Origin of the sequence: Streptomyces sp. NPDC048291 (genome assembly GCF_043201715.1) — a bacterium.
GTDB lineage: Bacteria > Actinomycetota > Actinomycetes > Streptomycetales > Streptomycetaceae > Streptomyces.
The window spans coordinates 1-57671 of record NZ_JBICZC010000022.1 but is presented as its reverse complement, the minus strand read 5'-3'; the positions used below and the strand labels follow the sequence as shown (position 1 = coordinate 57671).

The window sequence follows — 57671 nt, the reverse complement described above, 5'->3', positions numbered from 1 at the left end:
AGCAGACCTGCGGGGTGGACCGGCTGACCGGCTGCCTCCCCTGGCCGATGTCCCCTCGGTCTCACAGCGGCCATCCCCATGAAGGGTGACCGCACCAACTACACCCGGCAGAAAGCAGAGAAAAAGGGATGAACAATCCTCCCACTCCTCAGGACGACACACCGCTCGACCCTGAGGCCACCGGCATCCGGATCCTGGGCTACGCCAACCGCTTCGCCGCCTGGGACAGCGAGTTCCGCTACGACGGCCGTATCCGCGTCCCCGTCGGGGTGAAGATCAAAGGCATCAAGTACTCCTACTACGGCAACGGGCAGGCGTCCAAAGGAACGACCGAGTCCAAACGAGGGCAGGGCGGCACCGGCGAGGAGTACGAGGTCATCGATCTCACCTTCCTTGACGACGCCGACCTGATCACCTTCACCCTGCGCGGCGACCTCGGCGTCGACGCCGACCCCCGCCCCGCCTACAGCCGTACCCACCCGATCCGTGTCGACGTCACCCTCGACACCGGCGAGGTCCGCACCGCCACCCCGGAGATCGAGGTCCTCGCCAGCGCCTGGCAGCCCAGCGACCCCGAGAAAGTCGGCCGCCCCTTCGTCCGACTGCCCTATGACAACAACTGGGGCGGTGTGCCCAGCAGCCAGGCCGGCTTCGGCTACGTATCGGACAACGGGCGTATCCCCGGGGACAAGTTCATCATCGACCTGGTCAACCTGCGCCAGGGCGAGCAGGGCGTGCCGAGCAGCCACAGCGACCACGTCTACTACCAGCTCGTCCACGAGGACGGCACACCTTCGCACTACACTCCGACCCCCCAGCTACAGAAGGCGGAAGGGCACAAGGACAGCAGCACCGGCCGTAAGGTCACCCTGCCCCCGATCGACCTGCGTCAACTCGGTGACAAGCAGGGCTATTACCGCCTGCTGGTCTGGCCGCAGTCCACCGACCCCGACGGTGCTCCCAGCAGCCTGCGCTGGGACGAAGCCAAGCTGGAGGACGCCTTCCAGCTCGGCAGCGTCTACTACCGGTACAAGGCACCGGCCGGCATCGACACCGAACTGCGCGCCACCATCAAGACGCAGCCCCTGACGGCGACCGCGGGCCAGGAACGCTGGCTCTACCCCGCCTTCGTCATCCGCAACACCGGCCAGCGCACCATCGGCACCGTCAAGGCCGTCTTCACCGCCCCCGAAGGACTCCTGTTCATGCAGAACTGGGTCGCCTTCACCCGCTGGACGGACGAGTACCACGAACTCGTCGCCCCGGGCGTGCTCTCGGCTGACCGGCGGACCCTCACCTGCCCGGCCGTACCCCTGAACGTGGAACCCAGCGGCCCCAACAAGGACGCCTGGGTATCGGTCTACCCAGCCCTGGAGGCCGAAGCCACCGCTCCCGACGGACCAGCGACCGTCGGCCTCCAGCTCGGCCAGCCCGCCTTCGCCGCCGCACAGGACACCATCACCATCACACACGCGAACTGACTGACCCGCGCGCCCGGCCGGGGGCGGGTGCCCCGCGCACCGCCCCCGGCCGGCCCCCATCACGATCCCGGCCGACCAGGCCCGACCGCCCAACAAGCCCCGTCCGCCGCCGCAGTTCCTCCGAGGTGAACCGCCCCGAGGGCCGGATTGAGGCGCAGCTGCCGCTCGATCGGGCGACGCACACGCGCGTGGCGCGTGCGGTGCTGGCGTGGTCCGATCCCGACGCGCTGCCGCCCGATGACTACGACCAGGTCGGTCTCCTTCTCGCCGGGGCCGCCCGCGCGGTCGCTGGTGACGTCCGCGCTCTGGCGGGCCGGCTGCCCGAGGACGATGGCCGGCGCCTGTTCGCGGAGTTCGTGGTAGGCCAGGCCGACGACTGCCTGGCGCGCCCTGCGCGGAACCTGCTCCAGGTCAGGGACCGGGCCCGTACGCTGCGGGCTCTGTACGAACGGCTGGACCGGCTGAAGGACACCGCGCCCGCCATCGACTCCGCCACTGGCTCCCCCTGATCGTCGTCCGGCGCCGCCTCCCCCGTCGGCTCCGGACGACCACAGAGGCCCCCGGCCCGCTCTGCACCAGCGGTCGCCGGGGGCCTCTTGCCGCCAGTGGCGGCTGTCGGCCTTTTCTGGTGGGGACGCCAGTGAGAAGGCGCACCGCGTGCGCAAGATGGTCGTGTTGAGCATGGCCATCAGCAGAGGAAGCGTGGGAGGGGACCGGATGCCGACCGGAGTGGCTGTCGCATGCGATGACGATGAGTGTTTCGCCGTCTTCCTAGGGGTGGAGACCGGCGACGACGAAGACGCACGGTCTGCCTCCGAGGTCTCGCAGCTGGCGCGCGACGCCGCCCAGGGCGACGGGTGGGTGGTCAGCTTCGGCTTCCGCCAGCCCGTGATGACCTGCCCGGGCTGCGCGGACGGCCGGGGCCCGGTCCGCGAACGCGGGCAGTGTGGAGCTCCAGGCCCGCCTCCAGCCGTTCCAGGACCGCTACGACCAGGCCGTGGCGGAGGGCGACGCAGACGGGCTGACCGGGGTCTGCGCGGGCAAGCACGGCCGCTGGGGAGGGATCTGCGTCCTGCCCCACGGTCATGAGACCTCGATGGAGGAACCGCACTGGGGCCGCAACAGCGAGGGCCGGCCGATCGCGTGGGTGGGCAGCGCACCCGACGACTGGTGAGTGCGCCGGGCCGCGATGCAGCGCGACAGCACTCCGGCCAGTTGCCAGACGTCGTCCGCCGGCGGCGTGGCCCGTCTTCAGTAGTCGACCGGGAGCAACAAGGTCAGCACCACCTCTGACTGGAGGCGTTCGGACGGCGGTGCTGGATTCACTACATGCCACACGCCGGAGCGATCGAGGTCCGTGACATCGGGGCGGGCTGATCGCTTCCCCTGCGGGCCCGGTCAGCGGTGGCGCAGTTCCTCAGCCCAGTCCCGGAGCTGGGCTTCCAGGACCAGGTTGTCGCCGCGGGCCACGGTCTGGAGCAGCTGCGCACACGGTCGCTTCGGCGGCGAGGCCGGCCGGACTGCCCAGGACCAGGTGGGGCTCGATGCGTACTGTGTGGCGATTCGCCGTGCGGGACGGGCAGGTGAGCCGGTTCGAAACCGGGTAGGTGTAACGCACCCACCCCGCGTCCCGGGAGAAGCGCAGATTGCGAGTGCTCCTGATGGGTGATTCCCCACCCGTCAGGGGCGCTTAGGGCGCCACCGGGGGAAGACAGCCATGACGGATGCCCCGCTCGAGGGCTGATCCGAAAACCATCAGAAAGTGCTGCCGTGTTGTCCGTGCGCCTTCGCCGCGTCCTGCTGCTCACCGCCGTCGCAGGAGTCCTCCAGATCGTCACCGTACCGACCATCGCGGCTGCCTACGCATCCCCGTGCAACGAGCAGGACATCGAAGACACAAACGGTTGCAGGGACTGGCCCTACTGCACGTATACCAACCAGGAGGACCCTCACTCCTACATCCAATGCAACGCGGACGGCCAGGCGTCTACCAGGACCTGCCCTCCCCTGTTGGTCTGGGACGACCAACAGAAGCGGTGCGACTTCGCGAGCTAGCAGGAGGGCTCCGCCCGCGGCGCGCCGCGGGCGGAGCCCTCCTGCAAACGGGTGGGCGTTTGTCCCCCGTTCGGGGAGCGGGGCCGGTAGGTCGTACGAAGCAGAACACGTCAGTTCATGCTGCGGGTATGTCCTTCTCCTTCCCCGCCGGCCCCACCGGCCTCGGCACGTCGGCAGCGCGTCTTCCCGGCGTGCTGGCCTCTTCGCGCCGCAGCCCCGGACCGACGGGATCGTGCGCAGGGGTCAGGCTTCCCGCCTTCCACGTGCCGTTCGAGAGCGCGGGGTGCAACCCCGGCATGGAGCAGGCCGGGAAGGCCGCCTGGCAGTGGGCGGACCGGATGGGCCTGCAACTGTCCCCTGCCGGTGAACGCAGGATGGTCCGCACCCGCCCCGAACTGTGGATCTCCCTGATCTTTCCCGCAGCTGAGCAGGAGCAGCTGGACCGGATGTGCCAGTGGCTGTTCTGGGCCTTCCTCGTCGATGATGAGTTCGATGATGGTCCTGGCGGGCGCGACCCGTACCGCTGCCGGCGCGCGATCGGGCAGCTCATCGACGTGCATGACGGGGCGGTGCCACGATCGCCCGTCGAACGCGCTCTGACCGACCTGCTCGTGCGCACGTGCGTGGGCCGCGACATGGGATGGAACCGTCAGTTCCGGGCGGACAACGCCGCGTGGTTGTGGACCTACGTCGCCGAGACCGCCCAGCGGGCCGCAGACCAGCTGCCGGATCTGATGACGTATGCGGGACACCGGCGCGACTCGGTCGCCATGCAGCCGTTTCTGAACCTCCATGAGACCGTCGCCGGCATCCGCCTGACCGAAGCGGAGCGCTGCCTGCCGGGCTACGGGAAGATGCGCCAGGCGGTGACCGACCACTCCGGCCTGCTCAACGACATCTGCTCACTGGAGAAAGAGATGGCGCTGGGCTACAGCCACAACGCCGTGCTGCTGATCCAGCAGGAGCGCGGGTGCGGGCTGCAGGAGGCCATGGACGAGGCGGGGACGCTGCTGGAAGGCGTCGCGCAGCGGCTGCGGCACGGTGAGCGGGAACTGGCCGAGCAAATGAACGCGGCACACATGGCCGGCCCGGCGCGTACGGCCTTGGACACCTGTATCCGCGACTACCGCTCGATGGTGCGGGGAGACTTCGACTACCACCTGGCCGCCGAGCGCTACACCAGGCCCGACCTGGCCGATTCCGGCGGGCAGCAGACAATGTCGGCCCTGTTCACCGGCACAGTGCCGTAACAGCGCCCCCATGACTGGTGTTAACCACATGAGCTCGCGCCAGGTCTTCGGCGAGTGTCAGGCTGGCGGTCGTTGATCGCCGGGTGTGGGAAAAGCCGTCAACGGCATCGCGCTCGGTGCGGTCACGAGTGGCCGAACATCAACCCGGCGCCCCGATCCCCTCGTTCACCGCCCCGCGCTCCCACCCCACCTCCCTTTCCTCCTAGTGTCCTGGGCGGACGTGGGTGGCGTAGTTGGTATCCCCGTGCGCCATCAGTTGGTTGGAGGACGGAGGGCGCCGGCCTGATGGACGCGGCGCACACCCGTCTCGGAGCGCTGCGGCGTTTCCCTCGTCCGGGTGGCATGGAGCACGTTCGCGTGTGGTGGCTGCCCATCCAGCACACAGAACACATCGATCGATTTGTTTCTCCTGGAGGCACTATGAAGCGATTTGCCGGACTCGCTCTCACCACACTGGCCCTGGGCCTGACCAGCGCACTGACCGCCCCTGCAGCCCACGCGGTGGACGACGGAGGCACCTACCGGTGCACCCGGATCGCTGGCGACGACTCCGCGAGCGAGTTGGAGGCCTTCGGCTGCACGCCGTTCGAGGAGTTCACCGGAAGCGACCACTTCGTCCTCAAGGGCCCCCAGCGGACCTTCCTCTGCCGTGAGGCGGCCCTCGACCATGAGGACAAGCGGATCATCGCCCTCGACTGCATCCGGGTGGCCTGAACCCTGGGCTTGACTCTGTCGGGGATCTTGGTGTCGGCGGACTCAACTGCCCAGGTTTCGCCAGGACTTCAGGCGAGGGATCTCGCGCTGGTCGAGGTAGTTCCGGAAGGTGGTCGGCCGGCGGGGTGTGGGGGCTTTCTCGGTCGGCGTCAGTCCGCTGAGGCGCTCGATGTTGACAGCGATAGCCGTCAGGACGTGCTGGATGTGGGCCTTTCCCTGGCCTCGATAGCCGATGACGGTGCCGCTCTCGCGAAGCCCTGCCCTCACACCGCGCTGTTCTTGCGGTCAGCAGGTCCTCGCTCACCGCCAGGCGCCGTACTGCCACGACGCCCCTCGGATGCCGATGCCGATCGGCGAGTGCACGTACACCGTGGACTGAGCCGCTGACCTGCTTCGCCAAGGTCCGGCCAGGGATGATATCGGGCACCTGACGCCCGCACACACGCCCGCGCTGATCGTTTCTGCGGTGAATTCGGTCGCCCACCTGGCGCAGGCCCTCCAGGAACAGGGCGCGCGGCGGGGGCTGTTGCCGGTAGACCCTCTCCGTGATCAAGAACGTGTTGCGCGCCGTGTCCGCGCTCGCCCTAACCGTTGTCCCCCTGGCCGTACCCGCCGCCGCCGTCCCCACCACGGCCCAACAGGCCCGACAGCACCCCGTGTTCGCACGGACCGCCGAGGCTGGCCGGGCTGCGCCGTCGTCGGCGTCCCAGGCGCCGCTGTTCGAGGCGCTGTCGTGGATCGATGAAGCCGAGGAAGGCTCCCGGGAGGGCTACAGCCGCGAGCAGTTCAAGCACTGGAACAAGGGCCTCAACCCCACCGACGGCTGCGACACCCGCAAGGAAGTCATCCTCTCCGAGGCCCTGGAAGCCCCGGAGATCGGCCCCAAGTGCGCGCTGAGCGGCGGGCGGTGGTTCTCGCAGTACGACCAGAAGTGGGTGACCTCGTACCGAGACCTGGACGTCGACCACATGGTCCCCCTCGCCGAGGCATGGGACTCCGGCGCGGCCACCTGGACCGCCGCGCGCAGGGAGGCGTACGCCAACGACCAGGGCGCGCCCAACAGCCTGATCGCGGTCTCCGGGAGCTCCAACAGGTCCAAGGCGGACAAGGACCCGGCGGACTGGATGCCGGTCCCGGTGGACCGCTGCACGTACACGGCCGACTGGGTCGCGGACAAACTCCGCTGGCGCCTGAGCGCCGACCCCGCCGAAATCCAGGCCCTGGACCGCCTCGCCGAACAGTGCCCCACCACCACCGTCACCTACCAGCAAGCCCCCTAACACCCACCCGCCGCCCACCCCGGGCCCGCCGGACGGCTGCGCGCTGCGAGCACCGCGCAGCCGTCCGGCCCTGGGCCGGGGGCCGCAGCGGAATCCCGGGCCGGCCGGTGGGAGCCGGGAGATTCCAGAGCACCGCAATCGAGGAGCTGTGATGGCTGTACCCGCATCGTTCGACCAGAAGACCGCCAAGGAGAGCACGGAGCGCGCCTACTGGCTGGCCCGCGCCTGCGACCTCGCCTACAAACAACCCCCCGTCATCGAAGCCCAGGCACACGACTGGGGGTTCACCCAGGTACGCCACCACGAGACGGCGTTCACCCCGCCCTTCCCCCTCCCCGACACCCAGGCCTACACGATGGCCGGCCCCGACATGATCGTCACCGCCTTCCGGGGCACCGAACCCGTCCAGATCAAGGACTGGCTCACCGACGCGAGCACACCGCCCTGGCCGGGCCCCGCCGGTGTCGGCTACGTCCACTACGGCTTCGCCGAAGCCCTCGACTCCATCCTCCCCGCCGTGCGCAGCGCGGTCGAGGACCTGCGCACCGACGGGCAGCGGGTGTACTTCACCGGGCACAGCCTCGGTGGAGCCCTCGCCCTGCTCGCCGCCGCCCGCCTCTCCCTGGAAGACCCCCGCCTGGAAGCCGACGGCGTCTACACCTACGGCCAGCCCCGCGTCTGCGACCGCCTCCTCGCCACCGCCTGCAACAAAGGCCTCAAAGACAAGGTGTTCCGCTTCGTCAACAACAACGACATCGTCCCCACCCTCCCCCCGGAACCCGTCTTCACCCACGTAGCGACCCTGCGCTACCTCGACCACACCGGCCGCCTCCGCACCTCCACCCCCGTCCTCACCCACCTCGCCGACCGCGCCGCCGGACTCACCGCCGATCCCTTCGCCCCCGCCGCGGACGGAATCCGCGACCACTTCATGGCCAACTACCTCACCGCCCTGGAGAAAAACCTCACCTGACCCGGCACAACCTTCTCCATGGGTGGGGGCCGTCGGCAGCAGCCTGGCTGCTGGCGGTCACGTTGCTCCCCTGCCCGGCAGCGCCCGTCGCGTCCGGAACAGTCACAGCCGCCCGCCCCGACGCACGCCCGCGGGGTGCGCTTCGTGCCAGTCAGTCGGGGCAGCGCGCGTTGTCGGCGTTGCGGACCACGATGATCCGGGACGTCGTGGTGCCGAGGTTCATGACGTCGTCCGGGAGCATGCCCCGGTCCGAGGAACTGGTCAGGGCCGCGAGGAATCCGGTGGTGCGTTCGGGCATCAGGACGGCGACGACGGCGATCCGGTTGTTCTCGTCGCCGCTGTCCCCGGCACCGAGGTAGAGCTGCGGAGCGGTCCATCCGCCACCCGGGGCAGCGGCGGCGGCCACGCCGTCATAGCTGTACGCCGACCCCGGGGTGTACTGGCCCGCCGAGTCGGTGGCCCGGTCGAAGAGGGCCAGCTGGTGCCCGTGCGGAATGGTCCCCACTCCCGCCAGCGTGACGCAGTGCGGGACCCGGTCCGAGACCGGCAGGAAGGTCAGCTTCGGGACCCGGGGCACGGAGGGGCGGGCATCGGAGGGAGGGGTCGTGGGGCGTTCCCATCGCGCGAGACCGTCCGGAAAATAGGCCGCCACCACAGCAAGAGGCAGGAACAGTGCGGTCAGGCCGCCGGCCAGCACACGGGGCAACGGCGCCCAGTCCGGCCACCGGAGGGCCACCCCCAACGGAGCCGCCGCGAAACCCAGCAGAAGAAGGGCAAGCACCGTGTGCAGGGGCAGGGCGAACAGCACGGCCGTGCCCGCCGGAACGTCGTGCCCGATACAGCTTGATCTTCCCTCGATCTGCCACCTGAGCAGGCAAAACCTTTCACCGCTCCGGCCGATCGGGGGACGTCCGGGATGTCGGCATCACGTGTTCCTGCCTGGGGCGTAGACACGGGCTACGGCAGCGGACAAACCCGCCGCGAACTCCTGGAAAAGTGCTGCCTCCGGGGGATCGCGGGGTGGATCTCGCGTCCCTGCCCTGCCCCCCTTCGCACGGTGTGCCGCAGGCCGCCACGAACGATGGAGTCACCGCCCCGTGATGACCTGGCAGTGCCGACGGTGCATGGGCCGCGTCGATGAAGGAGGCAGGTGCGTGTACTGCCTGCACAAGGCGGAGCCTTCGCTACCCGAGACAGGCTGATCGCCCGCACCCGTAACGTCGGCCTCGCACCGCCGTTGAACAGTACGACTCATGCGCCGGGCCCCGGGGACGTCTTCTCCCCCCGGGGTCTGTGACGTGCCCGGGCCCGTGTCAGCAGGCGCCGGTGGCCCGCCCGAGGGCTTCAGGATCGGTCAGGGTCAGCACCTGCGTCTGGCGGACAGCAACGCCGTTCTGCACGACGTGGACGCGGCCTCGGTTCAGGCGCCCGCGGTCCTTGGAGGCGGGGACGGCCGCCGGCGCGTACCTGCGCCAGGTGCTGGTGGGAACCCGCCCGAGGATGACGGTGGAGAACTGCTCGCTGCCATACGGTCCGAGGACGCTGAGCATGGGGTCGCCGTCGAAGAGCACGTTCATGCGGACCATGGCGCCGGCGAACAGGACGTCGGTCAGCGCGGTGAAAGCCGGGGACACCCTCGGGTCGCCCGGCCCACGGACCGTCTCCCAGTGACGGGCGAGCCTGCGCAGGGTGGCGTCGCCGTTCTCGAACACGACGACCAGGCGCAGCAGTCCGACATCGGAGCCGTGGCGGTCGGCGACGTCGATGCGGCGCTGGACCTCGGCGGCGAGACCGGCCAGGGCGTCGTGGATGTCGGCGACGTCGGCGCGGTAGGTCACCGTCGGCAGCCCGCGCGCCCACGGCTGGGAGATCCGCTTCATGTCGAGGACCAGGGCGTGGGCGCCGTGGTGCAGGAACTGGGCGGTGAGGGTGCGCAGGGCCGTTGAGCTTCCGCCGCCTCCGATCGTGGATACCAGGACGTGCGGGGCGCCGTCCAGGTCGACGGTGACTGGCTGCCCGTCGGTACCGACGCCGATCAGCGCCTTCGAGGCGGGCAGGACGTTAAGGGTCTCGCGCACGGGGGCGGTGAGGCTGAGCAGGTCCGGGAGCATCGTCATGGTGGTTCGTTCCTTCCAAAGGGGTGGGGTGCGCCTGGTGAACCGGGTGTTCTCCAGGCCGGGGCCGACCGTGTCGGTTCAGCCCAGGTCGGTGGTGCCGACGGCGGCGCGGGGGCGGTTGCGTGCCCAGCGCTTCAAGTCGCCGACGCGGTAGAGGAGTTCGGCGCCGCGCTTGGCGACCGGCTTGGGGAAGGTGCGGTCGTTGCCTCGGGCATAGCGCAGCGCGGCGACGGTGATGTCCGGCAGGTGGTGCTGGTGGGCCTCGCGCAGTCCCACCGTCTGGTCGTCGACGACCGCGGCCGGGATCGGCGCCGGTGCCTGGGCGGTGGGGAGAGCGGGCTGTGCGGCCGTCTCCGGTACGGCGGGCGGGATCGGCGGCGCGTCGTCCACGGCGGTGGTGGGCGGCCCGTCAGCGGCCTTCTGGAGCTGTACGGGAGCGGGTTGGACCGTGACCGCTGGACGCGTCTTCGCGTTCGTGGTGGGAGGCGGGCCGGTGGTGGCCCACTCGCGGGCTTCGGCGTCGGTGAAGAACAGCACCTGCGTCTCGCTCGCGGTGCCGCCGATGACGACCTGGGCGCGGCCGGGGTGCTTGGTGGACTTCGGCGCGGGCTGGACCTCGGGGGCGAGCATGCGCCAGCCGTTCTCTGGGGGTTCATGGCCTGTCGTGTGACGTAGTAGATGGACGCGTCGTTGCCCCTGTGTCTGGAGTTCTCAAGGGGTGTGGCTCTGCGGTGGACCGTTGCGATTGGTTCGTCGAGAGAGGGAGCGATGCGAGCGTTCTTGGTACGGATGCCGTCTGGTCTGCGCTACTGGACGGTGGTGGACGACGACTTTCATGTCGTTGAGCATGCGGATCTGTTCCTGCGCGAGGCACGGCTGTCGCGAGGCCGTGCGGAACTGACGACGAAGGCGTACGCCGAGGCCGTCGTCTTGTACCTGTGGTGGTGCCTGCTGACCGGCCGGGACTGGAAGACCGCCGCACAGCACCTCGGCTTGTTCATCGTGTGGCTGCGGTGGACACCCGGCCCCGGCACGGAACGGACCGCGGTACGGCGGGGGCCGGGCAGCAAACCGGTACGCGAGAACAAGCAGGTCAATAAGGTGCTGACCGCTGTCCGCGGCCTGCTCTCTCATGCAGTGAGCCGGAAGGCAGCGCCGGCCTGGGTGCTGGATCAGCTCTATGAGCTGGGCAGTGAGGCGGATCTGCCGGCGGCGGCACGCGGCAAGAGCGACACCATGCGGGTGCGCCTGCGAGCCCGGCACCGGCTCGATGAGCCCGAGAGTGAGATCGACCGCGCAAGCGACGAAGAAGTCGTGGCGATGTTCCTCCAATGCCGTATCGCGGCAGTCAGCCGCGCCTCACTTCAGACCGACCTGGCCAACGCACTCGACCGCAACCGACGCCTCACGGCCGGGTCCGTCAACTGGAACAGCGCTTGTCCGCCCAGCTCGGCGAAGCCGTCTGGGCCGAGTCCGGCCTCGGCGCCCCTGCTGACATCGATCACCTCCAGCGACAGATCGTCAGGCTGGAGCAGGAGCTCGCCGACAAGACTGACGAGCTGGAACAACGCACCGAGGAACTTGAAGCGGCACGAGCCGCCAACCGTGAGCTGACCCGCGCACTCAACACCAGCCCTGCGGCTCCGTGACCTCGCTGAGGACGAGCCGACGGGCGGCTCGAACAGACGGTTGAGCACGTTTCTCCGTACTTCCCCCTCCTCGAGGAGGGGGAAGTGACCGCCTGGGGGCAGCTCAGCCCGTCGGCCGGGCGGAGGAGTGGCGGGTGACGGAGTATCCGACCTCGAAGTCGTCGGCGGACATGCGGGTGTCGTTGACCTCGACCACGGTCCCGTCCGGGCCGGTGGTCGTCCGCACGATCCGCAGCAGCGGGACGCCCTTGGCGAGATGGAGCCGTTCTGCCTCGGTGGGGGTGGGCATGCGCGAGCCGACCGTTTCGTCCCAGGTCAGGGGGTGGTGGCCCATCTCCTCCAAGAGGTCATAGATGCCGCCCGGACCGGTGTCGCGTTCGGCGAGCCGGGTCCCGCGGGCAACAGCTGCCGGCAGGAAACTGGTGGCCAGCTGCATCGGCCTGTCCGCTGTCGGGTCCCCCATGATCCTGTCGCGGACCAGTACGTCCTCGTCGGGTTGGGTGCCGAGCATGAGGGCCACGTCCTTCGGCGGGCGTCCCCAGGAGATCGTCGGCGCCTCAAGAGCTCGCCAGGGCTGGGCTGTGGGGTCGAAGTAGTAGCCCCGCTCATCGCGGAAGACCTGCCGACTGCGGGTCAGGCGCCGCTTTGCGGGGCGGGCGCGGACGACGGTCCCGCGGCGGCGGACCACCTCCACCAGTCCCTCGGCCTCCAGCTCGGCGATCGCCTCACGGGCGGTCTGCTTCGAGGTCCCGTAGTTCCGGGCGATCTCGGTGATCTTCGGCAGCACCGCCTGCTCGGGATACTCTCCCCGCTCGATGGCTCCTCGCAGGTCAGCGGCGATCTGACGATAAGCGGGGCCGTTCATGACGCTCCTCCTCGATGATGTTCGGAACTCCTCCCGACACAACTTAGTCCTAGCTCTATTGACCCGCCGGTTTTCGGGGCAGAACATAGTCCTAGTTCTAATGCGCCGTCAGTGTCGGCGCATGCCCTTGTTGTTCCTCAGGCCGGACACCCGCCGGCCTGCCCCGCCATGCCCTGATCCGGGCGCGGGGACGGCGGATGCCCGGCCGAGCAGACGGAGGCACCTGGTGAAAGAACGTCACAGCACAGCGAGGATGCAGGCCGCCACACTTCAAGAACTGGTGGCGACGGGGCTGCTGGAAACAGGAGCCGGCTGCCGGATCAGCCCGCACGCCGTCTTCGAACCGCAGGACGAGCAGGGCACCCTGCGGCCGATCAAACTCGGCGACCACGTCGTCGTCGGCACAGGAGCGGTGCTTTGCGGCGGCACCGAAGCCGGGGACGGCACCCGCATCGAGGAGCACACCATCGTCGGCAAACCCGAACTCGGTTACGCCGTCGGCCGCACCTATACCGGCTCCGGCACCCGCACCCGCTTAGGCACGAACAGCACCCTGCGGGCCGGCGCGATCGTCTATGCCGGATGCGAGATCGGCGCAAACACCGCGATCGGCCACCACACCCTGGTCCGCAGCCACGCCACGATCGGCGACGACTGCGTCCTCGGCCACTTCCTGGTGATCGAACGCGAGTGCCGGATCGGCAGCCGGGTCCGTCTCTCGCCCCACTCGCACATCACCTCCGCGACCGTGATCGGCGACGACGTCTTCCTCGGTGCCGGGATCCGGACCGTCAACGACAAGCACCTGGTCTGGCGCGACCCGGACCGGGAGCCGAACCTCCTCCCGCCCCGCTTCGAGGCAGGCGCCAAGGTCGGCTCCGGTTCGACGATCCTGTCCGGCGTCAGCGTCGGCGAACACGCCCTGGTCGGCGCCGGGTCCGTGGTCACCCGTGACGTCCCCGGCGGGGCGATGGCTTTCGGCGTGCCCGCCCGCGTCCGCCCTCAGCCGGACGAGACCTGACACCCACCCGGTGAGGGGGAGAGGACGACGATGAACCACGCGACTAGCTGCATCGATCAATGGATCACCCCGCTGCGGCCGACCCTGCCGGACCTGACCGACCGCCACATCGCCAGGCTGGCCCGCCTGGAGTCGGACCTGACCGAGATCCTCGCCGCCGCCCCGGTGGCCGGGGCGCCGGCCTCGGTCCGCCTGCTGGCCGTCCGTCACCGTCTGGCTGAGCGCGTCCGCACCGACAACCACCACAGCAGCAGCGAGACCGGGGCCACGAGGGCGATGGCCAACGCCCTGGCCGGGTTCGTCTGCGGCTTCCACGACCTGGACCTGCGCGACGCGGTCGGCCCTGGGCACGGCCGCATGATCCTCAAGCACGCAACCGAGCCGACCCGCCGCCGCTGGAGGACCCGGCTCGCGGGCGGCGACCTCGTCGGCATCGCCGCGACCGAACGGCATGGCGGCAGCCGCCTGCAGGAGATCACCACCAGGGCCACCGCGAAGCCGGGCGGCGGATGGTGGATCAGCGGAGAGAAGTGCTGGGTCTCCCGGCTGACCGAATCAGCGGCGTTCGTCGTGTTCTTCAAGAACCCCGAGCACAGGATCACCGCAGCCGTCGTCGAAGCACAGGCCCCGGGCCTCGACCGCAGCCCCATCACCCCCTCCGGCCTCGCCGGCTGGAACTGGGGCACCCTCGCCCTCACCGACGTCCCAGTTGGCGGAAAGGATCTCCTCGGCGGCGATGGCGGTGGGCTGGAGGTCTTCCGACAGCACTTCGCCGCCTTCCGCCCATTGGTCGCAGCGACCGCACTGGGCACGGCCGCCAGCGCCCACACCCAGGTCGCCGCCACCCTGACGGCCAGGGCCGCCACCGGCCTGCTGCCCAGGCTGCGGGACACTGCGCTCGTCACTCTCGGCCGCACACACGCCGAGATCAACGCGGCCCTGCTGTCAGCTATCGCTGCGATGCGGCTGACCGCCTCCGGCAGCCCGCACGCGGACCTGTGGTCCCGCGAAGTCAAAGCACACGCGGTCGACACCGCCCACCGTGCGCTCCAGGAACTGCCACTGCTGGTCGGGGCAGGCAGCTTCCGAGCCGACTCGGCGCTGGCCAAGGCCCGCGCAGACGTCGGCGGACTGCTTTATGCCGACGGCATCCATGACTCGCTACTGCGGTCGGCCGGACGCACCCACACCACCCCGGCACCGGCAGAGATCCCTCGCCTCAGGCTCGCTGCGGACGCCGGCAACCTCCGGTACCCGGCGCCAGCCTGACACCTCGAAGGCTCCCAGACACGGTCGTCCGGTCACACCACAACGCCGTTCTCCAGATAGACCGTTTCCCCGCGCTCGCGAGCCGCCATGCACGCTTCCACCCGCCTCGCGAGCAGCGGGATCAACCGCTCACGTACCTGGTCAAGGCTGACGAACTCGAAGGCACGGATCTCTTCGTCCTGCAGCCGGATCCCGGCGATCTGCTCGGGGCCCAGCATGCCGCCGTCGAAGACGGCGACCATGCCCTCGCTGCGGCCCGGCCGCGGACCGACCCAATCGATCCCGAGCAGCCGCCCCGGCTCCCAGGCGAGCCCGAGCTCTTCCTTCACCTCCCGCACGGCACCGTCGCGAGGCGGTTCATCCCACTCCACGGCGCCGCCCGGGATCTCCCACGGGTCCTTGTAGATCGGATCGACCAGCATCACGCGGCCGTCCGCGTCGAAGAACAACACACCAGCCGCCACCCGCTTACGCGGCAGTTTCCGGTCATACTCCGACAACTTGGCGGCCGTCCCTTCCGAAGCAGCAGTACTCGTCATGCCCAGCGAGCCTAGACATCATCAGACGTCACACGGAGCCAAAGCACCCGACTCGCCCGATCGGCTGACGCTGCCCGGACGCCGGTCACGCGGTTCGGCTGCACTGGTTGCCGCCGCGCGCCGCGAGGGGGAGTGTAAATCTAACGGGTCTGGCTCGTAGTCGGTGGTGACGGCCAGTAGCTGTCAGCGCAGGAGAATGCGGTGGCGGAGGAGGCCGAATCCGGCGCGGCCGTGCATCTGTCTCATGATCCGTTTCGTTCTGGTGTTGACGCCTTCGGTGCGGCCGTTGTGGTACGGCAGGGTGAGGCCGGCGTCGACGGCTGAGCGGTCGAGCTCGAGGCCGTTGGCGAAGCTGTGCAGGTGGGGCAGCGCCGCGGCGCGGGTGGCGGTGATCCACTCGGTGAGCTTCACATCGTTGCCCCGGGTCGGCGTGAGCAGGGCCGCGAAGTCGCGTACGAGGTTGGCGAGTTCGGTCATCTCCGGGCAGGCTGCAGTGATCTTCTCCAGCAGGGCGGTCTGTTTCGGCCGCAGGTGGTCCGGGTCGGTGAGCAGGAGCCGCGCGGCGCGACATGGGGTGGTGACGGGCCGGTCGCCGTCGGCGCGGCCCTGGTTGAGGTATTTGTGCAGGCCGTTGAGGCTGCCGGTGGGAACCTGCTCACGGAAGGTCTGCCGTCCACGGCCCAGAACCGAACAGACCAGCCGTCGCACTCGCAGGCGGACGACGACCTGCCGACCGTCGACCGGCACATCCGCCACCGTCCGGCGGTGATATCCGTGCACCCTCGCAGTCAGGGCCCCGCACGCTGGACATGGCACCGCCGCGTTCAGCGTGCGAGCTGTGACCACGACTGCGTCCCCGCCGTCCGCCAAGTCCTCGACGAGCAATGCCGACAATCCCGAAAACACCGTGTTCACAAGCGAGTTGACATCCACCACAAGATCATGATCGCTGATGGCTACTGGCCGTCACCACCGACTACGGGCCAGACCCGTTAAATTGACACACCCAGCTGCAAAGCGACCGACTGCCGGAGTGGATCGCATCCGCCCGGACCACCACCGACCTGCCAAGCCTCAGCCGATTCGCCCAGCACCTCGAACGCGACCTCGACGCGGTCATCGCCGGTCTGACCCTGCCATGGAGCTCAGGCGTCGTCGAAGGACACGTCAACAGGATCATTCTGTGGAATCAACCTTGTCAAGGCCGCGTGCAGTTACAAGAGCCTGACACGGCAACGGACAGCGCGCCCCTGCGCGACCGCTCTCGCTTAACTTCATCTCGTGTTAACTTCACGGATGCTCTCCCTGAGCCTAGAGTCGATTTTTAGTTCATCGAATTCGCAACTTCGAGGCCAGGCGATTGCGTACCAGCACGTACCGCTCGGAATTCCCCCGGAGTGGCGACGTCCGCCAAACATAAGCTCAGGCAAAGGAACGGCAAGGCGCCTCATCCGGGTAAGAGCGGTACAGCGCGGAGCACTCGCCCCAGCGGTGCGGCTGCACACCGCCTCTGCGATCCCGGCGCGGTGCGGGTGGACGCAGCCACTGGCCAACTCGAGTCGCTGCACGGTTACTTTCAGCCAAGGCGGGCACTTTCGCCGCCCTCCAGCGGATTCAGGGTCCACAGATCCCGTGCACGCATCCGCAAAGAGCGCGGAAATCCGCGAAGAGTCCCGAGATGGGCCGGACGCAAGTCCAAGCAGCAGATTTACGCAGGTCAGCACCTGAAACCCTCATCCTTCTTTGCGCGCCCTTGAGTCGTTGATCGTTGATCGTTTAAGTAAGCAATCCTTACGATCCTTTGAACTCGGACATGATCCCCATCGGGGATGAAGTCCATAAACGCTTGGGGGGTTCATAGATGTTGCAAGCCAGACGCACCCGGTACAGACCTCTGACACTCGCCGTCGTGCTCGTCTCCGTACTCGCGTGGCTCGGCTTGGGGAGCCTGACGAGCGCGGGTGCCACCACCGCCTCCAGCGGTGACTACTTCCCTATCTCGCCTTCTTCCAAGATCGTCGACACCCGGACATCCCTCGGTGTCAGCGCGGCGCTCGGCGCGGCTTCCACCACGTCCTTCCAGGTGGCGGGTGTGGGCGGGGTGCCTTCCTCCGGGGTGTCCGCGGTGTCACTGGTCGTCAAGGCCGTGAACGCCACGTCCTCGGGCAGCTACCTGGAGATGTGGCCCGACGGTACGACCAAGCCCTCACCCGGATCCACGGTGAACTTCTCCAGCGGAGACACGACGAGCAACGCGGCGATCGTCGCGGTCGGGTCGGACGGGAAGATCGACGTCTACAACTCCGGCAGCACCGTCGACCTGGTCGTTGACGTCAGCGGCTACTTCACCTCTGCCGGCGGTGCCACGTCTCCCGGCGGGTATGTTCCTGTCGCGCAGGAGCGGCTGCTGGACACCCGCAACGGAACCGGAGCCCCGGAGGCGAAGATCGCTCCCGGTGGAACGCTGAACGTGCAGATCGACGGCCTGGCCGGCATCAGCGACGAGGCGTCCGTCTATGCGAACCTCATCGTCCCCGCATCGGGAGACGACGGAAGCCTGTACGCCTACGCGACGGGCGGTTCGACCGGGCAGCCGGTCATGGACTACAAGAGCGTCACCACCTCGCAGGGTGCGGTCATCCCGGTGGGCACAGACGGTCAGATCACCCTGAAGAATGGGTCGTCCACGCAGTCGATCGATGTCGTCCTGGACGTCTACGGCTACTTCACCGATGCGCCCTCCAACGGCGGCGTTTTCACCGCTGTTCAGGACCGCTTGCTCGACACCCGTAACTCCACGGCCATCCCGGCCGGCGGCAGCGTCAGCGTCGCGGTGGGCGGCAACGACGGCATCCCGACGTCCTTCGGTGCCGCGGTGCTCAATCTGACCACGACCGGGCAGCAGAACTCCGGCTATCTGCGGGTGTGGCCCACGGGGACGACCATGCCGACCGTCACTTCGGTGGACAGCTTCCAGGCCGGTATCTCCACCTCCGACCTGGTGTTCGCCCAGCCTGGCACGCAGGGTGCGGTCAGCATCTACAACGGCAGCTCCGGCACCATCCAGCTCATCGTCGACCTGGAGGGCTGGTTCTCCACCGACCAGGCCCCGGCGACACCCGACCCTACGGACACCGCACCCGACCCGACGGCCAGCGACCCGGGCCCGAAGCCGACCGAGGCGGTCAGCGTCTCCGCAGGGCCCGAGGTGAGCGACACCCCGGCGCCGACGGTCAGTCCCGCCTCCGGTGCGGCGACCGTGTCGGGCACGTTCACCAACGGTGCGGGGGCGGCTGTGCCGAACCTGACGGTGACCCTGACCGCGCCCGACGCGCTGACCGACGACACCAGCGGTGAGATTACGCTGCCGGTCGTCGGAACCACGACCACCGCCTCGGACGGCAGCTGGTCGTACACCCTGCCCGATCCGCTGCCGAGCAACCTGCAGACGCTCGCCGACGCCAACAACGGCGTTCTCAACCTGTCCGCCACTGTCAACGGCTACACCACTGACGGCAAGTTGCTGACAGCGACCGACGACCTCAGCGCGGGCGTGGCCGAAGGATCGTCGACGACGCAGGCGTCCCAGGACGTGCGGACCTACAGCACCCCGCACACCCAGGCCCTGAACATCGACACCGACACCACACCACTGGACGCGCCAGCCGACTCGGACACCGCCTCAAGCCTCGCCCAGTCGATCACGGACTCCGCCGACCCGGCCGGTGACACTGCCCCCCTCCCGAGATACCAGTCCGCTACCAGCAGAGTGAGCACCTACTCCGCCAATACAGCCGGCGGTGTGGACTACAGCAGCGTCATCCCCCTGGACAACGTGTGCACCCCCCACGAAACCATCCTGAAGAAGCAGATCCAGTACACCACCGTCGGTGAGGCCCACGCCTACTGGGACGCCAAGGCAAGCTTCGAGTATGGCAGTTCGATGTCGAGCCAGCTCGGTATCGCCACCAGCGTCAACGGCAGCGACTGGTCCATCACCGGCACCGCGAGCGAAACCAAGGCCACCGGGGTGTCCACCGGGTTCACGGGGAAGGGCCCGTACTTCGCCCGGCAGTGGCGCGTGCCCATCAACTACGCCTACGTCCGGACCAAGGTGACCTGCCTGCACAGCCCCACCACCTACGGTTACGAGATCCGTCCCCTCGGCTACAAGGTCCCCTCCGGCGGCGAGGTCGCCAAGTTCGGCAAGAACGTCGCCAGTTCCGACGGGTACTACCAGTACCGCAGCGCGCCTGCCAGCCACCAGGGCGTCGTGCACCCCGACACGTTCTTCACCTATTCATGGTCGCGGTCTTTGACCTACACCGTGGGAGCCACTGTGTTCGGCGTCGGCATTTCCTCCACGACGATGTACAACGGCGCACACCTCCAGAGGATCCAGGCCGGAACACACTCCGGGGAGCATGATATCTGGGGAGCAAAGGACAGGCTCAGTGGCAACCCGCGCGTGTTTTACTCGTTTTAGCCGATTGGTGCTGGTGGGTGTTGCCACCGCCGTGCTCGGCTCCTGCGCGAGTTCGGCGGGTTCCTCACCTGCCACAGGGCACGCTCTCACGGCGGATGGACCTCCCGCTGGCGGGATCCTGGGCGTTCCCCACGCCAAAATCGGAACTACCTGGAGATTCGCCTTCCCCACGTTCATCAACAACTCAAAGACGACCGTCCGGATTACCTCCGTGCGGCTCGACAACGTTCCGTCCGGCGCCAAGGTCGAGGGATACCCGCTCTACTCGATGAAGGACACAAACGGATACATTCTGGACAGTATCGAGGGAGACAAAAATACCGCGGGAACCAGGGACATGACCAAAATGCCGAACTACGCCGGGAAACCGATCGTGATACGGAGTCACAAGGACAGTGGTGACTACTACTTCATGGTCAAAGTCAAGATTGTCGGTCGCATCACGAAGCACCTCAGCGGCTGCCGCGTGAACTACACACAAGGCAGCGAGAAGTACACCCAGAAGGTGCGCTGCGAGTACGAACTCGACATGAAGTAACCACCGGCACATCCCGCAGGCGCCACGCGCCGCGCAGCGGTTGCCTCCGACGGAGGCAACCGCTGCGCGGCGCGTGGCGCCTGCCGGCCGACAGCCGCTACACCGCCGCAGCATCCCCCACCCGAGGCATGGGTGGGACGGTGCCGGCCCGGTGCCCCAGGGCTTGTGGTGGCACAGGAGCAGGCCGTGAGCCGTGTCACCGGTCCTCGGTGGCGTCCCGTCGGACTTCGATGATCGGCAGCAACTGGCGTCGGGTAGGACCGGAAGGGGTGGGGACATCCGTGAGGCGCTCCACGAGCCGCTCAAGGGCGACTCGGCCGTCCTCGACAGCCGCCTGTTCTTCGTCAGTCAGCGGGATAGTGGCCCGCATGCGCTGGAGGTTGTCCTTCGCCTCCAGGAGCTGTGCCTTGCTGGAATCCTTGGGCGTGTAGAAGTCGCAGCGCGCGCAGGCCATGCGGTGCGGGCACTGCTCGAAGAACGTGTATGTGCAGTAGCCGTGCCCCAGGTCGTAGTGCTGCCACGGTTCCCCCGCCGCAGCCGCGCCGGAGGTGACAGCGTCGCGGTCGACGAGGACTTCGATGGTGCGCACGTTGCGGGCGAAGTACCCGGCGTCCTCGTACGCCTTGCTCAGCGTGTTGGGGCTGATCTTCGCGTAGTGCTGGGTGGATTCCGGGGAGCGGTGCCCGAGCCACGCCTGCAACTCGAACAGAGTCATGGGCTCTTTGGCGTTGTAGAGCTGGCTGGCGATGGTGGAGCGGGCCCGGTGGCTGGTGATGTTGCCGCGGACATCGGCGGCCGGGACGCCGGCCTTGCGGCAGAGCATGGGAATGATGCTGCTGTTGATGTAGCCGCTGGAAACAGGGCGGGCGCGGTAGGCGAACAGGAAGTCGACCTGTTCTCCGGTGCGTTTGTCGGTTCGCTTCGGCTGCTGGGGGCGCAGGGTTTCCCAGGCGTTGATGGCCTGTCCGAGCAGCGGGTCGACCGGTTTGGTGAACGCCGCGCCGGTCTTGTGCGCGGGCACGTCCAGCAGACAGACGGCGTCCCGGGCGAGGATGCGCGCGGAGTCACCGGCGACGGGATTGCCGTCGTGCTGCCAGCGGATGCAGCCCAGGCGCAGCCGGGCGATCTCGTTGCTGCGCTGCCCGGCGAACAGCCAGGTCAGCGTGACGGCTCTGACGAGTTCCAGGGGGTAGGTGGGTCCGGCTTTGCCGCGGGGGATGTCGGCCGATTCCAGGTTGAGTCCGGCCCACAGCGGCTTGGCCCAGACCTCGTCAGCGATCACCCGTGGGTGTGGTCCGAGCAGGGCGGTGATGCTGCGCGGCACCGACAGAGCTCGCAGGGGGTCGAATCCCGGGCGCAGCCACTCCCAGTCCTGGAGGTCGCGGAAGAAGACCCGTACGGAGCGGATCAGGCCGGCCTTTGAGTTGGCCTGCAGCGGCTGCCCGAGGCGTTCTGCGAAGCTGCTGGTTCGCCGACCTCCATGCGGTCGACGGCCGCGATCCAGGCCGCGCATGTCTGCCGGGTCCATGTGGCGGGATCGGCGGCTTGCGGCTGCTGTGCGGCGATCCACCGTCCGGTCTTCAGCAGCGCGGCCCGGACGTGCAGGCGGGGGCGGTGCGTCATGGTCGTCGTGGCCGTCCACCGTTCCACCCACTCACTCCATATCGGTGGGACCCCGGTGTGGCCTGCCGGTTCAGCCCCTGAGCGCAGGGCGGGCGTCTCGCAGTGGCCGAGCGTGGCAACAGCCCGCTGCACCGCGAACAGGACCTTCGTGCCTTCGTCGGTCAGGAGGTGATCACGTCGGACGCGGTCGAAGAAGGAGGTGGTGAGGTCGCTGCTGTGGGGGCTGCGGTTGAGGAGGAAGAGCTGGCTCATGACGGAGGGCACGCCCTTGTCGTGTTCCTGCCCGTACTGGTAGCCCCAGCCGGTCAGCACGGCGCGGACCTGGCTGATCTCGTCTTCGACCAGGTGACGGCCGAAGACGCGGCAGGCGAGTGCCAGCCGGTCGAAGTGCCCCAGTCGGTTGAAACCGGTGAAGCCTGCGAGGTGGTAGGCGTACCCGCACAGAGACGGGCGCATGGCGCCCGCGGTCCAGTCGGGTACCTGCTCTTGAAACGCTCTGTGGTTGCGGCCGAGGAAGCGCAGCCAGTCCTCGCGGTTCCAGGCCCAGTACGCGCGGCCCTCATCCGCGCATCGCAGCAGTACCACGGCGACGGCGTCGTTCGCAGCCCGGCGCGCATACTCGGTGGGCGGCACGTCGAACCCGGCGTTGATGTCCTGCAGTGGGCGTGTGAGGCGGCTGATGTCAGCCCACTGCGGGGCGTCGGGATCGTGATAGCGCTGCCGACGCAGGTTGCGCAGGTCCAGCTCGCGAATGGCGACCTGCTCCGCCCCGGTCAGCGCCGGCGAACGGTCGTAGCGGCGCAGGTCGATCGGGGAGTGCCAGGGGTGGTTCGTGTCCTGGGGCATGGAGGCGGTCGTCATCGCCCAGTTCCCCCCGCCGTGGCCTGGGGTATCTCGGCGCGGGCGAGCATCTGGATGCGCCAGGAGTGAATATGGTCCATCCCGTTCTTCAGTTTTTCGGCGAGGTCACGGCCGGAGAGGTGGATGTACTGGAGGGTCGTTTCGGTGTGCCGGTGTCCGGCGAACGAGGCGATGGCGTGCAGCTCCCAGCCCATACGCGCGAGGTCGGTCAGGCACAGATGCCGGGTGGTGTGGGTGGAGAACCGCTCGACCCCGGCCGTCAGCGCCAGCCGCCGGACCACCTTCGACCATGTCCACAGACTCAGCGGCTGGCCGTGGTTGCGCCGCGACTCCGACAGGAACAGCGGCCCCCGTGCCCGGCTGACCGTCGCACGATGCACGAGGTACTCACTCAGCAGCACACCCGTCGGCGCCGAGTACGGCACCACCCGTTCGAGCCGGTTCTTCGTCGTCTCCGCCCGCACCCGCACCGTCCGGTGCGCCGGATCCAGATCATCGGTCCGCAGCGAACACAGCTCCTCCCGCCGCAGGGCCGCGTCATAGGCCAGCGCCAGCATCACCCGGTTGCGCACCGGCTCACACCGCGCCACATCCAGAAGATCCCGCGACTGCTGCTCGTCGGGGATCCACGGCAACCTGGAAAAGCGCGGCACCAGACCCCGCTGCTGACCGCTGCCGCGCCGGCCCGGTGTGTACCGCCCGCGGCCCACCGGGTTCGATGCACGCAGACCTTCCTCCATCAGGAAGTCGTAAAACAGCCGCACAGGCACAAGTCGCTGCTGGACCGTCGCGTTCGCCAGCCCCACGCCGGAAGTGATCGAGACGACGTTCGCCCCGCGCCGGTGAGGCCGCGATGTCAGCTCGCGTACGAACACCCCCACGTGGGCCCGGCCGGCGGCCAGCGGATCGGCGCCCTCCCGCTCACACAAAGACAGATACTCCGCCAGACCGCGTGCGTACGCGTCCAAGGTCCGCGGCGCACGACCGAGGTCTTCCCACGCCTGTAACCAGGTCGCCGCATACTCATGCCGTGCCAGTACTGGCCACCTGGCCACGAGTGCCGATGTGCTGCTCAAGCCGTTCCCCAGGTCCGTGGACGAAGCCGGGCTACATGATCACCCAGCCAGATTCCACGTAACTTCTAAGATGCTCAAGCGGCAGATGTACGGTTGCGCGGGCTTCAAGCTCCTGCGCAAGCGGGTGCTGCTTGCCTCCTGACCTCGCTGTCGGTGGCCAATGCGACGATCTCCCGACGGCCAAGCGAGGAGAGAAATGGGCACCTGGGACATCGACACCGCCGCCGACTTCGGAGGTGACCTGGACGAGGCAGCACCGGAAGAACGCGAAGCCATGATCCGCAGCGCGCTCAAACGCGCCGCCGACCATGCGGACTTCCTGGATACCTCCGACGGCGAGCGAGCAGTGGCCGCGGCCGCCCTAATCGCGGCTCAGCACCCAGATGGCGAACCGACATGCTCGAACTACGGTCCGTCAGAGCCGCTGCCAGAGTTGTCCGCAGACCTTCGAACACTCGCCGTCGACGCTCTGGACCAAGTGGCCTCCGAGCGGTCTGAACTCGCCGAACTTTGGGTCGACGCTGCGAACGGCTCGAAGTGGCGCCACGACATCACCCGCCTTCGCGATGTCCTTGACCCTCCGGTCCCTCCACAAGACGAAGCCCTCTTCGACATCTGAGCGATCACCGACAGTCGCGAGTCACAGCAATTGGACCAGAGCCAGGCTGCGTAGCCCTACTCCCCGTCCAGCACCGCCTCTCTGATCTCGCGATGAATGAAAACCTGCCCAGAAACGCGGGACCGAAGCAGGGATTGCAAGTCCCCCAGGCTTCGGATCGGGTCGACCAACAAGGCCACCGGAACTGCAATCTTTTCCATCAGAGATGATCGAAGCTCATTCGGCCGCACTCCCTCCCGCCTTCCCTCGGAAAGAAGTTCCAGCGCTTCGCGAGAAATGGAGGTGATTGCATCCACTCTAAATCTAACCAGGCATTTATTTTCGGGTAGCCAGCCGTCTTTCGTCGTGCCCGTTGGAGCAAACCCGACGTTTACATAGCATGACTCGTCCCAGCTTGATTTCTGCACGCCAACCAGGCAGTAGATGTCGCCGGACGTCCTATACCAGCTTCCAGACTTCTTGCGGAATCCAAGAGGTCTGAAAACTTCATCAAAGACCTCCAGTAGGGGGGCCGAATTAACCATCAGTCGAACCTCTTGTAGATATCGAGATGCCCAGTCCAGCTCTGGCCAGTTATCTCTTCCAGTTCAGCAACGTACTTCTGCAACTGGCGCCGCCCCGTCGCCATGCTGCTCGGCGCATCTGACTTCAACTCGCGAACGACTCGATTATTCCAATCGACCGCGTCGGGTCTCAGTCCACTCGGAAGCCGGACTTCGAAATCGTACCCGGCCCCCAAGGCATTCCTGTAGTTCAAGTGTGTCAGACGACCGCGGGCCGCATCCGCATTCTCGCCAGATGTGAATTGCCCCTTTTCATTACGTGAACACGTTGCGTTGTGAACGAGTACCGGCGTCTCGCCCGCCAGCACATAGTACGTGTGGAGTTGCTGGACTGTCAGATTCCAGCGGTTGGCCGTGCCGGGGGTCGGGCGGGTGGTGACGACTTGGGCGTGCGTGGTGGTTGCCGTCTGCAGGGCGTCGCCGTTGTGGAGGCGGCCGGCGGGTATCCAGTGGCCTTGTGTGTCGTCCCAGAAGGGGTGGCTGGCGGTGGTGTGGAGGGTTGCTGTGTGGCCGTCTTTGGTGCGGATGACGAGGTCGAGCAGGTCTGTGTCGTGGTTGATCCATACTTGCTGCACCTCGCGTGCGCCGACGTGCCTGCCTGTTTTCTGGTCGGCTGCCTCGACTTTGTCGCCTGGGCGGATTTTCCCGATGGGTTTGGTTTTGCCGCCGTCCATGAGGACGGGTGTGTCGGGTGAGAAACTGCACATGCCGGCAGCTGCTTCTGTACTTCCGATTCGGAGGGCTGAGCCGTCGCCGAGTCCGAGGGCCTGGACGAATTCGGTGCCGATTCCTTGGGACCGGTCCCAGACGCGTGCGTCTGTTTGGCACTTGGCCATGTGGTCCAGGCAGTAGGTTGCGGCGATGTGCTTCGCGCCGGCTATGTCGCCGGGATGGCGGAGGATGTAGGCGTAGGCGGCATTGCAGGCGGTGCGGCCGAAGCAGACGATGTCCGATTCACCGGAGCTGTGCGTCTTGGGGTACCAGTAGCCGCCTTCCGTGCTGGCGGCAAGTTTGTTGACCCCGAATTCGTAGAACTGTTGTCCGAGGGTGCGTGCATCGGTTGATGCGGGCGTGACCGTGTTCTGCCAGCTGGTGTCGGAGTCGCTTTGGCTGGGTGTGCTGCCGACGTCGGGATGGTTCTTTGCGAAGTCATCGCATTGTGCCCCTGTGCCGCACATGACGCCGTCGGAGTTCACGGCGCCGAGGCCGGAGGGGTCCGTGTAGTTGATGGGGTTGTTGTTGGTGTAGCTGTAGGCGGAGAGGTTCTGCGGGTTGTAGGGGGTGACGAGTGGGTCGGGGCTGAGGAAGCGTGCGAGGTGGGGGTCGTAGGCGCGGGCGCCGAGGAGGGAGAGGCCGGTGGTGGTGTCTTCGGTTTTGCCGAGGAAGCCGTTGCTGGTTCCGGTGGGGAGGGTGCCGGAGCGTTCGTCGCCGAAGGGGGTGTAGCGGCGGCGGGTGGTGGTGCCGGTTGCGGCGTTGACGGTGAGCTGGGTGGAGGCCTGGTTGTCGGCCATGAGGTAGGTGAGGGTGTTGCCGCTGGAGGTGCCGGTGGTGGTGCGCATGGCGACGGTGGCGCCGCCGCAGGTGTAGTAGCGGGTGGCGGTGGTTTTGGTGCCGTCGGTGTGCAGTTCCATGCCGCCGAGGTAGGCGATGGTCTCTTGCGGGGTGGTGCGCGTGAGGAGGTTGCCGTCGGCGGCGTAGGTGTAGCGGGTGAGTTTGCTGCCGGTGGGGTCGGTGGTGGTGGCGGTGGCGAGCTGGCCTTGGGGGGTCCAGGTGTAGTCGGAGGTCTTGCTGGGTTCGATGTGCTTGAGCATCTGCCCGGCTGTGTCGTACGTGAAGTCTTCGGTGCCGGTGGTTGTGCTGCCCGTTTTGATGTTGATTTTGCGGACGCCGTGCAGTTGGGGGGCGTTGGCGGTGGTCCAGGTGCCGGTGTCGTCGTAGCCGGGGTAGAGGTAGTCGCGGCTGACCGCCTCCCCGGTGGAGTGGGTGTCGGTGACGGACTGCAGGTTGCCCAGGCGGTCGTAGGCGTAGGCGGTCTGGTAGGGGGCTTCGCCGAGGAAGTCGGAGTTCGTGCCGGGGGCCTGGCACTTGAGGAGGCTGCGGGTGTCGGCGTTGTTCAGGCGGCCCTGGTCGTCGTAGGTGAAGCACTGCGACTGGGCGGTCTGGCCGGTGGCCTGTTCCCGGATCTCGGTGATGCGGCCGTCGTTGTCGTAGGTGTAGGTGTCCTGTTGGCGCTGTTGGGTGGTGGACTGGTCGACGGTGGTGGTCGTGGTGATGCCGGTGAGCTGGCGGGTGCCGTCGGTCTGGTCGTAGTCGTAGTGGCGTTGCGCGGTGACGGTGTTGGTGCCGACGGTGGGGTTGCCGTAGTAGCGGTCGGTGAGCTGGTCGTAGGCGTTGTATGCGGTGTTCTTGACGTAGGTCTGCGTGCTGGAGGCGAGGCTGGTGGGCTGGCCGTAGTCGTTGTAGGTGGTGTTGACGGTCTCCGCGGCCAGGCCGCCGGCGGCGGGGTAGTCGACGGCGGTGATGTGGTCGGCGGCGTCGTAGTGATAGCTGGTGGTGTAGTCGCCGGCCAGGCCGTTGACGGCGGCGGGGAGGGTGACGGTGGTGCTGAGCGGCCGGCCGCGGCTGTCGAAGGCGCCGGTCTTGACGGTGTAGGTGTTGCCGTTGGCGTCGGTGCTGGTGGCGGAGGTGATCTGGCCCTTGCCGCCGCTCACTCCGAGACCGTCCCACTGCCACGAGGCCAGAGTGGTGGTGCCTTGGCTGACGGACGTCTGCCGTCCGAGGGTGTCGTAGCCGTAGGTCAGGGTGTTGGTCGGCCACTTCGTGACCGGGTTGATCTTGTTGCCGACCGAACTGACGCGCCCGTTGTGGTCGTACGTGGTTTTGGTGACACCGGAATCGGGGTCGTCGGCTTCCTTGCGGTTTCCGGCCCAGTCGTAGGTGTAGTAGGTGTTGTTGCCGCGCGGATCGCTGATCTGCTGCAGTTGGCCCTTGTCGTCGTAGGTGTACTTGGTGGTGAAGGTGGAGCTGCCGTTGTGCTCGACGACCTGTGAGGGCTGCCCGAAGATGTTGGTGTAGGTGTCGGTGGCTCCGGACGCGCGCGTGGTGACCGAGGTGTAGTCGCCGTAGTAGGCGGTCCAGGTCTGGCCTTCGGGGATGGCGCGTGTGCTGGTGCCGTCGCCGACGAGGATCTGGGACATGGTGGTGCGGCCGGCCCAGTCGAGGGTGAGTTCGGTGTAGGAGGGCAGGTCCTCGACCTTGGGACTGACCGGGTCGGGTCCGCCCGCGATGCCTGTGCTGCGGAAGACGGCGGAGGTGCCGGTGGCGTTGCCGGCCGAGTCGTACCGGGTCACCGCGACCTGCCGGTAGGGCTTGGTGGGCGACTCGGACGGGAGATTTGCCTGGGTCTCGCGGGCGCGGCCGAGGCCGTCGGCGTAGGCGTACGACGTCACGTAGGTGCTGCCGGACTGCAGGGTGGACGTCGTCGTCATGGGGTAGCCGACGGCGGAGTCCGGGACGCCGCCGCTGGTCGTGGTGGGAATGCTGTACTCGTACTTCAGGGACGGATTGGCGCCTGTCTCGGTGGGCTCCCACACCTCGGTGACGCGTCCGGCGGCATCGAGGGTGATCTTGGTGATGTCGCCGTTTGCGTTCTTGGTCTGGTACGGCACGCCCCAGAACCGGGAGTTCCACACGGTGCTGGTCAGCGGCCCTCGGGTGCTCTGGGAGCCGTCGGGGTCGGGGGTGGTGGTGATGATGCCGTTCAGCGGCCAGTTGCTGGACGGGTTGTAGGTGGTGGTGGTGCGGTTGAGGTCGGCGTCCTGGGACCAGATCTGCCGCCCGGCTGCGTCGTAGCCGAACGTCGCCCGCTGCGGGTCGCTGTCACCGGCCGTCGTGTAGGTGCCGGTTGCGGTGGCGTTGCCGTCGGCCGGGTGGTTCGCGGAGACGGAGGCGGCGTTGTCGTAGAGGGTGTAGCTGTAGGCGTCCTGGTTGGAGGCGTCCCGGTCGGCGCAGCTGCCCCCGCCGGTGTCGTAGTGGCGGGTCTCGTCGGGCAGGATCATCCACCGCTGGACCTTGCTGCCGTCGAAGTAGTCGGTGTTGTAGGCGCGGCCGTAGGTGGTGCACTGGTTGTCGGACACGCCCTGCTCACCCTGGTCGTCGGTGCGCAGAGGCAGGCCGTAGACGGTAGAGGTGGAGGTGCTCGCGTCGTATTCGTTCTGGACGACGTGGGTGCGCCAGCCGGTGGAGATCTTCGTCTGGGTGGTGGTCTGGTCCTCGCGGACGAAGCGTGCGTCGGGCAGACCGATGTACTGGGCGGTGTCGTAGGTCCAGTAGTGATGGAAGACGTGCTGGTGGGAGCTGCCTGCATCGTCGCGGCTGGAGGTCTCGATGGTCTGGCCCTGCAGCCAGGCCGAGTCCGTGTAGCTGGTGCCCTCACCGTCGGCGACGGACACCGACCGGGTCTTGGACGCATCGGACTTGGAGGTGCGGTCGCCGTCCAGGCCACGGTAGAGCCAGCTGACGGTGGTGTGCTTGACCGCGCCGCTGCCGGTGGTGACCTCCACCGTGTGGTAGCCGCGCCAGTCCGACCACGACTCGTCGTCGTCCTTGGTGAGGGGGTCGTTGGTGAAGCGCCAGCCGGCCCCGCCGTCATAGGTGTAGCTGGTGGTCATCTCCGGGGCGCCGTCCTGGCTGCTGGTGACCGTCGGGTCGACGGTCACCTTCGTGACCAGGAACTTCTTGAACCAGCCCGTCTTTTCACTGCCGCCCTCGGGCGTCCACTTCTGCCAGAAGCAGTCCTTGGTGTTGGAGGACTCGCTGGGCAGGTTGTCGATGGTGCAGGGATCGGGTGCGTCGTAGGTGACGGTGGTGGTGGCCCCCAGGTCGCCGTGGATGGTGTTGACGCGGCGGAAGTTCAGCTCGCTGGAGCCGACCTGGTTGTCCAGGTCGATGCCGTTGAAGTTGATGACGGGCAGCACCTTGTTCGCGCCCGTGCCATACGCCTCGCGCTGGACGTAGTCCAGCCACAGCGTCTTGCCGATCGTGCCCGAGGGGTTGGGAAGGCCGTGCTTGGTCTGGTACTGCTGCACCAGGTCCCACCCGTCGGCCGTGGTGTTCAGCACGAAGGTCTTGATGTCCCACAGCATGTCCGTGCTGAAGAACGTCGGGTAGTACGTCTTGCCCGCGCAGTAGTAGTCCGCCGCCGTGCCGTCACACAGCAGGTCCAGCGGCACGTCCGGATAGGACGTGGGGCTGGAGGAGATCGACGGGCACGCGGCCGGCTCGTCGCGCAGCGGATCGGTCTCCGCCATGCGCTCCACGCACCGTTTGACGTGGCTGAGCTCGACCTTGCCCGTCGGTTTCGAACCGGAGATCTGGGAGGCCCAGCCGTACTCGATCCGGGTCAGGTAGCCAGAGGCGGTGTAGGAGCGGGCCTTGTCGGTATTGGCGACGGAGCGGTAGTAGTTGGTCTGCTTGTCGTAGTAGTAGGCGGTCTCCACCTCGTTGGGGTCGACGCTGCGGTCGAGGTTCCACCGCCATGCCTGCGTGCACGGCTCGGGGAACTGCGCGTGGCACGGCTCGCCCGCGTCGTTGCCGACGACCGGTTCGGTGAACACCGATCCGGTCGAGCCCTGAGTGCGTTCGTTGCGGCCCCAGCCGAAGTAGTAGCGGCTGCCGTCTTGGGTGGAGATCACCCAGTACTCGTCGTCCGCCCCGTACCCGCCCGAGGTGATGTGCTGCACGCGCCAGCCCGGATCGTCCTGCACGTGGTAGGAGCCGGTGCCGGTGTTGTCCTGGATGAGCTGGGAGGTGACGCCGTTGAAGCTGATGACGTAGACGGCTCCGTCCGGCTCCTTCGAGCTGTTGGGAGAGTCCCAGCACATGTCACCGATCGTCTTGAGGCCGTCTTCGGTGCAGTTGCGGTAACGGCGCTCGATGTAGCCGACGTTCAGGTCCCAGCCCATGCCGACCCAGGACGCCTGGTTGTTCGTCGCCGAGGTCCGCCCGTCGACCGACTGCGAGTTGTACGACATCGCCAGCGACGGCGCCTTGCCGTGCGCGGGGGCTGGCAGGCTGACGGGCAGGTTGTAGGTGAAGGCGCCTGAGCCGGTCGACACGTCCCACGACCCGGTCGGCGACAGCGTGGATGCTCGGTAGTCGCCCTGGTCCGAGGACGAGCCCGTGGTCACCGCGTAAACCGATGCCGAGCCGGCGGCCAGCTGCGTGGACAGGCCGTCACTGTCCGGCTCCGCCTCCACCGTCGCCGTCAGCGTGCCCTTGGCGGTGTCGTTGTCCACGGGCACGGATTCCCGCTGCTGGCACTCCGCGGCATCCGGCGTCTGCAGGGCGCACGCGGGAACCTTCACCAGGCGCAACCGGTCGGCGAAGTCCCCGCCGTAGGCGTACTGGAAGCCCGAGTAGTCGATCGAGACCTGCACCTGTCCGGGCGAGGCGACACCGTCCGTACGGAGCACCTGCACACCCATCCCGACGCCACCCGCCGGGGCGACGTCATCGTGGTCCAGGACCCGCACCTCGACCTGGTTGGGCGACACCGGATCCCCGTCGTCGGCGGGAGGCGCCGACGCCGAGTCCGACGGCTGCGGCGACCGGCTCGCATCCGGATCCGGATCGGCAGAGGCGGACGCCGTCGCTTCGGCGCTGTCCGTGGCGGCGGGATCCGTGGCCAGGCTGTCAGCGCCGTCCGGCTGGGGCGAGGAGCCGTCCGAAGCGGTCGGCTGCGGGGAGGCTGTGTCGTCCTCCGTGAGCCTGGCACGGGACAATTGCGCCGAGGTGCCGCTGCCTTCGTTCACGGGGGCGACCTCGACCACGTCCGCGACCTCGGTGGTACCGCCGCTCGCAGAGACGGACGGGCTCGCGGTGACCGTACCCGGATCACCCGGTGCCGCCTGCGACAGATCCACCGTCGCCTCGGCCGCCTTCGGCCACTTCGGCGCCGGCAACACCGTGCCCGCCTCCTCGGCCTGCTGCGCCGGCACCGTCCCCACGGACTGGGCCGGCACCACCGGCGTCCCGTCGTCCGACGACGCCGCGGCGGTCGCCTGCTGTGGCGACACCACCCCCACCGTCGACAACAGACCCGCCAGCACCGCACCCGCCACACCGACGGAGAGCCTGCGCGTACGCCGAGCAGCCACCAGCACCCCACCCCCACACCAACCCCCGCGCCCATGCGCAGAGACCGGCACTCACAGAAGACCGAACAGAAACAGACAGCACAAACAGCCGGACCACAGCACGCCGCAGCCGGACTTGACCAAAAGCTGGCCAATGAAGCGAGACTGTAAATCGTGTGAATGGCCTGTGAACAGGGGGAGTGATCATGGGTTCCCGAAGCGGCCAGTGACCTCGATCACAAGGGTCAAGGCGCCGGTGCCAGCCGATCGTGAAAGCTGCATCAGCCGCTACGGGCCGCGCCGCGCGCAAGGGTGGTTCCGGCCGGGCCCGTATATGTCCCGGGGGCAACTGCGCCATCGGTGCTGCCGGCCGGATGCAGGTCATCGCCCGTTCGGCTCGTACCGGCTGTTACGCACTTTCAGGTGACGGCCCGAGACTGGTGTGGGTGTTGAGGTACCGGTCCGTCTCCGCGATCCCGCTCCAGCACCAGGATGTACCGGTGGCAACTCATCAATCATCTGCATTCACCGTATATATGGATGTTGCAGGCGAGAGTCATAGGAATATGCAGGATCCGTTACGACCTTCGCGTAACCGCCACATTGCCTCCGCATGGCGGGCAGGGTGTGGGTGTGCGGCCGATCCGGTCGCCGACCCGCACAAACGCACCACCGAACTGCGGCTTTCATGCTGCAGACGCTGGTGGTGTCCGGCCCCGAGAAGGGGGACTCCATGTCCGTATCTGTTTCCGCCCGTCGTCTGACCGCTGCTGCTGCCGTGGCCTGCGCCGTGGTGGGGGCGTTCGCGCTGCCGGCCGCGGCCGCGGGCCAGCAGTCGGCCCGCCCGCACCACGATGTGGTCATCAGCGCCGTGCAGTACGACTCGCCGGGGCGTGATGACCGCTCCAACCGCTCCCTGAACAAGGAGTGGGTGGACGTCACCAACACGACCCGCCGGGCGGTGGACCTGGACCACTGGACCCTCACGGACGAGGCCGGTCACACCTACACCTTCCGCCACTTCCGTCTGGACGGGCGGGCCACGGTCCGTGTCCACACCGGCGAAGGCCGCGACAGCGCCGCCGACGTCTACCAGGATCGCCGCGCCTACGTGTGGAACAACGACGCCGACACCGCGACCCTGCGCAACGACCGCGACCGCCTGGTCGACGAGGTCACCTGGGGCCACCACCGCGGCGACGACCGCGACCACCGCGGGGAGCACCGCAACGGTGGCAGCATGCGCCGCTGATCCCCTCCGGCGGCGCCGGTGACCGGCGACCCCGGGCCCGGCCCCGGCGTCCCTTGCTGTCGGCGGTGCGTCCCTCTTTTGCGGGGCGCACCGCCGCGGCGTTGCGTACCGTCTTCTCGGTCTGGCCCGTCACCTCATTCCGCCGTGGTGACGGGCCAGACGCGTGTCAGTGGACGAGGGTGACGGTGATGGGCTGGTCGGGGCAGGCGGCGAGGCGCTCGGTGAGCGCGGTCTGCTCGGCGGGGTCGATGCTCAGCTGGTAGCGGGTCTTGTCGGCGACCCAATCGGTGACGTACGTGCACCAGTCGCCGGCGTAGGGGGGCAACCATTCGGTGGGGTCCTTGTCGGCCTTGGAGCGGTTGGAGGCCGCGGAGACCGCGATCAGCGCCCGCGGGTCGTCCAGGTCGTTCGCGTAGGCTTCGCGTTCCTTCGGGGTCCAGGCGGAGGCGCCGGAGTCCCAGGCCTCGGCGAGCGGGACGAGGTGGTCGACGTCCAGCTTGCTCGCGCTGTCCAGGTACCGGTCGTCGTACGCGCTGTACCAGCTGCCCCCGTTCAGCGCGCACTTCGGGCCGACCTCGGGGGCGGTGACGGCTTCCTCCAGGAGGACCTCGGCGCGGGTGTTGCAGCCGTCCTTGTCCGTGTCGGTCCAGTGCTTGAACTTGTCCCGGGAGTAGCCGGCGCGGCTCTCGTCGGCCACGGTGAGCTCGGCGAGTGCGTCGCGGACCGGCAGGGTGACGGTCTCGCCGGGCGCGTGCCGTGCGGGCAGGTGCCCGGCGACCGCGGTGGTGGCGTGGGCGGTGGTGGGGGCGAGCAGGGCGAGTGGCGCGAACAGCGCGGCGATCAGGGTGCGTCGGGTGCGGGCAAGGCGCACGGCCGGGTTCTCCGTTCCGCAGATCACGAACAGGGTTGTGATCTTCGTAGCGTCCCCGGCGGGTCCGCGCTGGCCCGTCCGGAACGAGTTCACCCGACCGGCGAACTAGTCACACCATCAGGGGAGACCGCTCCGCCTCCCCGATCCGGCACTCGCCTGTGCGGCGGTCTCCCGCAAGGGTCGGCGGGGCGAGCCCGGGCGGCCCCCTGCCACGGCGGGCGGAGCGGTAACGCTCCACGCGGCCGTCCGGCTGCGCAACGTCAGAGTGGTGTGGCTTCCCCGCCCGTGCTCCGCGGAGGCGGGCAACGGAACCTTCCGACGGTCACTTCTGCTTCGCCGTCATGTCGCACGGCGCGAGCGCCACTGCGGGATGGTGCCCGCACTGCCGGCCCGCAGCTTTCCCCCGCAGCGGCGGGCCAGGCCTCCATCCCCCAGATGCAGGCGGTCACAGCGCCCCGTGTGTGACCCGCTTCACTTTTTACGGGTGGGCTCTCTTTGGACTCTAGGTAGGTATGACGGAAAGCCACCCTCAGCTTCCCGAGCAGCCGGATTCGGTTCCCGAACCGGCCCTGGGCTCGGAACGCAGCGAAACCGCTGGCTTAGTGCTGTTGATCAACACCGTTCTGGGAGGTCTCGGGACCTTGTACGTGACGACCAACTCGGTGGCAGTCACGCTCGCTTCCGCTGTACTGGTCTTGCTGCTCGTGGTCATGAAGCGCAGGAACGGGCGTGATGCACGCCTGGGCCGGAGAGGCGATCGGAGTGGACAGTGAGCCCGACGGCTTCGCGGCCTTCTTCGCGAGTCACTACCCCCGGGTGATCGCCATGCTGGTTGCCCATCACGGTTTCGCCGAGGTGATTGCGCAGGACGCCGCCGCCGAAGCAATGACGAAGCTGGTGGAGTACTGGGCGAAAGTGGCGGCACCCCAGGCCTGGGTCCGGACGGTCGCGTTCCGGGTGGCCTGCCAACTGGCGAAAGACCGGCAGTTCGGGCTGCCCGACGGGGAACTTGCTGATCGTGGTTCGACGCAGGACCTCATTGCGGCAGAGCTCGCGCTGGTCGCAGGAAGCGCGATCGCGGCTCTGCCCCGTCGCCAGCAGCAGGTCATGACGCTGACGCTGGTCGACATGACGCCTTCGGAGATCGCAGAGGCCCTCGGATGCACCCCCGCGCAGGCGAGGGCAAACCTCACCCACGCACGCCGGGCCCTGAGAAACGCCATGCGGATGGACAGGGAGGCATGAAGATGGAACCGACACCCATCAGGGCGCCTGAGTCGGTCGATCAGGGTGCCGCCTACGACCGGCTCGTCGAACGGTATTCCGCACCGGAGACCCTGTCGGCCGCACTCGAACGCGTCATGGCCGAGGCCCGCCGCCGGTCCGCAGACCGGGAAGCGGCAGGAAGCCAGTCCTCTGCATTCCGTCCCGGGGACGCTGCGGATGCCGGCCGCCGGTACGGCGACGGCCCTCGCCTGCAGAGCCTGCAAGGCGGTGCAGCAGCCGGCACCGGGGCTTACCCCGCGTCCTGGGCTGCAGTTGCAGTTGCCGGACCGGGTGACCGTGCCGGTCGCGCAAGCGTCGCACCGGATTTCGCGACCGCCGGACCGGCACGCGATCCGTGGCGCTACCAGCTGGCCATCGAGGCGCTCATCTCCACGGTCGCCGAGCCTTCCCAGTGGGCGGAGATGCTGCCGGAGCACCAGCGGATCGGCCACCTGTGCCGGGAGACCAAGTCCGTCGCGGAGATCGCGGCGCTCCTGCACATGCCCCTTGGAGTGACCCGCATCCTGGTAGCAGATCTCGTGGAAGCCGGATTCCTCGATGTTCAGGCGCCCATGGCCACCGAGTCGGGGAGCGTCCCTGACGTGACCCTCCTCGAAAGGGTGCTCAGCGGACTCCGCAAGCTGTAGCCGGCCCGGGCCGTGCACGGGCCCTGGCTGTCTGTTCGTGTCCGGCGCCGCCTCATCGGCGCCGGGCGCGCATCCGTCGCACCGGACGGTGCCATGACTTTGAGCGGCTCGCCGTCGTCACCGCTGTGGGCCCGATGACCCTCGCGAAGCCAATTAATGTCCACTTGAAATTCACCTGGATTCAATCCAATCAACTTCACGCTCCGTGATTTATCAGTTCTTTAAATGCCCTTTTGTCAATCCTTGCCGATGTAAAACAATTCCATGTGACGTGGATCACTCTTGATGCGCTGAGGGTGCATCTGATTACTATCCGCGACGTATCTGTGGATCTTCTGCGGGACGTGGGGCGGGGCTGTGAAATCACAGACAGGAATGCGGAGATCTTTCGTCAGGGGGCTGTGGGTGCGGCGGCTCGCTGTGCCTTTGGCCGCGTGGCCGCTGGTGTTCGGCGGGGTGGCGGTGGCGAACGTGGCCGCCGCGGTGCCGGCGCAGGCCGAGGGGGACAGCGGGCCGACGCCTCTGGAGCAGGCGAAGGCTTCGGGTGAGCCGGTCGAGGTGGTGGACCAGCGCACGGAGTACGCGCAGACGTTTGCGAATCCTGATGGCACGTACACCCTGAAGCAGGCGACGTCGCCCCAGCGGGCGAAGGACGATACGGGCGTCTGGCACGACATCGACACGACGCTCGTGCGCAGGGCTGACGGGTCGATCGGCCCCCGCTACGCGGCGGCCGAGGAGTCGTTCTCCGCCGGGGGCACACAAACCATGGTCCGTCTGGGGAAGGACCAGCGGTCGCTGTCGGTGCGCTGGCCGGGCGAGCTGCCCGCGCCCTCTCTGGACGGTGCGACCGCTACCTACTCCGAGGTGCTGCCCGGAGTCGACCTGCAGCTGACCGCGGTGCCCGACGGGTACCGCGAGGTCCTGGTGGTCAAGTCCGCCGAGGCCGCGCAGCAGCAGGCTCTGGAGCAGTTGCGCTTCGGTGTCGAGGGCGACCGGGTGTCTGTCATCCCGGGTGCGGGGGGCGGGCTGCGTGCGGTCGACGCCGACGACAACGCTGTCTTCACCGGGCCGGCGGGGCGGATGTGGGACTCGGCCGGCAGCGGAGGCGGAACTCAGACGCAGCTGCTTAGGACGGCCGGCGCGGCCTCTGCCGCAGCCGATCCGGGGGTGGACACCCAGGAACCGTTTGAGCCGGGAGACGGTGACACGACCGCGGCCCTGCCCGTGCAGGTCGATGACGGCAGCATCTCCGTCAGTCCCGACCTGAACCTGCTGCGGGGCGAGCAGACCGTGTATCCGGTGCGGATCGACCCGGCGGTGGGCCTTTCACGGGATGAGCGGACGGTCCTGTCTTCGGACGGCGACAAGTTCTACCAGTTCTCCGGCGACTACGGAGTGGGCCGCTGCGCGATCGCGGACGGCTACCCGTGCGGTGACGATTACGTGAACCGCATGTACTTCGAGTTCAGCCCCAGTGCCCTGGCCGGCAAGCACGTCCTGCACGCCACGTTCCGTGCCCACGAGACCTGGTCGTTCAACTGCGATGCCAAGGCGGTGGACCTGGAGCGCACCGGAAACATCACCGAGGGAACGGAGTGGCCCGGCCCGGGCAACATCGCACTGATCGACTCCAAGACGGTGTCGGCAGGGCGGGGCGACAACTGCAGTCCTCCTCAGCCCGATGCCTGGGTGGAGTTCAACGGCAGCCTGACCAAACAGGTCCAGAATTTCGCCGACGGGAAGTTCGGCCGGCTCACGCTGATGCTCCGCGCGGGAGACGAGGGCGATCCGCGGGCGTGGAAACGCTTCGACGCCAACGCCGAGATCACGGTGGACTACGTGCCGAACCCCGGCGTGCCGATCAACGTCGGCGTCATTCCCGGTGTGGCCGGGGCGAACGCGCACGGCTACTGCTATCCGGCGGACTCCCCGCTGGCTGTCACGGTCGACCAGCCGACGGTGCGGGCGCGGGTGGAGACCCAGGTGCAGCCGGGCACCAATGACAGCAAGGGCCAGCTGAAGGCCAACTACCGCATCGCCCGCCGTCTTGCGGACGGAAACTGGGAAGAGATCTGGGCCGAGGACAACGACGGCGGATACTTCACGGACGGCAAACTGCTCGACAAGCAGACCACGAAACGCACGGACGGCACGACCTACCGATATCGGGCCCGTACCCAGTCCCACTGGTCCTACGACGGTGACAGCGGCGACCTCTACTCCTCGTTCTCCTCGTGGTGCTACTTCACGATCGACTCCACCGCGCCGAAGGAACCGACGATCGCGCCGAAGGATCCCGTGAACGGGTCTCCCTACGTGCGGTGCGTGGCGGATCCCTGCACCGCCAAGGGCGGGCCGGGGGTGGCCGGATCGTTCGTCTTCCGGCCCAACACCGCGGACACGGACATCGACGGCTACCAGTGGACGCTGTCCGGGCCGAGCGGTCAGGAAGGCAAAGCGCACACCGTCGACGCGGCCACCGACCACAGTGCCGAGGTGGACACCGTCACCCCGTCCCTGGGCGGCACGTACCACCTGACGGTATGGGCCATCGACGTCCGTGACCGGACGGGTTCGCCCGAGACCTTCGACTTCCAGGTGAGTCTTCCGCCGGGGCCGGTCGGCCGCTGGCACTTCGACGACGGTGCTCCCGGCTCTGGTGTGACCACGGCCAAGGACAGTTCGGCAGACGATCCGACGCACGACCCGGCGGCGGCCACACACGATCTGACCATGCATGACGGGGCCGGCTTCTCGACCATGGCACGGCGTGGCGAGGAAGACACGTCGCTATGGCTGGACAGCAGCGACCCCGCTCTGCAGCAGGCCTATGCCGCTTCCACCGAACCGGTCGTGAACACGGCGCACTCGTTCACGGTTTCCGCGTGGGTCTATCTCACGGACACGTCGACCAGCCGAATGATCCTCGCGGAGCCCGGCGCGCAGGCGCAGGCGTTCGCGCTCTACTACTCCTCATCCACGAAGTCCTACGTCTTCCACTACACGGCCACGGACTCGGCGACGCCGGTCTTCGTCAAGTCCGTAGCAACGGCCACTGACCCGCCCCTGCGGGTGTGGACACACCTGGCCGGCGTCTACACGGCCGGAGCTGACGCCAGCGGCGACACCATCCAGTTGTTCGTCAACGGCCGCCCACAGGGCGCCCCGGTCAACCTGTCCCAGGCCGCTCCCACCTACAAACGCTGGGAGGCATCACAGGGCTTGCAGGTGGGCCGGTCGATCGTCCGGGGCGCCGCAGGCCAGTACTTCCGTGGCCGCATCGACGAGCCCGCCCTGTGGCAGCAGGCCCTGAGCCCCGAACAGATCGCCAAAGAGACACAGGCGACGGAGCAGGAGCTACCCGCCACCGAACTGGTGGCCGACTGGGACGCCGAGAGCTCGTCCGGCACCACGGTCACAGAGCTCTCGCCCTACCCCATCGGCGCCATGAGTCTGTCCGGCGGAGCCAGCATCGACAACGAGTCCAGCACCCTGGTCCTGAACGGCACCGGCGCCTACGCCTCGGTCACCGGACCGGCCATCGACGAGACCGGCTCGTTCACCGTCTCCGCGCAGGCCCAGTTCGACCCGACGGTGCTCAACACCAAACCCAACGGGTACGAGGCCCAGCTTGCCGGACAAGCAGGAACCGGGGGAGTGTCCTGGGCTCTGGCCGTGCAGAAGATCGACCAGGACGTCTACGTCTGGAAGTTCCTGCGCACCACGCCGTCCGGAACCACGGTGGCCACGGCCGACGTGACCGACGTGACCGAACTGGCCGACCCCACCTCGTCGGTGACGCTCACCGGCGTGTACGACGCCCAGGACCAGGACGGCCGACTGCACCTGTACGTGGGAACGTCGCCCGTCGACGACGGCGCCGAGAACGCGCTCACCAGCCCCCAGCAAGGCACCGGGAGCCTCTCCATGGGCGGCGCCACGACCACCAGCTACTTCGCAGGCCGGCTGAGCCGACTGCGGATCTGGGTCGGTGCGATGACCGCCGACGAGGTGCGCGACCGTGTGATTTCCAGCGACTGAGCCCACCCCGGTGGGCGGGGACCGGCCGCCCCCGCCCACCGGGCCGACGCGAACGATCGGCAGCCGATCGGCTGCGTGCCTGAACTCGCTGGTCGTGCCCGTGCACGACTTCCCGACTCCCGCCCCGGCAAGGGGCGTTCGTATGGAGCTTTGGACATGAGACCCATGCTGCCGTTCCGTCCCCACACCACCAGACGCACGAGCAGGTCCTGGCTTGCCCGGACCGCCGTCACCGCCGCGTTCGCCCTGCTGCCCGGGCTGCTCAGCCCCCTGAGCGCAGTCGCCCAGGGCGCACAGCCACTGGGCCGTCCCGACGCCCCCAAACAGGTGTCGGTCAAGACGGTTCCGCTGAAGCCGAAGCAGACCGCGGCCTCCCGCGCCGTCGCCCGGCAGGCTGCAGCCAACGCGAAGGCCGCCCAGCGGTCCCGGCGAGAGCAGGACGTCAAGGTAGTGTGGCCGACCGCCGCCACCGCCACTCTCAGCACCTCAACCAAGGCGGCCGGACACGCGAAGGCCGGCTCCCTGCCTGTGTCCCTGGCCGTCTCCACGGCGAAGAACGCAGTGCGCACGGCGAAGGTGCGGGTGCTGAGCCGCGCACAGACGCAGGCCCTCGGCGTCAAGGGCGTCGCCCTGGCCGTCACCGCCCCCCGCGCCGGTGGGACGGCCGACCTCGGTGTCGACTACTCCTCGTTCGCTGCGGCCTACGGCGGCGACTGGGCCGGACGCCTTCAGGTGCTGCGTCTGCCGGACTGCGCCCTCACCCACCCCGGCAAGGCCGCCTGCCGCAGCGGGAAGACCCTGCCCTACACCAACGACCGCGACGGGCAGACCCTTCAGGCCCGCCTCACCTTCAGTACCACGTCCGCCCAGGCCACCGGGCAGACCATGCTGCTGGCCCTCGCCGCAGGGGCCAAGTCCGGCGGCGGCGACTACAAGGCCACCCCGCTGTCCGCGTCGTCTACCTGGGAAGCCGGCAACTCCTCCGGCACGTTCACCTGGAACTACCCGCTGAAAGCACCGCCGGCCGCGGCGGGCCCGGCTCCCGACCTCGCCATCTCGTACGACTCCGGCAGCGTGGACGGCCGCACGGCCAACACCAACAACCAGGGCAGCCAGATCGGCGAGGGCTTCGACCTGACCTCCTCCTACGTCGAGCGCAAGTACGCCTCCTGCGACGACGACGGTGAGGACGGCAAGTACGACCAGTGCTGGAAGTACGACAACGCATCCCTCGTCCTCAACGGCAAGGCCACCGAGCTCGTCAAGAACGACAGTGACGGAACCTGGCACCTGAAGGACGACGACGCCTCGGTCGTCACGCACTCCACCGGCGCCGACAACGGCGACGACGGCGACAGCGACATCGACGGCAAGGGGGAGTACTGGACCGTCATCACCAGCGACGGCACCAAGTACGTCTTCGGCCTCAACAAGCTCGCCGGCGCGGACACCGAACGCACCAACAGCGTGTGGACCACTCCCGTCTTCGGCAACAACAAGGGAGAGCCCGGCTTCAGCAGTGGCACCTCCCTGAGCGGGCGTGTCAAGACGCAGGCCTGGCGGTGGAACCTCGACTATGTCGAGGACACCCACGGCAACGCCATGTCCTACTGGTACACCGCCGAGACCAACAACTACGACACCCTCGGCGACGACAGCACCGGCACCAAGTACACCCGCGGCGGCTACCTCAACAAGATCCTCTACGGTCAGCGCGCAGGCGTCCTGTTCTCCGGCAGCCCCGCCGCGTCCAACAAGATCTCTTTCACGTACTCCGAACGGTGCATCCGCGACGACGACGGCTGCGACTCGCTAACCGCCTCCACCAGCCAGCACTGGCCGGACGTACCCTTCGACGCGATCTGCGCCGACGGTGACAAGTGCACGGGCAACATCGGGCCCACGTTCTTCACCCGCAAGCGACTCACCAGCATCACCACCTACGCGTGGAATGCGGCCCTCACCCCGAGCGCCGACTTCCAGGCCGTGGACTCATGGAAGCTGACCCAGACCTATCAGGAGGCTGGCGAGACCGGTGACTCCGCCGACCAGTCGCTGTGGCTGCAGTCCATCCAGCACACCGGCGAGCACGGCACCGCACTCTCCACCCCGCCGATCACGTTCATCAACGAATTCTTCAACAACCGGGTCGACGCCAGTGACGACAGCATCCTGCCTCTGGCCAAGCCCCGGCTCGTCGGCATCACCACCGAGACCGGCGCCGTCATCTCCGTCAACTACGCCGAACCCGACTGCGTCGCCGGCGAGACCATGCCCCGCCCGGACCAGAACACCCGCACCTGCTACCCGGTGCTGTGGCGACCGAACGGCGGAGATGTCGACCCGACCCTGGACTGGTTCCAGAAATACCCGGTCACTGCCGTCAGCACCAGCGACCCGACCGGCGCCTCCGGCATCATCACCGACACCTACCAGTACTCCGGCGGCGGCGCCTGGCACTACGACGACGACCCCCTGACCCCCGAGAACCAGCGCACCTGGTCCATCTGGCGCGGCTTCGCCAAGGTCACCCACCTCACCGGCCCCAGCGACAGCACCCAGACCAAGACCGTCACCGTCTACATGCGCGGCATGAACGGCGACCGCCTGCTGAAGTCCGACGGCAAGACCCTGGACCCGGACGCCCGCCGCACCGCCCAGAGCACCGGCATCAAGGCCGACGCGCTCACCGATGCCGACCAGTACGCCGGCTTCACCCGTGAGACCGTCACCTACGACGGAACAGCGGAAGTCTCCGGCACCATCAACGACCCCTGGTCGAAGCGGACCGCCACCCAGCACAAGTCCTACGCCGACACCGAGTCGTACTTCGTCCGCACCGCCGCCACCCACGCCCGCACCAACGTCACCAGCTCCAGCACACCCGTCGACCGCACCCGGACGACCGTCACAACGTTCGACGCCTACGGCATGCCGCAAACCCTGGAGGACGACGGCGACGATGCCGTCTCCGGCGACGAGACCTGCACCCGGACCTGGTACGCCCGCAACACCACCGCTGGTCTGACCAAGTTGGTCTCACGCATCCGCATCACGGCCAAGCCCTGCGCGACCCCCGACAGCGACCTCGACCTGCCGGCCGACTCCACCAAGGCCGGCGACGTCATCAGCGACACCGCCACCACCTACGACGCCACCACCGCCTGGACCGCCGACCAGACACCCACCAAGGGCGAGCCGCAGTGGACCGGCCGAGCCGCCGGATACGACAGCAGCGACCAGCCGACCTGGCAGAAGCTCAGCACGACCACGTACGACGCCCTCGGCCGGCCACTGATCGTCAGCGACACCAACGGCGACCAGAGGAGCAAGACCACCTACACCCCCACAGCGGCCGGACCCCTCACCGCCACCGCAGTCGCCGACGCAAAGAGCTACACCACCAACAGCGTCATCGACTTCACCTCCGGCACCGCCACCAAGGTCACCGACCCCAACTCCAAAATCACCGAGACCACCTACGACAGCCTCGGCCGCCTGACCCAGGTCTGGCTTCCCAACAGGCTCCACGCCCTGGGCGCCACCCCCAACTACACCTACGCCTACAACCTGTCGAAGACCTCCGCGTCCTGGGTCTCCACGAGCACCCTCACCCCGACCGCGTCGGGCTACACCACCTCCTACACCCTCTACGACTCACTCCTGCGGGCCAGGGAGACGCAGTCCCCGTCCCCGTCCGGCGGACGCATCGTCGCCCTGACCCAGTACGACACCCGCGGCCTGGTCAAGTCCACGCTCTCGGACATCTGGGACGCGAAGAACGCCCCGTCCAGCTCGCCGGCCACCGTCGAGGGCGGCCAGGCACCCATGCAGGTGGACACCACCTACGACGGCGCTGGCCGCTCCATCTCGGCTGAGGCCAAGGTGAAAGGCGTCCACAAATGGACGACCACCACGACCTATCAGGGTGACCGCGTCATCCAGACCGCCCCGACCGGCGGCCAGGCCGCCTCGACGCTGACCAACGCGCTGGGGCAGACGACCGAGACCCGCGAGTACGCCGCCCCGCAGGCCACCGGCTCCTACAACCACACCCGCTACGCGTACACGCCCGCAGGGCAGCAGAAGACCATCACCGCCCACGACACCAGCGCCTGGTCCTCCACCTACGACCTGTTCGGCCGGCAGACCACCGCCACCGACCCGGACAAGGGCACCACGACCACCCACTACAACACGCTCGACCAGGCCGACTGGACCCTGGATGCGGAGAGCCACAAGCTCCTGTACAAGTACGACATCCTGGGCCGCAAGACCGACCAGTGGCAGACCGACACCACCGACGGCAACAAGCTCGCCCACTGGGACTACGACCAGGTCGCCAAGGGCCAGCAGGACACCGCCACCCGCTACGTCAACGGAGCCACCGGCGACGCGTACGTCCAGAAGACCACGAAATTCGACAACCTCTACAACACCACGTCCACCTCGCTGACCCTCCCGGCCACCGACGCCTTCGCCCAGGCCGGCGTAGGCGGCACAAGCCGGACGCTGACATTCGACGCGACCTACAACGCCGCCAACCTTCCTTCATCCATCGGTGACCCGGCTGTCGCCGGCCTGCCATCGGAAGGCATCACCCCGGCCTACGACACCCTCGGCAACATCAAGACACTCACGGGTAAAACCGGCTACCTGCTCGGCACGGCCTACTCGGAATTCGGTGATCTGACGACGCTGACGCTGGGCACTGACTCCACCAGCTCAGCTCCCAAGGCGTACCTCAACTACGCCTACGAGACCGGCACCCGCCGCCTCAACAGGGCCTACATCACCGACGACACCCACGGCTACATGCCGCAGGACCTCAACTACACCCAGGACGACGCCGGCAACGTCACCTCCATCAGCGACGCGGCCACCCTCGCAGGCACCGGCAAGACCGACAACCAGTGCTTCACCTACGACGGCTACCGCCGCCTCACTGAAGCCTGGACCCCGCAGACTACCGACTGCACGACCACCGGCCTCACCACCGCAAGCCTCGGCGGCGCCGCCCCCTACTGGACCTCGTACACCTACACGACGGCCGGCCAGCGCGATACCGAAACTCAGCACCTGGCCACCGGCAACCAGAGCACTGACTACACCTACGGCACCGCTACCGGCCAGCCGCACCCCCTCAACAGCACAACCGGCGCGAAGAGCGCCACCTACACATACGACAAGACCGGCAACACCACCCACCGCCCCGGAGCCACCGCCACCCAGACACTGGCCTGGAACAGCGAGGACGAACTCGCCAGCGTCACCGAGGGCACCAAGAAGACCAACTACCTCTACGACGCCGACGGCAACCTTCTCATCCGCAGCGCGACCGGAGACGGCGAAAGCGTCCTCTACCTCGGCGACACCGAAGTCCACCTCACCGTCAAGGGCACCACCAAGACCCTGACAGGCCTCCGCTACTACACCGCAGGCGGCCAGACCATCGCGGTCCGCACCGCGACCTCCGGATCGAGCACCACCAAACTCACCTTCCTCGCCAACGACCCGCACGGCACCGCATCCGTCGCACTCGACTCCAGCACCTGGGCGATCACCAAGCGTTACACCAGCCCCTTCGGCGCCTCCCGTGACACCACCACAGTCGCCTGGCCCGACGACAAGGGCTTCCTCGGCAAACCCACCGACACATCGACAGGCCTGACCCACCTCGGCGCCCGCGAATACGACCCGTCCACCGGCCAGTTCATCAGCGTCGACCCACTGCTCACCCTGGACCAGCACCAGTCCCTCAACGGCTACAGCTACGGGAACAACAACCCGGTCACGGCCAGCGACCCCGACGGAAAAGGCGCCTGTCTTCAGGACGGCCCGTGCGGTGGCATCAAGTCGATCGAGGAAATCGCCAAGAAGCAAAAGGCCAAGTATCCGGAGCAGTACGACGGGATCGACGACACCACCGGCCAGCCCATCGGTCAATCGACGACCTCCAACGACAACGGGGGCGGCGGCTTCACCGGCTGGCTGAAGGGCGCGGTGGACACGGCCCTCAACTACGGCACCTCCATCTTCACTCAGCCAGAGATCTGGTGGGGCGCGGCTGAAACCGGCGGCAGCCTGGCCCTGATGGGTATCAGCACCCAAGCCGCCGAGTATGGCGTCGGCCTTTGCCTCAGCGGAGTCGGCTGCTTTGCCGGCGCCCCCATCGCTGCCGCCGGCGTGGCTGGCATAGGGGTGAGCACATTCGGCGTCAAGGACGGCATTGGGCGCATTGACGACGGGCTGGGGACGGCACTCAGAGAAGCCGATACGAAGTCTGGCAGCGGCGGCGGTGTCACTGTCAGCGATGAAGAGGGCGTTGATGCCGCCAAGGCCGCAAAAAACAAATTCGATAAGCCTGGCGGAACCAACGGTGCACTTTACGTCGAAGGATACGATGACCCTGTAGCTATCTCTTCAGGGCAACAGAATACCCCGAGCTCATACATCAAACCTCCCGGCATCAACGACATCAACAAAGAACATGCAGAGACTCACGCGGTCGGCCTGATGCGGGCCAAGGGGTGGTCCAACGCCCACCTCTACATCGACAACAGTCATATATGCGGCTCATGCATGGATCGCCTGAACAGAATGCTGCCGAGTAACGCGACACTGCGTGTAACCTACTACAACAAAGCAAAGGGATACGTGACGGAAACCTTCGGGGCGAAAAGCTAGCCACACTCTTCCCATTCTGCAGGCAGGTCACCAGGGGAAATTGGTGAATCAGTTCTGCCGTCCGGAATGCTGAGAGCGCCCCACCATTTGTATGGTGGGGCGCTCTCAGCATTCCGGATACGGAATTCTGCAAGATGCTTTACCCTGGGGTCGTCGCTGAGGCTCAGGCGTGAATCTGGGTGTGCCGAAAATCATCCAGCTCAAACGTGACTGGAATCGAGCTGCCAAGCTAAACCTGATGGGTTACCGGAGCGACTCCGTTAGAACCAGTCGCCCGGGATCGATTCCAGGTGAGAAAGTGAAGAAGGCGTGGTGGCGCCGAACTGCACTCCGCTGAATCCAGCTTCATTTTCCAATGCAGCTCCCCCCTCCATTGCGGGCCCAACTACCGCAATCAGGTTATCGCTCATGAAAACCCGGTAATTCGGTGCCGGCCAGTTCCATCCATTGGTTGCAACCTCGGTCAGGGGCGCTAGGGCGTCAGTCATCCATGAATTCTCGACGGAATCACAATACCGTCGAACCGGTGCCCCGTATGCGGCTTCCATGATTGCGTTATGCGTCAGAAATTCAGAAAGGCTTTCGGGAAGCTTGACCCATCCCTCATATCGGCGCCCTTCGTACACGTTAGCCGCCGAGTCGAGCGCCCAGATGGCGTTCGCGGGATCGGCAAGGAAGATGGCCTTGTCGTCACGGAACGCGACTTCATCAAGAGGGGTAAATTCTTTTACCGCCATAACGCGGTCGGACCACTGACTGGTGAGCTCGTGCCATGCGCGCAGGGGTTCCGGTAGGTCGGGTCGGGCGACTGCGCGTGTTGCCGACCTATCCGGCATTCCGTGCCACTTGGTGAGGAACTGCTCAAGGTCGACATCTGACAGATCGATCATGAAGTCATTATGGCATGCGATGGGGTGCTTAAATCACGCAGTGCACATAATCCTGTATGGAAATTCAGGAGGCCGCCAATATGGCATTTTGTCATGGACGCTTCGCGATCCATCCTCGTGCTCGACCTTTCGATGATGGGTGCGGTTCCTCCGAAGGGAAAGTTTGAGCTGGGGAAAGGCTGAGCGGGGCTGTGCTGGGGGCTGCTCGTCTCTACCGTGGTGGTGGAGGAGTAGCGGATGGGCTCGCTGTTCGAGGAGTTGGGCGCGCGCGAGGCGGCTGCCCGGGTGCGGGTGGAGGAGCTCGAAGCCGAGCTCGCCGCGTTGTCCGGGAGACTGGGCGTCCTTTCCCGCCCAGGGCGCGGGCGATGACGAGCGCGGTGGGGAAGCCACCGATCACCAGGGTGAGGTGGGCGAGTCCGTGGCGGGCGGCGGGGGCGAGGCGGCCCCGGCCTGCATGCGCCCGCGCGCGAGGTCGGGCTTCCCTGGGATTGCGGTGGGCCTTGGCCCGGTAGTGCGGGGCATGGGCTACAGGTCGTCGAGGTCTGGAACTTCAGCGTAATTCCCCAACAGCAGCGTCAACTTCCCCACGCGTGTGTTCGAGCCCGGTGCCCACGTCGTGCATCGGGTCCTGTGCGGGTGGTGGTCAGTCCCACCAGCCGTCGCCGGCGTGCCAGCGTTGCACCCATTCCAGGAAGCTGACCGCCTCCGGCATCGGATACGGGCAGGCGCCGGCGTCGGTGACCACTCAGATCCTGCCTTGCTGGGCACCGGTTACGACCAGGACCCAGTAGGAGGGGCCGTCGTCGGTACAGAGCACGATGGAGCCGTGGTCGTAGACGTCCACGACGCGCTCAGTATGGTCCTCGGCCAAGGGGTCGTCTTCTCAGGCCCAGGCCTCCTGGAGCGGGAACGGGGCAGCGGGATCGCGGTCCCTGTCGTACGGGCCAGTCCGGTGGGAGCCAGCCCAGAGGGAGAAGGTCGTCGTCGTGCGGCGGTCCGAGGGACGACCCGGTGGCCGTACCAGTCGGCGATGCGGCGCCGGGCGATCACGAAGAGAGGCGCGATCTCGTCCGCGTATCCCTGCCAGGAAACGCAGAAGTACGCCACGCACACTTGCTGGCGGATGTCCGCCACGACTGTCTCGCCGCGGACCCGGCGGCCCACGCAGCCGGTCAGCCGAGGGTGCTGGGCGCGGTAGACAGCCAGCCTCGGATCCCCCGTCGCCGGATACTGCTCGGTCGGCCTCGGTCCCGCTGCGCCGGCCATGCTTCCGTGAGCCCGGACTCCCCTCGCTCGGATCTCCTCACCCAACAGGGCACCCGGCAGCCGCCAAACGGGTACCCGCGTCCCAACAGGCGCGGGGGAGAGGCGAGATTCCTGTGCGGTGCGGGAGAGCCGCTTGAGAGCGACGTACTGTACGGCCCGGACGCGTGGGCGGCTGGACGCAGGCGGCGCGTCTCCCGCTACGTTGCACTCCTGGAGTCGTGCGAGGACCTCGGCCGAGCGGGGCCCGCGGCCTGGCCGGCCGAGAAGTCAGGGATCAGGAGTGAGGGGTGGTGATGCGAGCCCAGACGATCTTTCCGCCGGAGTGGGTCCTGGCGTAGCCCCACTGGCTGGTCAGGGCATCGACGATGACCAGTCCCCGGCCCGTCGGGGCCAGGTATTCCGGTGAACGGCACGAAGGGGGAGTAGGGGGAGCGGGGCTGGGATCGGTGACGGCGCAGACCACTGTGCCGCCAGTGTGGGCCATGCCGAGCCAGGCCTTGGCCTGTCCGCCGCGCTTGGGCAGCGCGTGCTGCACGGCGTTGACGGTGAGTTCGTTGACCACGTTCGTCAGGTCGTCGGCGTAGGTGCGCAGACCCCAGCCAGCGATGGTCTCGCGGGCGAAACGGCGGATGCCCTGGACGCTTTCGGGGTCCCGGCTGAATGCGTGGGCTGCGAAATCGGCCGTGCTGATACCCAGCGCAAGTCCCCAGTCCAACGGTCCGGAGTATGCCAGAAGGGTATTTCCCGGTCCGTGAGTGGCAGATGAAAAGCGGATAGCTGGTTCGGCCGCCTGGACCGGTGCTGTCGCCGCGTGTGCCGGCACTGTTCATCCCCCCGAAGACGTCCAGTTCAAGGGCCGCGGATCTGTGCCCTGACTGGTTAGTATCTGCCGCGCCCCACCCCGGATGCAATTGCATCGGTGACTTGCATCCGAACGGGACGGGATGGGAACTCTTGTACTTGGCAAGAGGATCGGTATGGGGCAGGGATGAGCAGAATTCGGGCAGAATCGAAAGGGGGCGGTCACGGTGCGGATAGTCAACGGTGTCCCGGCCGGTGCACTGTGCGGTGTGACGTGGCTGAAAAGCCGTCACAGCACGGCGGACGGCAACTGTGTCGAAGTGGCCCTGCTGGCGGGAGGCGACGTGGCCATGCGCAACTCCCGGGACCCGCACGGACCTGCGCTGGTGTACACGCAGGCTGAGATGGCCGCCTTCATCGCGGGGGTGAAGGAAGGTGAGTTCGACGTAATCGCCAGCTAACGCCAGGCAGAAACAGCCCAATTGGGGGCATGCCCGGTGGCATCCTGCGAGACTGACGCTCGTCGTCCGTCCGTCACAGGAGACCCAATGCCCGCGTCCACCCGCCTGGTTGATGCCCCCACGCTGGAGTACTACCTCGCTGTCTCCGCCCGCAGCCCGGTCGCGGTGCGCCTGGTGCTGGGCCATCTGCTGCGCACGCTGCGCAAGGGGGCCGGGATCGACGCGGAGACGGCGGGCCGTGTCATCCGCGGCTCGGAAGCCAAGATCTCCCGGATGGAACGCGCCCTGGTCACCTGCAAACCGGACGATGTCCGCGACCTGCTCACCCTCTACGGGGTCACCGACTCCCAACTGCTGCTCAGTTTCGAGGAGATGGTGCGCATCTCACGCCAGCCCGGCTGGTGGCACCGCTTCGACGGGGTGCTGCCCGACTGGGCCGGGAAGCTGATCGGCCTGCAGGAGGCCGCTTCCGCCATCCGTACCTACGAGGTCCAGCTGGTGCCCGGCCTGCTGCAGACGCCGGCCTACACCGAAGCGGTCATCCGCCAGGCCTACCCCGACGCCTCGCAGAACGAGGTCGACACCCGGGTGGAGCTGCGCAGGATCCGCCAGCACCTGCTCGGTCGCGAGGACGCGCCCCTCTTGTGGGCGATCCTGGACGAGGCCGTACTGCGCAGGCCCATGGGCGGCGAGCAGGTCATGCACGAGCAGCTGCGCCATCTGATGGCCATGGCCCAGCTCGAGCACATAACGCTGCAGGTCGCGCCGTTCAACCGGCCCGGCTGCATCGCGGGCGGCTTCCCGGTCACCCATCTGCGCTTCGAACTGCCCGCCCTGCCGGACATCGTCTACCTCGAGCAGCTGCGGGACGCCGAGTACCTCGGCAAGCCCGACGAGACCGATCACTACCGCTGCGTCCTGGACGGCCTGGCCCAGGCCGCACTGTCCCCGCAGGAAAGCCTCGAACTGCTCGAGTACACCCTCAGCTGAACAGCCAGGCTCCCTCCGGGACATCACCCGGCTGCACCATCGCCACACCCCCGTACTCGGCCCACAGCCGGCTGCCGCCGCCCGCCGTGCGGTCGCTGCCCGGCCGCCACCGCCGTACATCGACCAGCCCCGGCGCAAGCGGCCGCAGCGGGCGGAAGAAAGGGGCGACCTCGTCGCGTGAGCGCACCTGCCCCCACCGGCCGCCCGCCGCCTCACCCAGCAGCCCCCCGGTCCGCTGCCGCACCTTTGGGTCCTCGCTGACCGGTTGGCTGGCCGCGACGAGACTTCCCGGCGCCAGCACCCCGGCCGTCTGCTCCAGCACCCGCTGGGGGCCGGCGGGGCCGGGGACCGTCTGCAGCGCGGACACGAACAGCACCGCCACCGGCAGTGCCAGGTCGATCAGGACGCCCGCCGCCGGGCCCGTCAGCAGCTCCGCCGCCTGCGCGGGCCCGGCGTGCAGGACCAGGGTCCGCCGCGGCTGCTCCCACAGGGCCCGGGCATGGGTCAGCACCAGCGGATCGTCGTCCGCATAGACGACCCGGCAGCGTGCACTGACGCTCTGTGCGATCTGGTGCACGCCCACCTGAGTGGGCAGCCCCGTACCGAAGACCACGAACTGGCGGATGCGGTGCTCACGTGCCAGATGGCTGGTGGCCCGCAGCAGGAACCGGTGCGCCGCCTGCGCGACGTCCCTCGCCTGTGGAACGATCCTCAGAAGCTGCTCGCCGGCCCTGCGGTCGGCCGGGTAGTGGTCCTTGCCGCCTAACAGGTAGTTGTTCATCCGGGCGAGGTTCGGTGCGGCGACGTCGATGACGTGCGACCGCTGCACCCGCCCGCGCTCCAATGCGGCACCCCACCCCGTCCGGCACCGTGCAGCACGCTGCGTGCTGCACGGACTCCATGGTAGAAACCCCGGCCCGCCCGGGATGGTTCTTCGTCGAATCACTTACCCGCTGCTGACGCACACGGCAGAATGACCGCTTGCACCGGCGCACCCAACCTCAGGAGGCCGCGCCCGCGCGCGGACGTGCGCCAGCCAGTGGCCGGCGCTACCGGTCGGACAGTGCCCGCTTGGCCAGCTCCCGCTGTGCCATCAGCAGCTGGGAGGCGACCGCGGGTGCCTCCACACCCATCAGCTCCGCCGCCCGCTGCTCGCTCAGGCTCAGCCGGCAGCGCAGGATCAACGCGTCCGCCTGACCCGGCGGCAGCATCCGGTGCATGGCGTCGGCCGCCTGCGCGGAAGGCGGCGCCGTGCGCTCCGGCACGGCCGAGGAGACCAGCGCGTTCAGCAGCCGCCACGCCACGGCGGCGGGCCGGGGACTGCTGATGACGGCCGGCCAGATCGTGGCGAGCTGTCCGAGGGCGGCCTGCACCACCCGTCGGCTCATCCACGCGTCCTGCACCCGCTCACGGGCGTAGCGCAGGTAGTCCTCCTGGTGCAGCTGGCAGAACGCCGTGTACTCCAGCGGCAGAACGAGCTCGATCACCGGTGAACGGGCGTCGTCCGGGCCCAGCGGAGGTGACGTTGCCTTAACGGGCGGCTCGCCGCGCCGCCGTAAGGACATATACATGGCACCTCCTCGGTCCAGGCGTGAGTGATGTCAGTCGGTTGCGGGACGGGCCGCGGGAAGAGGGCGGGGGACCTCCTGCGGGTCAAGGCAGAGCAGGAACGTGTAGTGGACGGCCTCCCACAGCGGCCGCACGTCCGCCGGCGAGCCGCCCAAGGCGGTGACCAGTGCGGAGGTCTGCTCCCAGCCCGGGATCATCTCACCGTTCAGGATCTCGCTGATCGTCCGGGCGCTCAGTGCGCCGTGGGAGGCCTGACGGATCACGCCGGGCTGCGGGCGTCCCGCGGCCAGATGCAGTCCGCGCAGTACCGCCTGCAGGCGTGCCATGGTGTCGGGCACCGCGTGCCGGGCCGGCGGGACCAGCCCGTGGGCGCTCTCGAACAGCACACTCAGCTCGGCCGCGTCCTCGTTGAACAGCTCGGCCAGCGAGCACACCACCGGCCAGGTCGGCTTGCGTTCCCCGGAAAGGATGCGCGAGATGTACGACGGTGACAGCGAGGTCTGCTCTGCCACCTCCCTGATCGTCAGGTCGCTGGCCCGGTACAGATGAGACAGCGCCGAGGCCAGCTTCGCCGACGCTCGCTCGGCCGCCTTCGACAGCGGTCGCCCGCCCCCCGGGTCCGCCGGATCCGTCCCTTCCACCAGCGGTGCCGACGGCTGGCGCACGGCCGCCCGCTGCACCGCCCGCTGCTCCAGGCGTTCGCGCACCCTGTTCTCGGGCCAGCGCGTGCGCGCCGTCGTCGCACTGACCCGGGCGGCCTCGGCGACCTGGTCCCAGCTCGCCCCCCGGTTGCGGGCGTCCTGCACCGCGGCGGCCGCGTAGTGGTCCAGTTCGCGGCCGAGTTCGTTCGCGCAGTGCAGCAGCTCCATGAGAGACCGTCCGTCGTACTCGGCCTCCAGCAACGCCGCGGACAATGCCTGCACGTCCTCGGCGATGCCCTGGCCCAGGGGGAGCGCGCTGCGGGTCCGCTGCTGTCCGAGCCGGCCGTCCCGCTCACGCTGCGCCCTGCGCCGGCAGCCGATGCTGCAGTACTCCTTCTTCCGGCCCGGACCGCTGGTCTGGGCGAACCGCTCCTTGCAGTAGCGGCAGCGGTCATAGCGGGGACTGGTGCCCGCCATCCTTTCCTCCCACGTGCTGTGACGGTTTCTCCCCCTCGGGTGCGCGGACTTGTTGCCCACCCGGAAGAGGAACTCGCTGTTCCCGAACTCGTACTGGCGGCTGCCGCCCCACCGCATGGCGGCCCGCCTGCTGGCGCACCGCCATGCCGGGGGACCGCTCAGCTCAGCCGAACACGCTGGTAGTGGCACCGCGACTGGCGCATGGCCACCGTCAGTCCGGCGACCAGCACAGTGGTCGCCGGTGCCTGCCACCAGCCCCGGATCAGGATCAGGGGCAACACGAGGAGAGCCAGAAACGCGCCCGCCTGCACCGTGACAGTCCAGACACTCGTGGTACGGGTTTCGGGCCTGCGAGGGCGCGGAATGCTAGCGTCGTCGCGAGTTGCCGCCCTGATGAGGGCGGCTGCAGAAAACGGATCAAGCACCGGGAGTTTTCCTTCCTCTTCTTGGTCTTGTCGCAAGAGGGGCCCCGGAGTCGGTAGCGAGCCTGCCCGGGGTTTCCTCGCGTCAACGGAACGTAGTGCCTCCGTCACGCCCCGCGCTATATAAACGCTTCATCGCGCAAAGTTCGAATGTCACGATGGTGACAAATTGCAGGACAGCGGCGATTCGAACAACTGCCTTTTTTCATTTCCGACCGCATGCGCTCGCAAATGGAAGAGGCTGATCGGCTTGATGACTTCCTGCATCAATACCCGGTAACGGCCCCTGAATCGGGGCACGTCCATATGGCCCGCCCCGCCGGCGCGCCCCCTTCCCGCTGCATGAACCGCGGACCGGCGACCCTCCGCGAGGCCGCCACCGCCAACCGTCGACGCCCCTCGCTGGCGCGCAGCCGGCTGGACGTACTGCGCGCTCGACCGCCCCTGACGCCAAAGCTCCGGCTGGACGGGGGAAGCCAGCCGGGGCCGTGGGGTAGTGGTGTACGGAGGGCGGTCGCCTCTCGGCGAGGTGCTCCATGGGGCATCAGTCGAACGATCGTCCCCATAGGCTGTGAGGCCCGGGTCAGGTCGGGGTCAGCCGGTGAGGGGCCGCCCGTGCGCGTCGATCGGGGCGGGAAGCGTGCGGAGCCGCTCTGTCAGAGCGCTCGCGTCCGCGGCGGCGTGGCTGGTGAGCATGTTGGCCAGGCGGGAGAGCCGGGCGCGGGCGGTGGAGCGGAGTCGGGCGGCGGGGACGCGGTCGAGGACGTCGTGAGCCCGCTGGGCGGCGTCCCGGGCGGTACCGGACGCTTCGGCCTGGGCCAGGACGAGGGCGGCCGCGGCCCAACCGGGGGTGCCGCTCGTGCATTGGGCGAGCGAGGATTCGGCACGGGCCCGGGCGTCGGCGGCCCGGCCGAGGGCGAGGTAGGCCTCCGCTTGGTGCAGGGCGAGTTCGGCGGCGTCGAACCCGAACCGGCCCGGGGCCTCGGGTTCGTCAGCCGCATCGAGTTCGTCCAGCGCGGTGGCAAGGGCACTGTCTGCCTCGTTGCCGCGGCCGGCGGCCGCGAGGGCGGGCAGCAGCGCCCACGCATACAGCTGTGCACGGCCGCGCCCGGGCGCGGCCATGGCGGCTCCCCGCTCGGCGTGCTCGACGGCCGCATCCACGCGCCCGGAAGCACGGTCGACCATGCTCTGCGCGCCCCAGGCCCATGCCTCAAGCCTGCGGTCACCCGTCCGTGCCCCGTATGCCGCGGCGGTGGCCAGGTGAACGCGGGCCCCGCTGGTGTCGTCCAGATGGTAGGCAAGGTTGCCCAGCAGTGCGGACAGCCATCCCACCTGCCGCCGCACACCCTCGCTGTCCGGGCCGGACTTCAGCGCCGGCGTCAGCAGTTGGCGCACGTCGCGGACCTGTTCGAACAACACGTGCGGGGGATGCTTGCTGTAGCCCAGCGCGTAGTGCTCGACGGCTGCTTCGGCCAGGTCGACGACGAGCGGACCGCCCTCGGGGCTGGCGAGGAGTGCCAGGTGCAGGCTCTCGCGTACCGCCGGCAGTCCCGCGTCCGTGGTCATCCGCATCGGCTCCTTGTCGTGCGGGCCGTGCCCGTCGTCGGCGGCGGTGTGATCCCGACCGTACCGGAACATGCCCGGCCCGGATGCCCACCTGCAGCGGTCGAGCCCGAGTTGCTCGGGCCGGGCGCCGTAGGCCTGGCACAGCATCACGGTGTACTCGTCGTCCGGCCACCGTCCCGCATCGTGCTCCCAGCGGCACAGCATCGCGTCCGTCAGACCGCGCGGCCGGAGCCCGGCGGCCGTGTAGAGCGCGGCGACCTGCTCGATGGCGTCCGCCCGTGACCAGCCCAGCGACAGGCGCCAGGCTTCCAGCGCGGTGACCTCCGGCAGCGCCGTGCGGATTTCGGTCACGGTCCGCTCGATGGTGCGGTGGTCGCGCTGGCAGCGCATTCTGATGCGCTGCGCATCGCGCTGGATGGCGGCTCGGCGGGCGCGGGTGACGGTGGCCATGCGATCCCCCGGGGCAGGCACGGACGATGGACCATGCCGTGCTCACGGTATCCGCACACCTGCGCTCCAGGCACGCGTCCGGCATTGCCCGCAACAGTCAATAACCGCCCTGCAGGCGGGCAATGACGAGGCGTCAGCCAGCGGGCCAGGGTGGTGGAGCGGCCGCTTCCCAGGCCGTTTTCCCCACTTCGCAGGAGGGCAGCACCATGCCGACGAACACCGCAATACCCCCGGCCGCGCAGAGGGAGCCCGCCGGTCTCATCCGCAGCCGGCGGGCTATCGTCGCGGCCCGCGGCCGCGGGACGACCCCGTCCGACGGCGGCGGCACCGGCCGGTCCGACGGCAACGACTGACGGACCGGCCGGCGATGACGCAGCTGCGCATCGCGGAGCGTCTGGGCCAGGACGCGTTCCTGGCCCAGACGCTGCACCGCGACTACCGACACGTGCCTGGCGCCCTGTCACCCGCCGAACTCGGCGCCCTGGTCTCCTTCGACATCGTCAACGACTTCCTGGCCCACCACCGCCTCGAGCCGCCCCGCCTGCGTCTGGCCCGCGACGGCGACACGCTTGCCCCGCACCAGTACGCGACGGCCGTCACCACCCGCCGCTCCACGGTGTGGCAGCGCGTCCACCCGGCCGAACTGCACCAGCGGCTCGCCGAGGGCGCCTCCCTCGTTATCGACCAGCTCGACCACCTGCACGAGCCGGTCGGCGACCTCGCCGCCGAACTCGAGAGCTGGCTGCGGGCGCCCGTGCAGGTCAACCTGTACGCGTCCTGGACGGCTGCAGAAGGGTTCGGCACCCACTGGGACGACCACGACGTCGTCGTGGTGCAGGCCGAGGGCGCCAAGCGGTGGCGGCTGTTCGGGCCCACGCGCCACATGCCGCTGCACCGGGACATCGCCGACCCGGAGCCGCCACCCGACGAACCCGTCGCCGAACTGGTCATGCGGCCGGGCGACCTGCTGTATCTGCCGCGCGGCTGGTGGCACGCCGTCACCGCCGACCAGGACACCCACTCCCTGCATCTGACCTGTGGCATCACCCCGCCGCACACCGGCGCCCGCCTGCTGAACTGGCTCGCCGACCAGCTCCTCGCCTCCGACACCTTCCGCCGCGACCTGCCCCTGCACACCGACCAGGCGACGAAGACCCACTTGGGTGCGGCTCTGTCTGAGTGAGTTCCCGCGTCAGGCTTGAAGTGCGTGTATGTGCTGGTCGGGTAAGGGATGGAGTCGTTCGTGCTCTTTCCGC

The 57671-nt window shown here is 68.1% G+C and carries 45 protein-coding genes; 24 read left to right on the top strand and 21 right to left on the bottom strand.

Annotation, left to right across the window (positions count from 1 at the left end; translation table 11 throughout):
• Positions 1-128: 128 nt before the first annotated feature.
• The 6 genes from ACGF5O_RS44830 (at position 129) to ACGF5O_RS44805 (ending at position 5500) form a co-directional block, all read left to right on the top strand.
• Positions 129-1481 (top strand): hypothetical protein, encoded by a 1353-nt coding sequence (locus ACGF5O_RS44830; protein ID WP_362658074.1) that lies wholly within the window; start codon positions 129-131, stop codon positions 1479-1481.
• A gap of 188 nt (positions 1482-1669) precedes the next feature.
• On the top strand, positions 1670-1990 hold the full coding sequence (locus ACGF5O_RS44825; protein WP_362658071.1) for a restriction endonuclease: 321 nt from the start codon (positions 1670-1672) through the stop codon (positions 1988-1990).
• Positions 1991-2427: 437 nt separating this feature from the next.
• Positions 2428-2655, top strand: coding sequence for a hypothetical protein (locus ACGF5O_RS44820; protein ID WP_362658068.1), 228 nt, complete (start codon positions 2428-2430; stop codon positions 2653-2655).
• 491 nt (positions 2656-3146) lie between these two features.
• Positions 3147-3536 (top strand): carbohydrate-binding module family 14 protein, encoded by a 390-nt coding sequence (locus tag ACGF5O_RS44815; protein ID WP_362658065.1) that lies wholly within the window; start codon positions 3147-3149, stop codon positions 3534-3536.
• Positions 3537-3832: 296 nt separating this feature from the next.
• A complete protein-coding gene (locus ACGF5O_RS44810) occupies positions 3833-4786 on the top strand; it encodes a terpene synthase family protein (RefSeq protein WP_393815780.1) in 954 nt (317 codons plus the stop codon).
• 420 nt (positions 4787-5206) lie between these two features.
• Entirely contained in the window at positions 5207-5500 is a 294-nt protein-coding gene (locus ACGF5O_RS44805) for a hypothetical protein (protein ID WP_393815714.1), read from the top strand.
• A 42-nt stretch (positions 5501-5542) separates the two neighbouring features.
• Here the strand turns inward: ACGF5O_RS44805 and ACGF5O_RS44800 are convergent, their stop codons facing one another.
• Entirely contained in the window at positions 5543-5767 is a 225-nt protein-coding gene (locus ACGF5O_RS44800) for a hypothetical protein (protein WP_362658060.1), read from the bottom strand.
• A gap of 278 nt (positions 5768-6045) precedes the next feature.
• Here ACGF5O_RS44800 and ACGF5O_RS44795 point away from each other — a divergent pair, with 278 nt between their 5' ends.
• Together ACGF5O_RS44795 and ACGF5O_RS44790 are read left to right on the top strand one after the other, a co-directional pair.
• A complete protein-coding gene (locus tag ACGF5O_RS44795) occupies positions 6046-6780 on the top strand; it encodes an HNH endonuclease family protein (RefSeq protein WP_362658057.1) in 735 nt (244 codons plus the stop codon).
• 151 nt (positions 6781-6931) lie between these two features.
• On the top strand, positions 6932-7753 hold the full coding sequence (locus ACGF5O_RS44790) for a lipase family protein (RefSeq protein ID WP_362658054.1): 822 nt from the start codon (positions 6932-6934) through the stop codon (positions 7751-7753).
• A 151-nt stretch (positions 7754-7904) separates the two neighbouring features.
• Here ACGF5O_RS44790 and ACGF5O_RS44785 read toward each other — a convergent pair whose 3' ends face one another.
• From ACGF5O_RS44785 to ACGF5O_RS44775, 3 genes are all read right to left on the bottom strand, one after another.
• Positions 7905-8534 (bottom strand): hypothetical protein, encoded by a 630-nt coding sequence (locus ACGF5O_RS44785; RefSeq protein ID WP_362658051.1) that lies wholly within the window; start codon positions 8532-8534, stop codon positions 7905-7907.
• A gap of 532 nt (positions 8535-9066) precedes the next feature.
• On the bottom strand, positions 9067-9870 hold the full coding sequence (locus ACGF5O_RS44780; protein WP_362658048.1) for a hypothetical protein: 804 nt from the start codon (positions 9868-9870) through the stop codon (positions 9067-9069).
• Positions 9871-9948: 78 nt separating this feature from the next.
• Entirely contained in the window at positions 9949-10500 is a 552-nt protein-coding gene (locus ACGF5O_RS44775) for a hypothetical protein (RefSeq protein WP_393815713.1), read from the bottom strand.
• 138 nt (positions 10501-10638) lie between these two features.
• Between ACGF5O_RS44775 and ACGF5O_RS44770 the strand changes: the two genes are divergently transcribed.
• Complete coding sequence (locus tag ACGF5O_RS44770; protein ID WP_362658042.1) at positions 10639-11484, top strand: hypothetical protein; 846 nt, start codon at positions 10639-10641, stop codon at positions 11482-11484.
• A gap of 138 nt (positions 11485-11622) precedes the next feature.
• On the opposite strand, the gene ACGF5O_RS44765 is transcribed toward ACGF5O_RS44770, so the two are convergent.
• Positions 11623-12384, bottom strand: a complete 762-nt coding sequence (locus ACGF5O_RS44765) for a GntR family transcriptional regulator (protein WP_393815712.1) — start codon at positions 12382-12384, stop codon at positions 11623-11625.
• A gap of 253 nt (positions 12385-12637) precedes the next feature.
• Here ACGF5O_RS44765 and ACGF5O_RS44760 point away from each other — a divergent pair, with 253 nt between their 5' ends.
• Complete coding sequence (locus ACGF5O_RS44760) at positions 12638-13405, top strand: DapH/DapD/GlmU-related protein (RefSeq protein WP_393815711.1); 768 nt, start codon at positions 12638-12640, stop codon at positions 13403-13405.
• Between the two features lie 30 nt (positions 13406-13435).
• Entirely contained in the window at positions 13436-14674 is a 1239-nt protein-coding gene (locus ACGF5O_RS44755) for an acyl-CoA dehydrogenase family protein (protein WP_393815710.1), read from the top strand.
• A 32-nt stretch (positions 14675-14706) separates the two neighbouring features.
• Here the strand turns inward: ACGF5O_RS44755 and ACGF5O_RS44750 are convergent, their stop codons facing one another.
• The gene (locus tag ACGF5O_RS44750) at positions 14707-15213 is read right to left on the bottom strand and encodes an NUDIX domain-containing protein (RefSeq protein ID WP_393815709.1); all 507 of its coding nucleotides are present in this window, start codon (positions 15211-15213) and stop codon (positions 14707-14709) included.
• Positions 15214-15396: 183 nt separating this feature from the next.
• The gene (locus ACGF5O_RS44745; RefSeq protein ID WP_393815779.1) at positions 15397-16119 is read right to left on the bottom strand and encodes a transposase family protein; all 723 of its coding nucleotides are present in this window, start codon (positions 16117-16119) and stop codon (positions 15397-15399) included.
• 1003 nt (positions 16120-17122) lie between these two features.
• On the opposite strand from ACGF5O_RS44745, the gene ACGF5O_RS44740 reads away from it, so the two are divergent.
• Together ACGF5O_RS44740 and ACGF5O_RS44735 are read left to right on the top strand one after the other, a co-directional pair.
• Positions 17123-19699: a hypothetical protein gene (locus tag ACGF5O_RS44740; RefSeq protein ID WP_393815708.1), complete on the top strand. Its 2577-nt coding sequence runs from the start codon at positions 17123-17125 to the stop codon at positions 19697-19699.
• On the top strand, positions 19668-20237 hold the full coding sequence (locus tag ACGF5O_RS44735; protein ID WP_393815707.1) for a hypothetical protein: 570 nt from the start codon (positions 19668-19670) through the stop codon (positions 20235-20237). The genes ACGF5O_RS44740 and ACGF5O_RS44735 overlap by 32 nt, the downstream gene beginning before the upstream one ends.
• A 196-nt stretch (positions 20238-20433) precedes the next feature.
• On the opposite strand, the gene ACGF5O_RS44730 is transcribed toward ACGF5O_RS44735, so the two are convergent.
• Genes ACGF5O_RS44730 through ACGF5O_RS44720 form a run of 3 tightly spaced genes read right to left on the bottom strand, consistent with a single transcriptional unit; the run spans position 20434 to position 23689 of the window.
• On the bottom strand, positions 20434-21750 hold the full coding sequence (locus ACGF5O_RS44730; protein WP_393815706.1) for a tyrosine-type recombinase/integrase: 1317 nt from the start codon (positions 21748-21750) through the stop codon (positions 20434-20436).
• Positions 21645-22721, bottom strand: a complete 1077-nt coding sequence (locus tag ACGF5O_RS44725) for a hypothetical protein (protein ID WP_393815705.1) — start codon at positions 22719-22721, stop codon at positions 21645-21647. Before ACGF5O_RS44725 ends, ACGF5O_RS44730 begins: the two co-directional genes overlap by 106 nt.
• Positions 22718-23689 (bottom strand): tyrosine-type recombinase/integrase, encoded by a 972-nt coding sequence (locus tag ACGF5O_RS44720; RefSeq protein WP_393815704.1) that lies wholly within the window; start codon positions 23687-23689, stop codon positions 22718-22720. Before ACGF5O_RS44720 ends, ACGF5O_RS44725 begins: the two co-directional genes overlap by 4 nt.
• 304 nt (positions 23690-23993) lie before the next feature.
• Between ACGF5O_RS44720 and ACGF5O_RS44715 the strand changes: the two genes are divergently transcribed.
• On the top strand, positions 23994-24416 hold the full coding sequence (locus ACGF5O_RS44715; protein WP_393815703.1) for a DUF4259 domain-containing protein: 423 nt from the start codon (positions 23994-23996) through the stop codon (positions 24414-24416).
• Between the two features lie 56 nt (positions 24417-24472).
• On the opposite strand, the gene ACGF5O_RS44710 is transcribed toward ACGF5O_RS44715, so the two are convergent.
• Together ACGF5O_RS44710 and ACGF5O_RS44705 are read right to left on the bottom strand one after the other, a co-directional pair.
• Entirely contained in the window at positions 24473-24940 is a 468-nt protein-coding gene (locus ACGF5O_RS44710) for a DUF4304 domain-containing protein (protein WP_393815702.1), read from the bottom strand.
• Positions 24940-32136 carry an RHS repeat-associated core domain-containing protein gene (locus ACGF5O_RS44705; protein ID WP_393815701.1) on the bottom strand — a complete coding sequence of 2399 codons (7197 nt, stop codon included), beginning with the start codon at positions 32134-32136 and terminating at the stop codon, positions 24940-24942. Before ACGF5O_RS44705 ends, ACGF5O_RS44710 begins: the two co-directional genes overlap by 1 nt.
• Before the next feature lie 712 nt (positions 32137-32848).
• Here ACGF5O_RS44705 and ACGF5O_RS44700 point away from each other — a divergent pair.
• A complete protein-coding gene (locus ACGF5O_RS44700) occupies positions 32849-33367 on the top strand; it encodes a lamin tail domain-containing protein (protein ID WP_393815700.1) in 519 nt (172 codons plus the stop codon).
• Between the two features lie 166 nt (positions 33368-33533).
• Here ACGF5O_RS44700 and ACGF5O_RS44695 read toward each other — a convergent pair whose 3' ends face one another.
• Positions 33534-34238 carry an HNH endonuclease family protein gene (locus tag ACGF5O_RS44695; RefSeq protein WP_393815699.1) on the bottom strand — a complete coding sequence of 235 codons (705 nt, stop codon included), beginning with the start codon at positions 34236-34238 and terminating at the stop codon, positions 33534-33536.
• Positions 34239-34970: 732 nt separating this feature from the next.
• Between ACGF5O_RS44695 and ACGF5O_RS44690 the strand changes: the two genes are divergently transcribed.
• The 4 genes from ACGF5O_RS44690 to ACGF5O_RS44675 all read left to right on the top strand — a co-directional run bounded on the left by ACGF5O_RS44690 (position 34971) and on the right by ACGF5O_RS44675 (position 46882).
• Complete coding sequence (locus ACGF5O_RS44690; RefSeq protein ID WP_393815778.1) at positions 34971-35483, top strand: RNA polymerase sigma factor; 513 nt, start codon at positions 34971-34973, stop codon at positions 35481-35483.
• A 116-nt stretch (positions 35484-35599) separates the two neighbouring features.
• Positions 35600-36151 carry a DUF742 domain-containing protein gene (locus tag ACGF5O_RS44685; RefSeq protein WP_393815777.1) on the top strand — a complete coding sequence of 184 codons (552 nt, stop codon included), beginning with the start codon at positions 35600-35602 and terminating at the stop codon, positions 36149-36151.
• 420 nt (positions 36152-36571) lie between these two features.
• Positions 36572-40195, top strand: a complete 3624-nt coding sequence (locus tag ACGF5O_RS44680; RefSeq protein WP_393815698.1) for a LamG domain-containing protein — start codon at positions 36572-36574, stop codon at positions 40193-40195.
• Between the two features lie 156 nt (positions 40196-40351).
• The gene (locus ACGF5O_RS44675) at positions 40352-46882 is read left to right on the top strand and encodes an RHS repeat-associated core domain-containing protein (protein WP_393815697.1); all 6531 of its coding nucleotides are present in this window, start codon (positions 40352-40354) and stop codon (positions 46880-46882) included.
• A 260-nt stretch (positions 46883-47142) separates the two neighbouring features.
• Here the strand turns inward: ACGF5O_RS44675 and ACGF5O_RS44670 are convergent, their stop codons facing one another.
• Positions 47143-47772, bottom strand: coding sequence for a hypothetical protein (locus ACGF5O_RS44670; RefSeq protein WP_393815696.1), 630 nt, complete (start codon positions 47770-47772; stop codon positions 47143-47145).
• A gap of 237 nt (positions 47773-48009) precedes the next feature.
• On the opposite strand from ACGF5O_RS44670, the gene ACGF5O_RS44665 reads away from it, so the two are divergent.
• Positions 48010-48141, top strand: a complete 132-nt coding sequence (locus tag ACGF5O_RS44665; RefSeq protein ID WP_393815695.1) for a hypothetical protein — start codon at positions 48010-48012, stop codon at positions 48139-48141.
• Positions 48142-48517: 376 nt separating this feature from the next.
• Here ACGF5O_RS44665 and ACGF5O_RS44660 read toward each other — a convergent pair whose 3' ends face one another.
• Together ACGF5O_RS44660 and ACGF5O_RS44655 are read right to left on the bottom strand one after the other, a co-directional pair.
• Positions 48518-48643 carry a hypothetical protein gene (locus ACGF5O_RS44660; protein ID WP_393815694.1) on the bottom strand — a complete coding sequence of 42 codons (126 nt, stop codon included), beginning with the start codon at positions 48641-48643 and terminating at the stop codon, positions 48518-48520.
• A 669-nt stretch (positions 48644-49312) separates the two neighbouring features.
• Positions 49313-49753, bottom strand: a complete 441-nt coding sequence (locus tag ACGF5O_RS44655) for an ATP-binding protein (RefSeq protein WP_393815693.1) — start codon at positions 49751-49753, stop codon at positions 49313-49315.
• A gap of 313 nt (positions 49754-50066) precedes the next feature.
• Between ACGF5O_RS44655 and ACGF5O_RS44650 the strand changes: the two genes are divergently transcribed.
• Positions 50067-50300, top strand: coding sequence for a DUF397 domain-containing protein (locus tag ACGF5O_RS44650; RefSeq protein WP_393815692.1), 234 nt, complete (start codon positions 50067-50069; stop codon positions 50298-50300).
• 87 nt (positions 50301-50387) lie between these two features.
• Positions 50388-51290: a helix-turn-helix domain-containing protein gene (locus ACGF5O_RS44645; protein ID WP_393815691.1), complete on the top strand. Its 903-nt coding sequence runs from the start codon at positions 50388-50390 to the stop codon at positions 51288-51290.
• Here ACGF5O_RS44645 and ACGF5O_RS44640 read toward each other — a convergent pair.
• The 5 genes from ACGF5O_RS44640 to ACGF5O_RS44620 form a co-directional block, all read right to left on the bottom strand.
• On the bottom strand, positions 51283-52119 hold the full coding sequence (locus ACGF5O_RS44640) for an SAM-dependent methyltransferase (RefSeq protein ID WP_393815690.1): 837 nt from the start codon (positions 52117-52119) through the stop codon (positions 51283-51285). The two genes, ACGF5O_RS44645 and ACGF5O_RS44640, sit on opposite strands and share 8 nt — an antisense overlap.
• A 220-nt stretch (positions 52120-52339) precedes the next feature.
• Entirely contained in the window at positions 52340-52777 is a 438-nt protein-coding gene (locus ACGF5O_RS44635) for a sigma factor-like helix-turn-helix DNA-binding protein (RefSeq protein ID WP_393815689.1), read from the bottom strand.
• 114 nt (positions 52778-52891) lie between these two features.
• Positions 52892-53977, bottom strand: a complete 1086-nt coding sequence (locus ACGF5O_RS44630) for a helix-turn-helix domain-containing protein (protein WP_393815688.1) — start codon at positions 53975-53977, stop codon at positions 52892-52894.
• A 158-nt stretch (positions 53978-54135) separates the two neighbouring features.
• Positions 54136-54258 (bottom strand): hypothetical protein, encoded by a 123-nt coding sequence (locus ACGF5O_RS44625; RefSeq protein WP_393815687.1) that lies wholly within the window; start codon positions 54256-54258, stop codon positions 54136-54138.
• Positions 54259-54993: 735 nt separating this feature from the next.
• Positions 54994-56415 (bottom strand): Twin-arginine translocation pathway signal, encoded by a 1422-nt coding sequence (locus tag ACGF5O_RS44620; RefSeq protein WP_393815686.1) that lies wholly within the window; start codon positions 56413-56415, stop codon positions 54994-54996.
• 206 nt (positions 56416-56621) lie between these two features.
• Between ACGF5O_RS44620 and ACGF5O_RS44615 the strand changes: the two genes are divergently transcribed.
• Both ACGF5O_RS44615 and ACGF5O_RS44610 read left to right on the top strand, forming a co-directional pair.
• The gene (locus tag ACGF5O_RS44615) at positions 56622-56768 is read left to right on the top strand and encodes a hypothetical protein (protein ID WP_393815685.1); all 147 of its coding nucleotides are present in this window, start codon (positions 56622-56624) and stop codon (positions 56766-56768) included.
• A gap of 14 nt (positions 56769-56782) precedes the next feature.
• Positions 56783-57598: a cupin domain-containing protein gene (locus tag ACGF5O_RS44610; protein ID WP_393815684.1), complete on the top strand. Its 816-nt coding sequence runs from the start codon at positions 56783-56785 to the stop codon at positions 57596-57598.
• Positions 57599-57671 lie beyond the last annotated feature (73 nt).

Coding starts and splice junctions, on each gene's coding strand:
- ACGF5O_RS44725 (WP_393815705.1), bottom strand. CDS start 22,721: ATGACGACCGCCTCCATGCCCCAGGACACGAACCACCCCTGGCACTCC.
- ACGF5O_RS44770 (WP_362658042.1), top strand. CDS start 10,639: ATGCGAGCGTTCTTGGTACGGATGCCGTCTGGTCTGCGCTACTGGACG.
- ACGF5O_RS44750 (WP_393815709.1), bottom strand. CDS start 15,213: ATGACGAGTACTGCTGCTTCGGAAGGGACGGCCGCCAAGTTGTCGGAG.
- ACGF5O_RS44775 (WP_393815713.1), bottom strand. CDS start 10,500: ATGCTCGCCCCCGAGGTCCAGCCCGCGCCGAAGTCCACCAAGCACCCC.
- ACGF5O_RS44670 (WP_393815696.1), bottom strand. CDS start 47,772: ATGATCGATCTGTCAGATGTCGACCTTGAGCAGTTCCTCACCAAGTGG.
- ACGF5O_RS44620 (WP_393815686.1), bottom strand. CDS start 56,415: ATGGCCACCGTCACCCGCGCCCGCCGAGCCGCCATCCAGCGCGATGCG.
- ACGF5O_RS44730 (WP_393815706.1), bottom strand. CDS start 21,750: ATGCGCGGCCTGGATCGCGGCCGTCGACCGCATGGAGGTCGGCGAACC.
- ACGF5O_RS44685 (WP_393815777.1), top strand. CDS start 35,600: ATGGCCGAGGCCCGCCGCCGGTCCGCAGACCGGGAAGCGGCAGGAAGC.
- ACGF5O_RS44780 (WP_362658048.1), bottom strand. CDS start 9,870: ATGACGATGCTCCCGGACCTGCTCAGCCTCACCGCCCCCGTGCGCGAG.
- ACGF5O_RS44755 (WP_393815710.1), top strand. CDS start 13,436: ATGAACCACGCGACTAGCTGCATCGATCAATGGATCACCCCGCTGCGG.
- ACGF5O_RS44760 (WP_393815711.1), top strand. CDS start 12,638: ATGCAGGCCGCCACACTTCAAGAACTGGTGGCGACGGGGCTGCTGGAA.
- ACGF5O_RS44675 (WP_393815697.1), top strand. CDS start 40,352: ATGAGACCCATGCTGCCGTTCCGTCCCCACACCACCAGACGCACGAGC.
- ACGF5O_RS44665 (WP_393815695.1), top strand. CDS start 48,010: ATGGGCTCGCTGTTCGAGGAGTTGGGCGCGCGCGAGGCGGCTGCCCGG.
- ACGF5O_RS44790 (WP_362658054.1), top strand. CDS start 6,932: ATGGCTGTACCCGCATCGTTCGACCAGAAGACCGCCAAGGAGAGCACG.
- ACGF5O_RS44700 (WP_393815700.1), top strand. CDS start 32,849: ATGTCCGTATCTGTTTCCGCCCGTCGTCTGACCGCTGCTGCTGCCGTG.
- ACGF5O_RS44630 (WP_393815688.1), bottom strand. CDS start 53,977: ATGGCGGGCACCAGTCCCCGCTATGACCGCTGCCGCTACTGCAAGGAG.
- ACGF5O_RS44830 (WP_362658074.1), top strand. CDS start 129: ATGAACAATCCTCCCACTCCTCAGGACGACACACCGCTCGACCCTGAG.
- ACGF5O_RS44690 (WP_393815778.1), top strand. CDS start 34,971: ATGCACGCCTGGGCCGGAGAGGCGATCGGAGTGGACAGTGAGCCCGAC.
- ACGF5O_RS44610 (WP_393815684.1), top strand. CDS start 56,783: ATGACGCAGCTGCGCATCGCGGAGCGTCTGGGCCAGGACGCGTTCCTG.
- ACGF5O_RS44645 (WP_393815691.1), top strand. CDS start 50,388: ATGCCCGCGTCCACCCGCCTGGTTGATGCCCCCACGCTGGAGTACTAC.
- ACGF5O_RS44810 (WP_393815780.1), top strand. CDS start 3,833: ATGGAGCAGGCCGGGAAGGCCGCCTGGCAGTGGGCGGACCGGATGGGC.
- ACGF5O_RS44710 (WP_393815702.1), bottom strand. CDS start 24,940: ATGGTTAATTCGGCCCCCCTACTGGAGGTCTTTGATGAAGTTTTCAGA.
- ACGF5O_RS44615 (WP_393815685.1), top strand. CDS start 56,622: ATGCCGACGAACACCGCAATACCCCCGGCCGCGCAGAGGGAGCCCGCC.
- ACGF5O_RS44765 (WP_393815712.1), bottom strand. CDS start 12,384: ATGAACGGCCCCGCTTATCGTCAGATCGCCGCTGACCTGCGAGGAGCC.
- ACGF5O_RS44715 (WP_393815703.1), top strand. CDS start 23,994: ATGGGCACCTGGGACATCGACACCGCCGCCGACTTCGGAGGTGACCTG.
- ACGF5O_RS44805 (WP_393815714.1), top strand. CDS start 5,207: ATGAAGCGATTTGCCGGACTCGCTCTCACCACACTGGCCCTGGGCCTG.